The sequence below is a fragment of the Arthrobacter sorbitolis genome (genome assembly GCF_054510995.1).
Genome location: NZ_JBTNDM010000017.1, coordinates 1 through 45,550, shown reverse-complemented (window position 1 = coordinate 45,550; position 45,550 = coordinate 1). Strand labels below are relative to the sequence as shown.

The window sequence follows — 45,550 nt, the reverse complement described above, 5'->3', positions numbered from 1 at the left end:
CGCCGACACAGATCGAAGGCGACCGCAGCCCGGGCCTGCCGAGCCGCGACCAGGCACTTGAGATCCTCAAGATCCCGCACCTCATCGATCAGCCCCGCGGCCTCCTTGCGCCTCGGAAGAAAGGCCATCGCATCGATCAGATCCCGCACCCAACCAACCCGCACGAACCCCGCCGGTACCTCCGCAACCGGGACAGTAGCCCCAGGAACAGTGCCAGCCGGATCCGTCGCCGTCGGGGCGTTGCCGGCCGGGTCAGCCACCGACGCGATATTCACTGCCGGGAAAGCAGCCCCTGAGCCGTGCGCGGATGACTCGACCAGGGAATCGACTCGGGAATCGACAGAGGAATCGACAGGCGCAGACGAGGCACCGGTAGTACGACCGCAAGCACACGGAATGGCACCAGATGGGACATCAACCGGACGCACAGCGACCTGAGTGACCGTGACAGAAGGGGCATCGACAGAAGTGACCGCGACAGAAGGGACATTGACCGGAGGGACAGCCGCGCGAGGGGCAGTAACAGGAGGAACAGGGGCAGAAGGGACAGCAACGAGCCAGGAAAAGCCACCACCGAAGAGGGCTTCGCGTAAAGCACTCCTGCTGCTGTCCATACGTAATCATCCCGTCCGCCACCGACATTATGAGGTCGACAACAGCCGCCGCCGGGGAAGGAAGTGCCGATATCTCAAAGGGTCTTGGACGTCGCATCTCCCGGATCACGGCTCCCAGCATCCGCGAGACCAGCGATCCCACGGAGACCACGGAGACCACGGAGACCACGAAGATCACGAGAACCACGGAGACCACGGAATACGCGCCAGTCCGCTCACACCTCGAACGCCGATTCGGGGACAGACCCGTACTCCCGGCGGGCCGGGTGGAGCCCGATGTGGGTGCCTCCGCGTTGCTGGATCCCGGGCGGAGTCGAGCCCGCGTCGACTGCTGCGCATCGGCTGCCCTGAAGTCCTGAGCAGGGACCTTCCGATGGCCCGGATCGGCGTTGTAGCGTGAGGGCGTGATCGTGCCCGATATCTCCCAGAACGCCGCCGCGGTCGCGGACCACTACGACGACCTCGATCCGATCTACCGTCGGGTGTGGGGCGAGCACGTCCATCACGGGCTCTGGGCGACGGGCCGTGAGACGCCCACCGAGGCCGTCGAGGCGCTCGTCGACACGGTCGGTGATCGGCTGCGCCTCCAACCCGGCGAGGCATGCGTCGACATCGGCTGCGGCTATGGCTCTACCGCGCGGCTGCTCGCGGTGACACGCGGGATCCGCGTCACGGGCTTCACGCTGTCCGCCGAGCAGGCCCACTACGCCGCCACGCATCCAGTACCCGATGTGGACATCCAGGTCCGCGACTGGCTCGCCAACGGGCTGACCGACGCCTCGGCCGATGCCGCCTGGGCGATCGAGTCGAGTGAGCACATGATCGACAAGCCCAGGTTCTTCGCCGAGGCGCATCGCGTACTGGTGCCCGGCGGCCGCCTCGTCATCTGCGCGTGGCTCGCCGAGACCGATGCCGGCCGGTGGAAGGTCCGCCACCTGCTCGAGCCGATCTGCCGGGAAGGCCGCCTGCCCTCGATGGGCACGCGCGAGGAGTACGAGGCGATGGCCGTGGCGGCGGGCTTTGCCGTGACCGGCTACGAGGATGTCAGCCGCCGCGTCGCGCGCACCTGGACGATCAGCGCCCGTCGACTGGTGAAGGCCGTGCTCACCGATCGCGAGACCCGTCGCCTCGCACGCAACAGCATCTCCTTCCTGATCCTCCCCCGCCTGATCCTGGCCTACCGCACCGGTGCGATGCGCTACGGGATCTTCACGCTGTCGAAGGCGACGGAGAACAGGACGCCACGCGAAACCGGCACATCGACCCAGCAGGAGCCGGCCTGATCACTGCACCACGGTCCAGGGCCTCGACCGGGTGACCGTCCCGCCCGAGCGTCCCCCTGTCCGGATGCGCGCGCCGACACCCAGGGGGTTGACCGCGACCGTGGTCGAGGTCGTAGGGTCGGCCACATGCCCGACGTGACGAAGCAGACGGGTGCGGCCCGAGCCCTGGCCGACCTCGGCCGGCAGGGCTTCGGTGCCATGCGGCTGCGTGACCGGCCGGCCTCCGATCCGGCCCGCGACCCCGACCGCGACCGCGACCCCGTGGCCGTCCTCCGTGCGGCGCTCGACCTCGGTGTCATGATGATCGACACCGCGGACGCCTACGGCAACGAGGAGCTCGTCGGCCGCGCGATCCGGCCGCGCCGCGACGAGGTGTTCCTGGCGAGCAAGTTCGGCCTGGTGTGGCGGGGCGGAGTCGCCGGCGAGTTCGATGTGCCGACCACGCATGGCCTCCTGCACCGGCCCCGCGCCGACGACGACGGCCCGGTGGACGCGGCGAGCGCGATCGGCGACGTCCTGGAAGCGATCGCACGCACCCACGGAGCCACCCGCGGCCAGGTCGCGCTGGCCTGGGTCCACTACCGCGAGCAGGCACTCGGCGTCCGCGTCGTCCCGATCCCCGGAACCACGCGCGTGGGCCATGTCCGCACCAACGTGGCCGCAGCCGGCCTGCGCCTGTCGGAGGTCGAACTCCGGCGGCTCGGGATGGCAGACCGCTCGCCGACCTGATCGGATAGCGGACGATTCCTGTCCGCAATCCGGCGTACCGTGGGCCCATGATCGAGACGTCGGCACGCCTCCTGCAGCTTCTCTCGCTCCTCCAGCTGCGGCGCGAATGGACCGGTCCCGCCCTCGCGCAGCGCATGGACGTCACGGAGCGCACGGTCCGGCGGGACATCGGGAAGCTGCGCACCCTGGGATACCCCATCAACGCCTCGCCCGGTGTGGCCGGCGGCTACCAGCTCGGCGCCGGCGCCCAGCTCCCGCCTCTCCTGCTCGACGACGACGAGGCGCTCGCCGTCGCGATCGGCCTCACGGCCGTCACGGCGAGCCCCGTCTCAGGTGTCGGGGAGGCCTCGGTCCGGGCCCTCACCAAGCTGGAGCAGGTGTTGCCGCCGCGCCTCCGCCCCCGCTTCTCCGGGCTGCGGTCGGCAGTGACCCGCATGGCGGCAGCGAGCACACCCGTGAACCCCGAGGTGCTCACGGCGTTCTCGGCGGCCATCACCGAGCGCCGCTGCGTCGCCTTCCGCTACGAACGGCACGACGGCGAGTCCTCCCGGCGCATCGTCGAGCCGTACCGCCTCGTGGACACCGGGCGCCGCTGGTACCTCGTGGCGTTCGACCGCTCGCGGGAGGACTGGCGGACCTTCCGCGTGGACCGCTGCCAGAGCGTGCCGATGACACGTGACAGGTTCGTGCCCCGCCCCCTGCCGGCCGCGGACCTCGCCGCCTACGTGCAGGAGTCGATCACGCGCTCGCCCTACTCGTACGACGCCGTGATCAGGTTCTCCGCCCCGCTCGAGGACCTGGAGCAGCGCGTGCCCTCGAGCACGGGGACGCTCGAGGCGGACGGCGCCGACCACACGATCCTCCGCGCCGGCTTCGACTCGCTCGACTTCCCGCTCGCCTACCTGGCGAGCTGGGACATCGACTTCGAGGTCCTCGAGCCGGCCGAGATGCGCGAGCGCGCCGTCGTCGTCGCCGACCGCCTGCGCCGGTCGGCCGGGACGCGCGCCCCCGGGTCCGCGGGGGACGCCGTCGGGCAGCGACCCAGCCCTCAGTGAACGCCCGCCTGCGGCCCGGTGCGAGCAACTAGACTGGCAGGCAACCATGACACTGACAATTACCTACCCCGCGGACCTCCCCGTCTCGGAACGCCGGGCAGACATCATGGCCGCGATCGCGGCCAACCAGGTCACCATCATCGCCGGCGAGACCGGGTCCGGGAAGACGACGCAGATCCCCAAGATGTGCCTCGAACTGGGCCTGGCGGAGCGCGGCCTGATCGGCCACACCCAGCCGCGCCGCCTCGCTGCGCGCACCGTCGCCGAGCGGATCGCCGAGGAGCTGCAGGTGCCGCTCGGCGAGGAGGTCGGCTACCAGGTCCGCTTCACCGGTTCCGTGGGCCGGAAGACGAAGATCAAGCTGATGACGGACGGCATCCTGCTGGCCGAGATCCAGCACGACAGGATGCTGCGCAAGTACAGCACCATCATCATCGACGAGGCCCACGAACGCAGCCTCAACATCGACTTCATCCTCGGCTACCTCCGGAGGATCCTGCCCGAGCGGCCGGACCTGAAGGTCATCATCACCTCGGCCACCATCGATCCCCAGCGCTTTGCCGCCCACTTCGCCGCCGACGCCGCGATCGAGGACACCTCCCCCGCGCCGATCATCGAGGTCTCGGGCCGCACCTACCCCGTGGAGATCCGGTACCGGCCGCTCGACCAGCCGCCGGGCGGGCTCGACGACGGCGAGGGCGGGGCGGACAGCGAACTCGAGGAGGAACGGGATCCCCTCGACGCGGTCTGCGACGCCGTCGACGAACTCTCCGTCGAGGCGCCGGGCGACATCCTCGTCTTCTTCTCCGGCGAGCGCGAGATCCGCGACGCCGCGGACGCGCTGCGGGCCAGGATCCAGTCCACGACCCGCCTGCGCGGCACGGAGGTCCTGCCCCTGTTCGCGCGCCTGTCCCTCGAGGAACAGCACCGCGTCTTCCGCCCCACGGGCAGCCACCGGCGGATCGTGCTCGCGACGAACGTCGCCGAGACGTCCCTCACGGTGCCCGGCATCAAGTACGTGATCGACACGGGTACGGCGCGCATCTCCCGCTACTCCCATCGCACCAAGGTGCAGCGCCTGCCGATCGAGCGTGTCTCGCAGGCGTCCGCCAACCAGAGGTCGGGGCGCAGCGGCCGTGTCTCCGACGGCATCGCCATCCGCCTCTACTCGGAGGAGGACTTCGAGTCGCGGCGGCCGTTCACCGAGCCCGAGATCCTCCGGACGAGCCTCGCCGCCGTCATCCTGCAGATGGCCGCCATGGGCGTGACGCGCAGCCCGAAGGACATCGCGGAGTTCCCGTTCGTCGAACCGCCCGAGACCAAGGCGATCAACGACGGCGTGGCCCTGCTGCGTGAACTCGGCGCACTGAAGGACGACGGCGGGCTGTCCGCCGTCGGACGCAAGCTCGCGCAGCTCCCCGTCGACCCACGGCTCGGGCGCATGATCGTCGAGGCCGGAGCCCGGGGCGCCGTGAAGGAGGTCATGGTCCTGGCGGCCGCGCTGACCATCCAGGACCCGCGGGAGCGGCCCTCCGCCGATCAACCGGCCAAGCAGCAGCAGGCGGCCGAGAAGCACAAGCGCTTCGTCGACGAGAACTCCGACTTCACCGCCTACCTCAACCTGTGGCGGTACCTGCAGGAGAAGCAGGACGAGCTCTCCTCGACGCAGTTCCGGAAGCTGTGCCGTACGGAGTTCATCAACTACCTGCGCGTCCGGGAATGGCAGGACCTCTTCCAGCAGCTGCGCCAGCTCGCGAAGCCGCTCGGCATCACGCTGCCCGCGGGTCCCGTGGACCCCGTGGGACTGCACGAGCAGATCCACGTCAGCCTGCTCTCCGGCCTGCTCGGCAACATCGGGCTCTACGACCAGCGCAAGCGCGAGTACTCGGGCGCCCGCGGGACCCGCTTCGCCGTGTTCCCCGGGTCGGCGCTGTTCAAGAAGTCGCCCGACTGGGTGATGGCCGCCGAGCTCGTCGAGACCTCGCGGCTGTGGGCCCGCGTCGTCGCCCGTATCGACCCCCTGTGGGCCGAGCAGGTGGCCCCGCACCTCGTGAAGCGCACGTACAGCGAACCGCACTGGTCGCGGAAGATGGGCTCGGTCATGGCCTACGAGAAGGTCACGCTGTACGGCGTGCCGATCGTGCCCCAGCGCCGCATCAACTACGGCCGGGTCGACCGTGAGGTCGCGCGCGAGCTGTTCATCCGCCACGCCCTCGTGGAGGGCGACTGGAAGACGCACCACACGTTCTTCAGCCGGAACCAGGCCCGGCTCGCCGAGGTGGAGGAGCTCGAGAACCGGCTGCGGCGGCGGGACCTGCGGGTCGACGACGAGACGCTCTTCGAGTTCTACGACCAGCGCATCGGTGCCGAGGTCGTCTCGGAGCGGCACTTCGACTCCTGGTGGAAGCAGGCCCGCCAGGAGCAGTCGGACCTGCTCGACTTCGATCCGGAACAGCTCCTCAGCGAGGACGCGGCGGAGCTTGACGAGGCGGCCTTCCCGAGCACCTGGCACCAGGCGGGCTTCGAGCTGCCGCTGGCCTACGAGTTCTCACCGCTGACCCCGGAGGCGCACGACGGCGTCACCGTCACGATCCCGGTCCTGTTCCTCAACCAGCTCGACCCGAAGCCGTTCCGCTGGCAGATCCCCGGCCAGCGCGTGGAGCTCGTCACCGCCCTCATCAAGTCGCTGCCGAAGCAGGTGCGGAAAAACTTCGTGCCCGCGCCCGACGTCGCGCGCACCGCCGTCGCGGCCCTCGCGTCGGACTTCGACCCCGCCGAGGACGATCTCGAGGCGGCCCTCGAACTCGCGCTCCGGCGCCTGCGAGGACACATCATCCCATCGGGGTCGTGGAACTGGTCCTCGGTGCCGCAGCACCTGCTGATGATGTTCCGCATCGTGGACGCCGACGGCCGCGTGCTCGACGAGTCGCGCGACCTCGAGGCGCTCAAGGAAGCGCTCGCGCCGGCGGTGAGCCGCGCCATCGCGCAGTCGCTCGGCGCCACCCCCGGCAGTACGCGACCCTCGGGAGGGCCCGGGCGCGGAGGACGCGGCAGCGGCACGGGCCCTGCCGGGCGGGACGACGGACGCCCCTCTGCGGCGCGGGGAGGGCGCGGCGCACCGGCAGCGGATGCCTCACGCGCCGGCGGGCCCACCGGCGGGCCGGCCGGCGTCGCCCCTGCCTCCCGCGGCGGACTCGCCGTGGCCGAGGCGCCCGCCGTGGCGGAGCGGACGGGCGAGAAGGCGTGGGTCTTCGGCGCCATCGAGCGCGAGGTCTCGCGCACCGTCGGCGGGCACCGCATCACGGGCTTCCCGGCCGTCGTCGACGAAGGCTCGTCGGTGGGCCTGAAGGTCTTCCCCGACGCAGGCCAGCAGGCGACGGTCATGCGGGCGGGCATCATCCGACTCCTGTCGCTGCGCATCCCGAGCCCCGCGAAGTACGTCCTCGAGCACCTGAGCAACACCGAGAAGCTCACCTTCAGCCAGAACCCGCACGGCAGTGTCGCGGAGCTGATCCGCGACTGCTCGCTGGCAGCCATCGACAAGCTCGTCCCCGAGGACCTGCCCTGGACCGAGGAGGCCTTCGACCGGCTCTACGAGGACGTCCGGGCCGAGCTGATCGACACCGTCTTCACGGTGACGGCGACGGTCGAGCGGGTGCTGTCCAGCACCCGCCGGATCCAGAAGCAGCTGAAGGGCACCACCAGCCTCGCCCTCATCACGGCGCTCAACGACGTCCGGAGTCAACTCGAGCACCTCGTCTACCCCGGGTTCGTCGCCGCGACGGGCTACGCCCAGCTGGCGCACCTGCCGCGGTACCTGAAGGCCATCGAGATCCGGCTGGAGAAGCTGCCGACGAACGTGCAGCGTGACGGCCTCGGCACGGCGGTGATCCAGCGGCTGGAGGACGAGTACGACGACGCCGTCGCGTCCCTCGCGGCCGGGCGCCACCGCCCGGCCGCCCTGCGGCGCGTGCGCTGGATGGTCGAGGAGCTGCGCGTCAGCCTGTTCGCCCAGGACCTCGGGACGGCGTACTCGGTGTCCGAGAAGCGCGTGCGGACGGCCCTGAACGAGGCGCTCGCGGCGACCCGATAGCCCTGCCGGCCGGTGGCATGACCCGCCCGGCCAGCCGGGCCGCCTACTCCGGGACGGAGGCGCCGTGCCCGGCCTCGCGCAGGGCGGTGCGCAGCGCGTCGGCCGCACGATCCATCGCGGCGGGGTCGGGTGCATGGTCGACGCGCTTGACGTCGAAGTCCTGCGGCGACTGCGTGGGCCAGACATGGACGTGCAGGTGGGGCACCTCGTAGCCCTCGAGGAGCACCCCCACGCGCTTCGCCCCGAACGCCGCCTCCTGGGCACGGCCGATCGTCTGTGCCACCGCCATCACCCGGGTCAGGGTCCCGGGGTCGGCCTCGAGCCAGTGCTCGATCTCCCGGCGCGGCACCACGAGGGTGTGCCCGGGGGTGATGGGGGCGATGGTCAGGAACGCGACGACGTCGTCGTCCTTCCAGACGAACCGGCCCGGCACCTGCCCGTCGATGATCTTCGTGAACAGCGTGGGCATGGTTCCTCCTGGGGCGGCGCCCGGCGCCGATCGGGCTGGCAGTGGTGCTCCTCCGCGCAGGGGCGGCGGCACGGGGCGTCCTGGGGTCATGCCCCGACGCTACCGCGCCGCCCGGGAACGGGCCAGCGCGCATCCGGCGCCGGCCCGTCCTCGGGCACCCGGTGTCAGGCCCCCGTCGCGACGGGCAGGCCCTCCGTCGTGGACCACTGCGACCACGAGCCGGGGAACAGCGAGGCGTCGATGCCCGCGATGTGCAGGGCCGCGATCTCGTGGGCGGCCGTGATGCCGGAGCCGCAGTAGACCGCGACGCGGCCGCGGTCGGCGCCGAGGGCGCCGAAGCGTCGCCGGAGCTCGTCGGCCGGCCGGAAGCGCCGGTCCTCCCCGAGGTTGTCCGCCGTGGGTGCGCTGACCGCGCCGGGGATATGGCCGGCCCTGGGGTCCACGGGCTCCTGCTCGCCCCGGAACCGTTCGCCGGCGCGCGCGTCGAGCAGGACGTCGGCGGCCGACCCGTTGAGGAGGTCCGGGACCGACACGACGGGCATGTGCCCGGCGGCGAGGTGGACGGAGCCGACGCAGTGGCGCTCCTCCCCCCGCTCGACGTCGAACCCTGCCGCGCGCCACGCAGTCAGTCCGCCGTCGAGCAGGCTGACGGACGTGAAGCCCGCGTCACGCAGGAGCCACCACAGGCGGGCGGCGGCGAGGTTGCCGGAGTCGTCGTAGGCGACCACGGTGTCGCCGTCGTTGAGTCCCCACTGCCGGGCTGCCTCCTGCAGGGCGTCCGCCGGAGGCAGCGGGTGGCGGCCCCGACCGGGCCCGCCGGGAGCGCACAGCTGGGTCTCCATGTCCACGTACACGGCGCCGGGTAGGTGGGCTGCGCGGTAGTGCTCGTGGCCGTGGGGGTCGCCCAGGGACCAGCGCACATCGAGCAGGATCGTCTGCGCACCGGAGGTCATCCGGTCCTGCAGTTCCTGCACATCCATCAGAGTCTTCATCGAGATCTCCTGTCGGAACGGGCGGCCGGACAGCGGCGGTGACCGCGGCCGGCCCTGATGCAGGCCAGTCCACCACACGGTGGACCGCGCACCAACCCGTCAGAGCTCGACGCTCGCCCGGACGTCCAGGTGGCGGAAGGTGGTCCCGTAGCGCCCTCCGAGCCGCGTGACGTGCCCCTCGACCATGCCGAGCCCCGTCTCGTTCAGCAGGGCGTCGTGGATCTGGAACGCGCGCGGTGCGCGCACCGACGCCACGAAGTCGACGACCTCCGCGAGTTTCGACCAGGGCGCATGCACGGGGACGAGCAGCGTCCCGACGTCGACGCCGTCCGGCACGACGAAGGAGTCGCCGGGGTGGTAGACGGCTCCCCCGACGAGGAAGCCCACGTTCGCGACCAGCGGGATGAGCGGGTGGATCAGGGCGTGCTGCCCGCCGAACGTCCGGACCTCGAACCCCGCCGCCGAGAACTGCTCGCCGCCGGCCACGGCGTGGATGCGGTCCCCCGCGGCGTCCCCGAGTGCGCGGGCCACGGCGTCCGCGACGCCCTGCGGGGCCCAGAGCCCGGCCGCCCCGTCCGCGGCCAGCACCGCGACCACCCGGTCGACGTCGACGTGGTCGGCGTGCTCGTGCGTGACGAGGACTGCCGCAGCGCCCGCGAGGGCCTCCTCGACCTCGGAGAAGGAGCCCGGGTCGATGACGAGGACGGAGCCGTCCTGCTCGAGACGCACGCACGAGTGCGTGAACTTGGTCAGCAGCATGCGCCCAGACTACCCGCGGCTCCACTGATAATCTTGACTCTGGTTCAGGGCACCTCTCGTGCCCGTGGAAAGGTAGGACATGACGCCCGAGGCGACATCCGAAGCAGCGCCGTCGGCAGGAACGGGCGGGGCCCAGCGCGTCACGCGCCAGCGCCGGGCCGTCAGTGCCGCCCTCGACGACCTCGCCGACTTCGTCAGCACGCAGGAGCTGCACCGGCTGCTCCAGGATCGCGGCGAGTCGGTCTCCCTCGCCACGACGTACCGGATCCTGCAGTCCATGGCCGACGACGGCCTCGTCGACGTGCTGCGCAGCGGTGACAACGAGGCCGTCTACCGTCGCTGCGCCGTCGAGCACCACCACCATCACCTGCTGTGCAGGAACTGCGGTAGGGCCGTCGAGATCGAGGCTCCCGCCGTCGAGCAGTGGGCCGCACGCATCGCCGCGGACCACGGCTTCACCGACACGGCACACACGGTCGAGATCCACGGGCTGTGCCCCGAGTGCTCGGCGCTCCGCGCACGGCCCTAGAGACTCCGCGAAGCACCATACCCCACGCGGCCCCTGCGGGACACCGTCCCGTCCGCCGGGGACCACCGCTCTCCTCGACTACGCTGGGGCCATGCCTTCCGACCGCTCCGTCCCTGCTTCGTCGGCCCCGGCCGCGGCCGGTTCCGACGCGGGTACGCCGGGTACGGGTGGTCCTGACACCGTCGGTCCCGACGCCGAACACCTCGAGGCCCTGATCGATGCGGTACGACGGTACCGGAACGCGGAGATCGCGATGCGCGGCCGCAGCAGGGATTCCATGCACCTCGGTCGGTCGGACATGACAGCACTGCGCCTGCTGCTCCAGGCAGGACGGACCGGCCGCCCCCTCAGCCCGGCCGTGCTCGCCCGGGAACTCGGCATCTCGACGGCGGCCACGACGGTGCTGGTGGACCGCCTGACGAAGAGCGGGCACGCGGAGCGCCGCCCGAGCCCCGCCGACAGGCGGGGCGTCGAGATCTGGCCGACGGCCACGACCGACGACGAGGTCCGCGCGACCATGGGGGCGATGCACGAGCGCATGATGTCCGTCGTCACGGCGCTCTCGCCCGAGGAGAGCGGCACGATCCACCGGTTCCTCGGCTCCCTGGGGCTCGCGATGTCGGAACTGGACTTCCCGGCTCCTGCCGCCCCCAGCGCCTGACGGCTCCTCCCGACGCGGGAGACGGCGCGACCCGGGCGAGTAGCTAGGAAGATTGGCTACTAGATGACCTAAGCTGTAGTCATGACCTCGGACGCGCAGCAGGGAGCCGGCTACTGGTACCCGCCGGCGGCCCGGGACGCGCCCGGCCACACGGCCACCGGAGTGGACGTCCTCAACGCCCTCAGGGCGTACCGCACCCTGGAGAGCGGCCTGCGCCGGACCCTCAGCCGGCGGCTCGGCATCAACGAGACGGATCTGGGCGCCCTGCGCCACCTGCTCGCCGTCTGGCACGGGGACGAGGCCGCGAGCCCCAAGGAGCTCGCGCTGGCCCTCGGCATCTCGAGCGCCTCCACCACCCTCGTGATCGACCGGCTCGAGAAGGCCGGCTTCGTGCGCCGCCGCCGCCACCCCGTGGACCGCCGCGCCGTGATCCTGGAACCCGGGGACCGGGCCACGGACGAGTTCCGCGCCGCCTTCGACATCGAGAAGCGCGGCGTCCTGGCTGCGGCCGGACGACTGACGAACGAGGAGACCGAGACGGTCACCCGCTTCCTGCGCTCCATGGAGCAGGCCATCACCGACGCCGTCGACGTGCCCGACCGTTCGCCGGAGTCCTAGTCCCGCGTGCCTGCCACGACGTCCGTCGCGCCCACGGTGCCGCGTTCCTGCGATCTGCCCGCCGCCCGGCGGGAGCCGACCAGTCGGCACACCAGGTAGATCACGAAGGAGATCGTCGTGACGTACGGACTGATCGGGATGCGGCCGCCCAGCGCGAGGAGGATGCCGCCCACCACCGACGTGCACGCGAACACGACGCTGAGGAGCACCACGAGCCCGGGCGCCGACGTCACCTTCAGGGCCGCCGCCGCCGGGGTGATGAGCAGGGCGAGCACGAGGAGGGCGCCGACGACCTGGATGGACAGCGCCACCGAGACCCCCAGCAGGACCATGAACAGGATCGAGAGCCCCCTGACCGGCACGCCGCGCGCCGCGGCGAGGTCGGCGTCGGCACTCGCGAAGGTGAGCGGGCGCCAGATCGCGGCCAGCGCCACGATGACCACCGCGGCGCACCCCACCAGCAGGTTCAGCTGCACGTCGTCGACCGAGACGATCTGCCCGGTGAGGAGGCCGAACTTGTTGGCCGCGCGCCCCTCGTAGAGCGCGAGGAAGAGGATCCCGAGACCGAGGCCGAAGGGCATGACCACGCCGATGATCGAGTTGTGGTCGCGGGCACGGATCCCCATGACCCCCAGGACGAGCGCCGCGAGCACGGAGCCCACGAGCGAGCCGCCGACCACGTTGGCCCCGACGAGCAGCGCGAACGCCGCTCCGGCGAAGGAGAGCTCGGCGATGCCGTGCACCGCGAAGGCGAGGTCGCGCATCATGACGAAGGTACCGATGAGCCCCCCCAGCAGGCCGAGCACCGCCCCGGCGATCAGCGAGTTCCGGACGAGGGGCAGCAGCTGCGCGTAGTTGTCGAAGGTGAAGATGGCGCCCAGGACGTCGGAGAAGTCCATGGTCAGGCGCTCTCGTGGTGGTGGGTCGTGGCGTCGGGCAGGCCGACGACGACGAGCCGCCCGTTGCTGGAGAAGACCTCGACGGGACTGTCGTACAGGTCGGAGAGCACCTCGCTCGTCATGACGTCGGCGGGCGTCCCGACGCGGAACCTGCCGTCGGCGAGGTACAGGACCCGGTCCACGTACTCGATGACGGGGTTGATCTCGTGGGTCACGAAGACCACCGCGCTGTTCCGATCGTGGCACTGCCGGTTGATGAGCGAGCTCACCGCCTGCTGGTGGTTGAGATCGAGCGACAGCAGCGGTTCGTCGCAGAGCAGGACGGACGGGTCGGTGGCCAGGGCCTGCGCGGCACGCAGGCGCTGCTGCTCGCCGCCCGAGAGGAGACCCACGGGGGCGTCCGCGTACGACTCGGCGCCGACGTCGCGCAGGAGCCCGTCCACCCGCTCCCGGTAGGAACCGCTCCGCAGCCTCAGCCCCCAGCGGTGGCCGTCCACGCCGAGCCCCACCAGGTCACGGGCGCGCAGCGGTGTCTCGGGCGGGAACGACTTCTGCTGCGGGATGTAGCCGAGGCTCCGGCTGCCGCGCGTGATGGGGCGGCCGCCGATCGTCGCCGTGCCGGCGTCGAGCGGCAGCAGGCCGAGCAGGACCTTCAGGAAGCTCGTCTTGCCCGATCCGTTCGGACCGAGCACGGCGAAGAACTCGCCGGGCATGATGTCGAGGTCCAGCCCCTCCCACAGGGTGCGCGGGCCGAAGGAGAGCGCCGCGCCCCGGAGGCTGATCGCCGGACCCTCCGCCCCGTCCGGGGAGGGAATGGAGCGGGACGTCGTCGAGGTCATGCGGGCTTCCAGTCGGTCGTTGGGGTCGTGCCGGGCCGGATTCCGGGCCCGGACGCCGACGTCGGGACGCGGGACCTCAGGATCCCAGCGCGGCCTCGATGCTATCCGTGTTGGCCGTCATCCAGGAAACGTATCCCTCCCCCTCGGGCAGTGTCTCGGTGAAGTCGAGGACGGGGAGGTCCGCCTCCTCGGCGGCCGACCGCACGGCCTCGGTCTGTGATCCTTCGGTCTGGCCGTTGTAGGCGAGGAAGTCGAGGGTCCCGCCCGAGACGAGCGCCTTCATCTCCTCGAGGACGGCGACGGGGACGTCGGACTCCTCCTCGATGGCCTCGGTGAACTCCTCGGGGGTCGCGTTGTGGAGCCCGGCGGCCTCGAGGAGGTAGACGGGGACGGGCTCCGTCACGGCCACGTCGCCGCCGTGCCCGCCGGAGGCCAGCGCCGCCAGGCGCTCCTGCAGTGCCTGCAGCTCCGCGGTGAAGGCGTCGGCCCGCTCCTGGTACGCGCCGGCGTTCGCCCCGTCCAGCCGGCCGAGTTCCTCCGCGATGGCGTCGGCGAGGGTCATCATGGCCGGCAGGTCGTACCAGACGTGCTCGTTGAAGGAGCCGTGGGCGTGGCCCTCCTCGGTATGCCCGCCTGCGGGGTCCTCGGCCTCCCCGGAGCCCTCCGCCTCCTCAAGGCCGGAGAGTTCGACGGCGCTGAGCACCGTCCCCGCCCCGGTCTCCTCGGCGAGGCGACCGAGGAACGGGTCGTAGCCTCCCCCGTTCTCGATGACGAGGTCGGCCTCGGACACGGAGAGCTTGTCCTGCACCGTGGCCTCGTAGGAGTGGGGGTCCTGGCTGAGGCTGTCGACGATCGGCGTCACCTCGACGTCGTCGCCCCCCACGACCGAGGCGATGTCCCCGTACACGTTGGTGGCGGTGACGACCGTCAGGGCATCCTCCGCGGCTGCGCCCTCCGAGCCGGCTGCGGACCCGTCGCCGCACGCGGCGAGGCCGACGGCGGACACCGCCAGGAACGCGGGGACGGCGAGACGGTGGGACAGGCGCATGGGGACCTCGATCGGACTAATGAGAACTGTTTACGTTAGGGACCGAGCATATCCCACACGCGAATGGTTCGCATTCCCCGGGCGCGAGGCCGCCCGTCAGCGTACCGGGGCCTCCCCGCCGACGCCCCCGCCGGTCCGCCGCACGCCCTGGTTCTGCGTGGCGTCCCGGATCTCGCCGATGAGCTGTTCGATCACGTCCTCGAGGAACAGGACCCCCCGGGTGGAACCGTCGGGGCCGAGGACGCGCGCCAGGTGGGACCCGGTCCGCTGCATCACGGCGAGGGCGTCCTCGATCTCGTCACCCAGCGACAGGTTCACGAGCGTGCGCACCTTGTTCTCCGTGATGGGCCTCCGGTACATGGCCTGCGGCATGGACATGACGTCCTTCAGGTGCATGTACCCGGTCAGGTTCCCCGAATCGTCGACCATCACGAACCGGGAGAACCCGGTGCGGCCGACAGCCCGTTCGAAGTCCTCCGGCGTCGCGTCGGTCCGCACGGTGACGAGCTCGCCGAGGGGGATCATCGTGGTCTCGGCCGTCTGGCCGGAGAACTCGAGGGCGCTCGTGATCAGCCCCGACTCGTCGTCCACCAGTCCGCTCCTCGTCGACTCCTCGACGATGGACTGCACCTCCTCGAGCGTGTAGGTCGAGGACACCTCGTCCTTCGGCTCCACCTTGAGGGCGCGGAGGATGTGGTTGGCGGCCCAGTTGAGCGTGGAGATCACCGGGTTGACCACCCGCGCGACCATCACGAGCGGCGGGGCCAGGAGGAGCGCCGCCTTGTCGGCCACCGAGACCGAGATGTTCTTCGGTACCATCTCGCCGAAGGTCACGTGCAGGAACGTCACGAGGACCAGGGCGAGCGCGAACGCGACGCCGTCCGCGAGCCCCTCGGGGATGCCGACGGCCTCGAACGGCACCACGAACAGGTGGTGGATGGCCGGCTCGGCCACCTGCAGGATCAGCAGGGAGCAGACCGTGATGCCGAGCTGCGAGCAGGCGAGCATCAGGGACACGTGCTCCATGGCCCAGATGGTGGTCCGCGCGCGCTTCGACCCGGCCTCCGCCAGGGGTTCGATCTGGCTACGGCGCGCCGACATGATCGCGAACTCCGAGCCGACGAAGAAGGCGTTGCCCATCAGGAGGACGACGAGCCAGGCGATTCCTGCCCAGTCGTTCATCGGTTGTCCTTCCGTACTGCGGTGCTGCCGGCGAGGACCGGACGGGCGGTCGGCCGGGGAACGGTGTGGTGCTGGCCCGTGCCCTGGGGCACCGACTGGTGCTCGGGCACGACCATGGAGTCGGGGCCCTCCTCGCCGGCGGGTGTCGGTGCCGGCCGGAAGTGGACGCGGTCGATGCGCCGTCCGTCCATGCGCTCCACGGTGAGGGTCCCTGCGGGCACCTCCACCTGGTCGCCCGGCGCCGCGACGCGACCGAGCTCCGCCATGATGAACCCGGCCACGGTCTCGTAGCCGGACTCGTCGGGGACCACGAGGCCGGGGATCTGCATCGTGACCTCGTCGGGCCGGAGGAGGCCGGGGAAGAACCAGTCCCCGGCCGCGCTCTGCAGCACGCCGGGCTTCAGCTTGTCGTGCTCGTCCTTGACCTCGCCGACGATCTCCTCGACGAGGTCCTCGAGCGTGGCGACGCCGGCGGTGCCCCCGTACTCGTCCAGGACGACGGCGAGCTGGAGGTTCGCCTCGCGCAGCTCGCTGAGGAGCGAGTCGAGGTGCACGGTCTCGGGGACGCGCAGGACCTCGGTCATGATGGTCCCGGCGGGGAGTTCGGCGCGCTTGTGGCGCGGGACCGCCACGGCCTTCTTGACGTGCACGACACCGCGGATGTCGTCGGCGGAGTCGCCGATGAGCGGGAACCGGGAGTAGCCGGTCCGCCGCGCCGCCTCGACGACGTCCGCCACCGTCTGGTCGGAGTCGATGACCTCCATGCGGATGCGCGGTGTCATGACGTCGGCCGCGGTGCGGTCGGAGAAGCTGAAGGTACGGGCCAGGAAGTTGGCCGTGCCCTGGTCGAGGGTGCCCATCTCGGCGGAGCGGCGCACGAGCGACGAGAGCTCCGACGGTGTCCTCGCGCCCGAGATCTCCTCCTTCGCCTCGAGGCCGAAGATGTTGAGGATCCGGTTGGAGAAGCCGTTCAGCACGATGATGGCCGGCTTGAAGACGGCGGTGAAGACGAGCTGCGGGCGGGCGAGCGTCCGGCCCACCCGGAAGGGCAGGGCGATGGAGAGGTTCTTGGGGACGAGTTCGCCGATGAGCATCGAGAGCAGGGTCGCCAGGACCATCGCGAGGATGATCGACGTCGAGGCGGCCAGGGCCTCCGACAGGCCGAGGCCCGCGAGGGGCGCCTCGAGCAGCCGTCCGACGGACGGCTCCATGACGTAGCCCGTGAGCAGGGTCGTGAGGGTGATGCCGAGCTGGCAGCTCGACAGCTGGGTGGAGAGCGACTTCAGGCAGCGCAGCAGCGGCTCGGCCTTCGTGTCGCCCTCGTCCACGGCACGCTGCACGTAGGTCTGGTCGAGCGCGACGAGCGCGAACTCGACGGCCACGAAGAACCCCGTGCCGAGGACGAGGAGCAGGCCGACGGCCAGGAGGATCCACTCCACCGCTACCTCCCCTCCCCCATCGATGCAGGTCGGGACTGCAGCGGTCCGCGTCTGAGGGGGTCCGCCGCGTCGGCCGGGAGGTGGGCTGCGTCCTGGCCGGACCCGGCATCGACCGGGCGCTCCGCATCGGTTCCGGGCAGCAGATGGGCAAGAGGAGAGGGGATGCCGGCTTCGAGCCGGCCCCTAGAAGGACTGTCCATAAGGATCCCCAGTTTACCGGCTCGGGCACGCCCGTGCCCGAGCACTTTCTCCGCGGGCGGAACCGCGCCCGGCCGGGAGCGCCTACCAGCTCTGCTGGAGCGGCCGGCCCTCCTCGTACCCGGCCGCCGACTGCACGCCGACGACGGCCCGCTCGCGGAACTCGGCCAGCGATGCCGCGCCCGCGTAGGTCATGGAGCTGCGGACGCCGGCGGTGATCAGGTCGACGAGGTCCTCCACGCCGGGGCGGGCCGGGTCGAGGTACATCTTCGACGTGGAGATGCCCTCCTCGAAGAGGCCCTTCCGGGCGCGGGCGAAGACGTCGTCGCGCCGCGTGCGGTTCTGCACGGCACGCGCCGACGCCATGCCGAAGCTCTCCTTGTAGCGGCGTCCGTCGCTGTCGGCCTGGAGATCGCCCGGGCTCTCGTAGGTCCCGGCGAACCAGGACCCGATCATGACCTGGCTCGCACCCGCGGCGAGCGCGAGGGCCACATCGCGCGGGTACCGGACGCCGCCGTCGGCCCACACATGGGCGCCGAGCTCGGCCGCGGCCTGCGCGCACTCGTGGACGGCGGAGAACTGCGGGCGGCCGACGGCGGTCATCATGCGCGTGGTGCACATGGCGCCGGGTCCGACGCCGACCTTGACGATGGAGGCGCCGGCGGCGACGAGGTCGCGGACGCCGTCGGCGCTGACGACGTTGCCGGCGACGATCGGGACCCGGGGGTCGAGGCCGCGGACGACGGCGAGCGCGTCCAGCATCTTCCGCTGGTGGCCGTGGGCGGTGTCGACGACGAGGACGTCGACGCCTGCATCGAGCAGGGCGCCGGCCTTCGCCTCGACGTCCCCGTTGATGCCGACCGCCGCGGCGACGCGGAGCCTGCCCGCGGCGTCGACCGCCGGCTCGTAGATCGTGGAGCGGAGCGCGCCGGTCCGGGTGATGACACCCTGCAGCACGCCGTCCCGCACCACCGGAGCGAGGGCGACGCGGGCACCGTCGAGGTCCTCGAAGGCCTTCTGCAGCGCCGCGGCCGGGTCGTCGTCGAACAGGGACGCCTCGAACGGCGCGGGCGCGGCGCGCATGACGGACTCGAGCGAGGCGAAGCGGTCCACCTCCTCGCAGTCGGCGGCGTTCACCACGCCCACGCACGCGCCGGCCGCGTCGACGACGAGGACCGCCCCGTGCGCACGCTTGTGCATGAGGTGGAGGGCGTCGATCACGGTGTTGCCCGGCTGGAGCTTCAGCGGCGTCTCGAAGACGGGGTGGCGGTCCTTGACCCACGAGGTGACCTCGGCGATCACCTCGACCGGCACGTCCTGCGGCAGGACGCCGATGCCCCCGCGCCGCGCCATGGTCTCCACCATGCGGCGCCCGGTGACCGCCGTCATGTTCGCGACGACCAGCGGGATGGTGGTGCCCGACCCGTCGTCGGACGAGAGGTCCACGTCGAAGCGGGAGACGACCTCGGAGGCGCTCGGGACGAGGAAGACGTCCGAATAGGTGAGGTCGGTGGTTGGCGGAGTGATGAAGCGCACGGTTCTCCCTGCGTCGACGGCCGGACGGGCAGCCGGATGGACAGCCGCGAAGAGTCTAGTGCGTCGCCTGCCGAGGGGCACATCGCCCGGGCGCGGAGAGTATCGCACGGCCCCGCTCCGCGCGACACGCCTGATTGGCCGTTGCCTACTCCTGTCACTACACTTGGACAGGGTTCAGACGCGGCTTCCGGCCCGTCGTGCCGCCCGCACCGCGCTCAGGGCAACTTACGGAAGAGGCGTATACCAAGTGCCAGAACAAACCAGCCATCGCCTGCCTGAAGAATTCGGCGGGAACGAGTGGCTTGTTGATGAACTCTACGAGCAGTTCCAGCGGGACCGGCACTCGGTCGACAAGAAGTGGTGGGAGCTGTTCGAATCGTTCGACGCGGAGAAGTCGCCGGCCGGGAACGGACGCGGCGCAGCCGGGACGACGGACCGGCCCACGGGTGCCGTCGCGGCCCCCGCCGCCCCGCCCGCGGCTCCGGGCAGCAATGGCACGTCCGTGGCATCGCCGACTCCCCCGACGAAGGAACTGCCGGTCGTGAAGGCCGAGGCCGCAGCGCCGAAGGCCTCCGGCGAGAGCCCGGCCGGCACCCAGCAGAACGGCAAGCCCCCTGTGGCGAAGGAGCCGGCGAAGAAGCCGGAGGACAAGCCCGCCGCCAAGCCCATCCCGGCACAACTGCCCGCCTCGGACCGCAACGCCGAGATGGAGGAGAACAGGGTCAGCGTGCTGCGCGGCCCGGCCAAGGCCATCTCCACCAACATGGAAGCCAGCCTGAGCGTCCCGACCGCGACCAGCGTCCGCGCCATCCCGGCCAAGCTGCTCATCGACAACCGCGTGGTCATCAACAGCAACCTGGCACGCGCCCGCGGCGGCAAGGTCTCCTTCACGCACCTCATCGGTTACGCGATCATCCGTGCCCTCGCCCAGTTCCCGTCGCAGAACGTCTACTACGACGTCGTCGACGGCAAGCCCTCCGCGATCCAGCCGGCCCACGTGAACTTCGGCCTCGCCATCGACATGCCGAAGCCCGACGGCACGCGGTCCCTCGTGGTGCCGAACATCAAGAAGGCCGAGACGATGAACTTCTCGGAGTTCTGGCACGCCTACGAGGACCTCGTGAAGAAGGCCCGCGCCGGCAAGCTCGGCGCGGACGACTACGCCGGCACCACGGTCTCCCTCACCAACCCGGGCGGTATCGGCACGGTCCACTCCGTGCCCCGCCTCTCCAAGGGACAGGCGTGCATCATCGGCGCCGGCGCCCTCGAGTACCCTGCGGAGTTCCAGGGCTCGAGCGAGAAGACCCTCGCCAAGCACGCGATCAGCAAGACCATCACCCTGACCTCCACCTACGACCACCGCGTCATCCAGGGTGCCGGCAGCGGCGAGTTCCTGCGGATCATCCACCAGCTGCTGCTGGGCGAGCAAGGCTTCTACGACGAGATCTTCGAATCCCTGCGGATCCCCTACGAGCCCGTGCGCTGGAGCGCCGACATCCAGGTGGACCCGGTCGACCAGATCAACAAGGTCGCCAGGATCCAGCAGCTCATCCACGCCTACCGCGTCCGCGGCCACCTCATGGCGGACACCAACCCGCTCGAGTACGTGCAGCGCAAGCACGCCGACCTCGACATCCGCACGCACGGGCTCACCCTCTGGGACCTCGACCGCGAATGGCCCACGGGCGGCTTCGGCGGCCAGCCGATGCTCAAGTTCCGCGACATGCTCGGCGTCCTCCGCGACGCCTACTGCCGCACCACCGGCATCGAGTACATGCACCTCCAGGACCCCGTGGAACGCCAGTGGTTCCAGGACGAGCTGGAGCACCCCTACTCCAAGCCCAGCCGCGAGGAGCAGCTGCGCATCCTGCACAAGCTGAACTCGGCCGAGGCCTTCGAGACCTTCCTGCAGACGAAGTTCGTGGGGCAGAAGCGCTTCTCCCTCGAGGGCGGCGAGTCCCTGATCCCGCTGCTCGACGCCGTGATCTCCGGCGCGGCCGACGACGGCCTCGACGAGGTCGCGATCGGCATGGCCCACCGCGGCCGGCTGAACGTGCTCACCAACATCGCCGGCAAGACCTACGCCCAGGTGTTCCGCGAGTTCGAGGGCACGCAGGATCCCCGCTCCGTGCAGGGCTCCGGCGACGTGAAGTACCACCTCGGCACCGAGGGTACGTTCACGTCCGACGCCGGCAACGAGACGAAGGTATACCTCGCGGCGAACCCGTCCCACCTCGAGGCCGTGGACCCTGTGCTCGAGGGCATCGTCCGCGCCAAGCAGGACCTCCTGGACCAGCGCGACACCTTCCCCGTGCTGCCGATCCTCATCCACGGCGATGCAGCCTTCGCGGGCCAGGGCGTCGTGGCGGAGACCATGAACCTCTCCCAGCTGCGCGGGTACCGCACGGGCGGCACCATCCACGTCATCGTCAACAACCAGGTCGGCTTCACCACGAGCCCCACGTCCTCACGCTCCTCGGTGTACTCCACCGACGTCGCGAAGATGGTCCAGGCACCGGTGTTCCACGTGAACGGCGACGATCCCGAGGCCGTGGTCCGCGTGGCCCAGATGGCGTACCAGTTCCGCCAGCGGTTCAACAAGGACGTCGTCATCGACATGGTCTGCTACCGCCGCCGCGGCCACAACGAGGGCGACGATCCCTCGATGACGCAGCCCATGATGTACAACCTCATCGAGGCGAAGCGCTCGGTCAGGAAGCTCTACACCGAGGCGCTGATCGGCCGCGGCGACATCACGCAGGAGGAGGCCGAGCAGGCCCTGCGCGACTACCAGGAGCGCCTCGAGCGTGTCTTCGCCGAGACGCACGCGGCGCAGACCTCGCCGATCCCCGTCGTCACGAAGGACCCGCAGGCGGTGTCCGACCTCGAGCGCCCCTACGCACAGCAGGCGGACGGCGGGGACGGCGAGGCACCGCAGACGGCGATCAGCGCGGAGACCCTCGCGCACATCGGTGCGGCGCACACCTCGATCCCCGAGGGCTTCACCGTGCACCCGAAGCTCAAGGCCCTGCTCGACAAGCGCGAGCAGATGTCCCGAGAGGGCGGCATCGACTGGGGTTTCGGCGAGATCGCCGCCTTCGGGTCCCTCCTCATGGAAGGCGTACCCGTGCGGCTCGCCGGGCAGGACTCGCGGCGCGGCACCTTCGTGCAGCGGCACGCGGTGTTCCACGACCGGGCGACCGGCCACGAGTGGCTGCCGCTCGACGACCTCAGCCCGGACCAGGCCCGGTTCTGGGTCTACGACTCCCTCCTCAGCGAATACGCCGCCATGGGCTTCGAGTACGGCTACTCGGTGGAGCGTCCGGACGCGCTCGTGATCTGGGAGGCGCAGTTCGGCGACTTCGTCAACGGCGCGCAGACCATCATCGACGAGTTCATCAGCTCCGCGGAGCAGAAGTGGGGACAGCGCTCCTCGCTCGTGCTGATGCTGCCCCACGGCTACGAGGGCCAGGGCCCCGACCACTCCTCGGCGAGGATCGAGCGCTTCCTGCAGATGTGCGCGGAGAAGAACATGGTCGTCGCCAACCCGAGCTCGGCGGCATCCCACTTCCACCTCCTGCGTCGCCACGCCTACAACCGCCCGCGGAAGCCGCTCGTGATCTTCACCCCGAAGCAGCTCCTGCGCCTGAAGGCCGCGGCGAGCCCGGTCGAGGAGTTCACGCAGGGCACCTTCCGTCCCGTCATCCCGGACACGCTCGAGACGCCGGGGAACGACGTCGAGCGCGTGATCCTCGTGTCGGGACGGCTGTACTACGACCTCCTGGCGGCACGGCAGAAACTCGACGACGGCAGGACCGCGATCGTGCGCGTGGAGCAGCTGTACCCGCTCCCCGTCGACGAGATCACGTCCGCCCTCGCCGCCTACCCCGGCGCAGAGATCGTCTGGGCGCAGGACGAGCCGGCCAACCAGGGGCCGTGGCCGTTCATCGGTCTCAACCTGCCGCAGGAACTCGACCGGAGCATCCGCCTCGCATCGCGTCCGGCCTCGGCCTCGACGGCCACGGGATCGGCGAAGAACCACGCGGTGGAGCAGGAACTCCTCATCAAGAAGGCCTTCGGCCGGCAATAGTAAGCTCTCAGTATGATGTCGGGTGGGGCCACAGGCCCCACCCCATGTCTTTAAGGGCACGAAGAGGCGTATGCCGTTCCCGGCCGCCCTGCTCCATCCGACGACCAGCACACCGAGGGACCAGTGGAACAACGCAGAATCCGGCTAGCAGCAGTGGGCGACGAACTCCTCGCGGGGCTCGGTGATCCCCGCGCGCTCGGGTGGTTCGGGCGCGTGATGGCCCGGACGCGACCGGACAACGCGTCCGTGGAGGCCTACAGCCTCCCGGCTCCCGGCGAGGGGACCGAGGCCCTCGCCAACCGCTGGCTGCAGGAGGTCGGCCGCCGGTTCGACGGCGGCTTCGAGAACCGCCTCGTGATCGGCCTCTCGGACCGGGACCTCGACCTCGAGCTGTCCACGGCGAGGAGTCGCCTCAACCTCGCCAACATCCTCGACGGCGCCTCGCAGATGAGCGTGAAGGTGCTCGTCGTCGGCCCTCCCCCCGGGCTCGACGCGGAGCGGAACCGCCGGCTCGCCGATCTCTCGGCCGCCTTCGGCGACGTCACGACACGCCGCAAGCACGTCTTCGTTGACACCTTCACCCCCCTGCTCGCGCACGAGCAGTGGCGCCACGACCTCGCCTCCAACGGCGGCACCCCCGGCCAGGCCGGCTACGGCCTCGTGGCCTGGCTCGTCCTGCACCGCGGCTGGTTCCAGTGGCTGGAAGTGCCCGCGCCAGAGTAGGGCACGCGACGCGGACCGAGCCCCGGGGACACGCCATCCCCGGGGCTTTTCCCATTGCTCAGAGACCTTATATTTCCCGGAGGTAACAAATGGGTTATCAATGGTTCACTGAGTGTCCGGAGGCAACGATCCTTCGCTATGCTGTCCGAGTGTGATTGCCGTCACTGCAGCAATCCGCCTCGTGGGGCGCCCCTTCGCCCCTCGCGCCAAGCACAGTAAGGACTATTCAATGCGTAATAAGCGCACTATGACGCTCGCCGCACTGTCCATCGGAACGCTCATGCTGAGCGCCTGTGGATCGGCGGGCGGAACGGCCGAGACCCCTGCATCGGAAAGTGCCGAGGAGAACCTGGCGACGACGATCAACATCGCGATCAGCCAGGCGCCCACGGGTTACAACGGCAACACCGCGGCCACGAACTCCGTGTACAACGGCTACGTGGACAACCTGACCTCGGGCGGCTTCGCGGCCTTCACGGCAGCCGGGGAACTGGAGCCCAATACGGACTTCGGCACCTACGAGAAAACCAGCGACGACCCGCTGACGATCAAGTACACCATCGACGAAGATGCTGTCTGGTCCGACGGCGTGCCGATCGACTACGACGACGTCCTGCTCAGCTGGGCCGCACTGTCCGGCACGCACCCGAGCGGCGAGAAGGACCCCGACACGGGCGCCGAGTCGGACCTCTTCCTGGCGGCCTCCACCAACGGCTTCGCCCAGACGAAGATGATCGAGGGCGCGGCCGGCGACAAGGAGTTCGAGCTCGTGTTCAACGAGCCCTACGCCGACTGGGAAGCGCTCCTCACGCCCGGGACCATCATGCCCGCGCACATCGCCGCGGAGCAGGCGGGGCTCTCCCCCGAGGGCGACGGCGCCGAACTCATCGACGCCATCCAGGCCACCGACATCGCGGCCCTGAAGCCCGTCGCCGAGTTCTGGAACTCCGGCTGGGACTACGAGGTGGACCTGCCCACCCTCCCGGACACGGCCCTGCTCCCCTCCTCCGGCCCCTACAAGCTGGACAACGCCACCAACGGCACCCTGACGCTCGTCAAGAACGACAAGTACTGGGGCGAGGAGCGTGCCGGCAAGACCGACACCATCGTGTTCAAGACGGTCGTCGACGAGGAAGCCGTCCAGGCGCTCCAGAACGGCGACGTCGACGTCATCGACCCGTCCAGCCCCACGGTCGACACCAAGGCGGCCCTCGAGCAGATCGGCGAGACCGTCACGGTCGACACCGGGACGTCGCTGACCTTCTCGCACATCGACCTCGACCAGCGCCCCGGCGCCGTCTTCGAGGACGTCAAGGTACGCCAGGCCTTCAACGCCTGCGCGCCCCGCGCCGACATGGTGGACAAGTTCGTGACCCCCATCGATCCCGAGGGATCGGTCATGAACCTGCGCGAGTACCAGCCGGGCCAGCCCGACTACGACACGGTCCTCGATGGGGCTCCCGCGGCCCAGGGTGACGGCGCCGCCGACATCGAAGGCGCCAAGAAGCTCCTGAGCGAGGCCGGCAAGACCGAGCCCGTGAAGGTCAGCCTCATGTACGCCTCCACGAGCCAGCTCCGCGCCGACATGGTCGCCCTCGTCAAGGACTCCTGCGACAAGGCCGGCTTCGAGATCATCCCGCAGCCCGAGGCGGAGTGGAGCGCCAAGCTCTCCCAGCCCGGTGCCTGGGACGCCGTCCTGTTCGGCTGGGCCGGCTCCGGCCTGGTCGCCTCGGGCCAGTCGATCTACGTCTCCGGTGGCGAGCAGAACTTCGGCGGCTACGCCGACGAAGAGGTCGACCGCCTCTGGACCGAGATCGCCACCACGACGGAAGCGGACAAGGTGCCTGCGCTCAAGACCGAACTCGAGCAGCGCCTGGCTGAGACCCAGTACAACGTGGTGCTCTACGCCAACGCCGACATCATCGCGCACTCCTCGAAGCTCCAGGGCGTGGAGATGAACCCCACGCAGACCGGCATCACCTGGAACGCCTACAGCTGGACGAAGCAGGCCTGATTGCCTCTTCCGGATCACGCATGAGGACGGGCAGGCCCTCGGGCCTGCCCGTCCCTGTGCCCGGCCGCGTGCCAGCCTGCACCGTTTCCTAGGAGCCCCCCGTGTTCTACTTCATCGCCAAGCGATCCGTCATCTCGTTCTTCATCATGCTCGCAGCGACCACGCTGATGTACTTCCTCACCATCTCGTCGGGCGACCCGTTCGAGGACCTCGGTGAGACCAGCGGTCCGGAGAAGGCAGCCACCATCGCCGCCCGCACCGCCGCCATGAACCTCGACGTCCCGCCGATCCCCCGCTACTTCCTGTGGCTCCAGGACGTCGGCCACTGCCTCGTCCCCGGCGGCATCAGCTGCACCCTGGGCCAGGACCGCACCGGCGCGGCCGTCCTCCCGCAGCTCGAGAACGCCATGGGCTCCACGCTGCGACTGGTCGTCGTGGCGACCGTCCTCGCGCTGGTCCTCGGCGTGGTGGTCGGCATCGTCACGGCGATCCGCCAGTACAGCGTCTTCGACTACTCGGTCACCTTCATCTCCTTCCTGCTCTTCTCGCTCCCCCTGTTCTGGCTCTCGACGCTCCTGAAGCAGTACCTGGCGATCGACCTCAACACGTGGCTGGCGAATCCGCAGTTCTCCTATCTCTCGATCGCCCTGATAGGGGTGGTCGCCGGCGTCGTCTGGGCGGTCGTCGTCGGTGGCGACCGCCGGCGCAGGCTGACGGTCTTCGCCGTCGCCGCGGTCGGCACGGCACTCGCCCTCTACCTGCTGCTCGTCACGGGCTGGTTCTCGGCGCCCGGCCTCGGCCTGATCGGGATGCTGGTCTCGGCCGCGGGTGTCGCCGTCCTCTGGACGGCCCTCCTCGCCGGTTTCCGCCGTCGTCGCGTGCTGCAGGCGGCACTCGCCGCCGCCGGCGTGAGCTTCGTCGGCTACCTCGTCTCCATCCCGCTGCTCGAGGACCCGAACTGGCTCCTCGTGGTGGCACTCGTCGTCGTCACCGCCGTCGTCGCCTACGTGGTCGCCGGCGTGGTCGGTGGCCCGTTCCGCGCGCAGGCCGCGAAGATCGGCGCCGTCATCGCGGTGTCGGTCGGCCTGCTGATGGTGCTCGACCGCCTCCTGCAGGCGTACCCGACGCTGTCCGCGAAGGCCGGCGGACGGCCCATCCCCACGACCGGCTCCGAGTCGGCGAACCTCGACGGCACGTTCTGGGAGATCAACCTCGATTTCGCGCTGCACCTGATCCTGCCCACCATCGCGCTGACGCTGATCTCCTTCGCCACCTACACGCGGTACACCAGGGCCAGCCAGCTCGACGTCATGAACCAGGACTACATCCGCACCGCCCGCGCCAAGGGGCTCAGCGAGCGCACCGTCCTCGTCAAGCACGCCTTCCGCAACGCGATGATCCCGATCACCACCCTGATGGCCTTCGACTTCGCGGGCGTCCTCGGCGGTGCTGTCATCACGGAGCAGGTCTTCGGCTGGAACGGCATGGGCAAGATGTTCGTCGACGGCATCGCCAACGTGGATCCGGGGCCCGTGATGGCCTTCTTCCTCGTCGTCGGGACGGCGGCCGTGCTGTTCAACATGCTCGCGGACATCGCCTACGCGTTCCTCGACCCGCGCATCACCCTGAGCTAGGACATCCATCATGAGTAATCACGAGAACACGCGGGACGACTCCCGCGCGTCCGTCGAGCTGTCGGAGATGACCCTGCAGAGCCAGGACACCGACATCGCGACCGCCGTCCCCACGCGGGACCAGACCGACCGCATCCGGACGACCGAGGCCAAGAGCCAGGGGCGCCTCATCAGGGAGCGCTTCTTCCGGCACAAGGGAGCACTGGCCGGGATCGCCCTGCTGGCCCTGATCTTCGTCCTCGCCTTCACCTCGATCGGCTTCGCCGGCATCCCCGGCTGGTGGAACAAGGACTACGACGTCCTCGCGGACCGGTTCAACGAGGGCAAGCCCACCCTGACGCTGTGGCCGTTCAGCCTCGGCGAGCACCCCTTCGGCCAGGACGTCCTCGGCCGCGACTACTTCGCCCTGACCATGCGCGGCACGCAGACCTCACTCATCATCGCGTTCATCGTGGGCCTCGTGGCGATGGTCATCGGCACCACCGTGGGCGCGATCGCAGGGTACTTCCGGGGCTGGACGGAAGCGTTCCTCATGCGGATCACCGACGTCGTCATCACCATCCCCACGGTCGTCATCGCGGCCGCGGTCGCCGGTATCGTCGCGCAGTACGGCATCATCCCCTTCGCACTGTTCCTCGGAGCCGTCACCTGGACGGGCCTCGCGCGGCTCGTCCGCGGCGAGTTCCTCTCCCTGCGCGAGAAGGAGTTCGTCGAGTCCGCGAAATCCGTGGGCGCCAGTTCGGCCCGCATCATCTTCCGGCACATCCTGCCGAACACGGTCGGCGTCATCATCGTCTCCACGACGCTCGCCATCTCGGGCGCGATCCTCCTCGAGACCGCCCTCAGCTACCTGGGCCTCGGTGTCACGGCGCCCGACACCTCCCTCGGCAAGGCCATCAACGATAACCGCTCGGCCCTCACGGTGCGCCCCTGGCTGTTCCTGTGGCCCGGAGCGTTCATCATCGGCATCGCCCTCGCCGTCAACTTCATCGGTGACGGCCTGCGTGACGCGTTCGACCCCAAGCAGACAAGGGTGAAGCAGTAATGAGCACCAGTTCCGTCATCATCTCGGACGAGCAAGCGCCCGTCGGCAACGGCCCCATCCTCGCCGTCAAGAACCTCGGTGTGGAGTTCAACGTCGACAACGAGTGGGTCATGGCCGCCGAGGAGGTCTCCTACGAAATTCACCCTGGCGAGATCCTCGCGATCGTCGGCGAATCAGGGTCCGGCAAGAGCATGTCCTCCATGGCCCTGCTCGGCCTCCTCCCCCGCAACGGGCGGTCCTCGGGCAGCGCGAAGATGCTCGGCAAGGAACTGATCGGAGCATCGCAGGGCACGCTCCGGCGGGTCCGCGGCAACGAGATCGCGATGATCTTCCAGGAGCCCATGACCGCGCTCAACCCGGTGCTCACCGTCGGCGAGCAGATCCGCGAGGCCGTGGAGCAGCACACCGAGCTCTCCCCCGCGCAGGCGAAGAAGCGCGCCATCGAGCTCCTGCGCATGGTCGAGATCCCCGAGCCGGAGCGCCGCTACGACAGCTTCCCGCACCAGTTCTCGGGCGGCCAGCGCCAGCGTGCCATGATCGCGATCGCCCTCGCCAACGACCCGATGCTGCTCATCGCGGACGAGCCCACCACGGCGCTCGACGTCACCGTGCAGGCCGAGGTCCTCGATCTCCTGCGCAAGCTCAACAAGCGGCTCAACAGCGCGGTGCTCCTCATCACCCACGACATGGGCGTGGTGGCCGACCTCGCCGACCACGTGGTGGTCATGGAGCGCGGGCGCATCGTCGAGGCTGCGCCCACGGCGCAGCTCTTCGCGGCCCCGGCCGAGGCCTACACGCAGCAGCTCCTCGGGGCCGTCCCGCACCTGGGATCCAAGGTGGGCGGTGTCCTCACCGACGTCGAACTCGTGGACGGGCACCTGAGCATCCACAGGGAGTACGCGGAGGCGGCGATCCGGGCCCAGGAGTCGCGTACGGCGTCCGGCGTCGTGCCCGCCCTCGAACTCACAGACGTGGACATCGAGTACCCCGGGCGATTCCGCCAGCCGGCCTTCAAGGCCGTCTCGGGGGTCTCGTTCACCATCAACCCGGGCGAGGTCCTGGGACTCGTCGGAGAATCGGGATCGGGCAAGTCGACCATCGCGCGGGCCGTCACCGGTCTGATCAGGACCGCCGGCGGACGGGTCAGCATCGGCGGCACCGACATCACCGCGCTCAGCCCGCGGCAGCTGCTGCCGTTGCGCAAGAAGTTCGCCATCGTGTTCCAGGACCCCGCGGCGTCCCTCAACCCGAGGCTGTCCATCGGCGAGAGCATCGGCGAACCGCTGTTCCTGCACGAGAAGCCGGGACGGGCCGAGCTGGACAAGCGCGTGGCGTCACTCCTGGAGGACGTCCAGCTACCGGTCGCGTTCCGCAACCGGTACCCGCACGAGCTCTCCGGCGGGCAGCGCCAGCGCGTCGGCATCGCCCGCGCGCTCTCGCTGCGGCCGGACCTCCTCGTCGCGGACGAGCCCACCTCGGCGCTCGACGTCTCCGTGCAGGCGAAGGTCCTGGAACTGCTGCAGGAGCTCCAGCGCGAACGCGGGTTCGCCTGCCTGTTCGTCAGCCACGACCTCGCCGTCGTGGAACTCCTCGCCAGCCACATCGCGGTGCTCAACAAGGGCATCCTCGTGGAGCAGGGCAGCACCGAGCAGATCCTGAAGTACCCCCGCGATCCGTACACGCGCCGCCTGCTCGCTGCGGCGCCGGTGCCGGACCCGGCCCACCAGGCGCTGCGTCGGGAGCAGCGCTCGGCGCTGATGGCGGCCGGCGCCGTCGACTGACGAGGACGACGAAGGGACCCTCCGCGGAGGGTCCCTTCGTCGCGTTCCGGAGGCCGCTGCTCAGTGGCGGAAGACGATCTTCCCGAACACGTCGCCGTCGAGCATGCGCCGGAAGCCCTGCGCGGCGTCGTCGAGGGGCAGGACGGTGTCGATGACGGGCCGGACACCCGTGGCGACGAGGAAGCGCGTGAGCCGCTCCAGTTCCTCGCGGGTGCCCATCGTCGAGCCGAGCACGCGCAGCTGGAGGAAGAACACCCGGTTGAGGTCGGCGGAGGGCGCGGGTCCGCTCGTCGCCCCGCACGTCACCACGGTGCCGCCGGGTACGAGCGACTTCAGGGAGTGCGCCCACGTGGCCTCGCCGACGGAGTCGAAGACGACGTCGACCCGCTCGGGCAGGCGGGCACCGGCGTCGAACGCCTGCTCCGCGCCCAGGCCCAGTGCGCGCCCCCGCTTGTCCTCGCTGCGGCTCGTGGCCCAGACACGGAAGCCCGCCGCCGCGGCGAGCGCGATGAGCGCGGTGGCGACGCCGCCTCCCGCGCCCTGCACGAGCACCGTCGATCCCGGGGAGGCCGGGGAGACGGTGAACAGCATGCGGTACGCCGTCAGCCAGGCGGTGGGGAGGCAGGCCGCCTCCTCGAAGGACAGCTCCGCGGGCTTGGGCACGAGGTTCCGCGCGGGCACCCAGACGTAGTCCGCCATGGTGCCCGGGTAGCGCTCGGACAGGAGGGAGCGCCGCGGGTCGAGGGTCTCGTCACCACGCCAGTCGGGCGACGGGACGACGCCATGCACGATCACCTCGTTGCCGTCGTCGTCGATCCCTGCCGCATCGCAGCCGAGCACCATGGGCAGCCGGTCCTGCGGCAGCCCGACACCCTTCAGCGACCACAGGTCGTGGTGGTTCAGGCAGGACGCCACGACCTTCACCCTGCGGAAGTCGGCCGGGGCGTCGGGGACCTCGAGGTCGCCGACGGTGAGGCCGGCGAGCGGATCGTCCCCGGACTGGGTGGCTGCGTAGGCGGCGCGCATGCGGGAGCTCCTTCGGTGAGGGATGGTCCCCTCATCCTAGGGGCAGGCCCCACGGCGCTGGCCGCGCTGTTTAGGTGACGCCCGCAGCCGTATGGGAGACTGGGGTGCAGATCTGCACGACTTAGTGCCTGAAGAAGAAGGAGGCAGCCATGAGCAAGCGAGCACGCAAGCGTCGCGACCGGAAGCGTGGAGGCGCGAACCACGGTAAGCGCCCCAACACCTGAGTCCAAGCGTATTGCAGCACCGACGGAAGAACCTCCGGCCCGCAAGGGTACCGGAGGTTCTTCCGTCTGTGCTGCCGGTCGCTGCCGGTCCTGCCGGGGCGGCGTCAGTGGTCGACGGTCCGCAGGTGGCTGATGCGGTCGAGGATGCTCGCCTTCAGCGTCGACGGCGCCACCTCGGTGCACGACCGCTTCACGACCGACCGGATGACGCACTCGAGGTCGTGCTCCTCCGCGCACTGCGGGCACCCGTCCAGATGGTCCTTGATCTCCACGAGGTCCTGATGGGACAGCGCACCGTCCAGGTACTCGTAGAGCCGTTCGATCCTCGAGTCGGCGCAGTCGCCCAAACTCCCGCAATCGCTCATTTCCTCATCTCCTGTTCCTTGCCCGCTGCACCTGCTGCGACCGGGGTCCTGGTACCAGCACCACTGGTGGTACCCAGCCCCCGCTCGTGCGCGTACTCGGCGAGGAGTTCCCGCAGGAGCTTGCGGCCGCGGTGCAGCCGGGACATGACGGTCCCGATGGGCGTGTTCATGATTTCCGATATCTCCTTGTACGCGAAGCCCTCCACGTCGGAGAAGTACACCGCGAGCCTGAACTCCTCGGGGATCGCCTGCAGGGCGTCCTTCACATCGGAGTCCGGCAGGTGGTCCAGCGCCTCGGCTTCCGCCGAGCGCAACCCCGCCGGGGTGTGCTCGGCCGCCTTCGCGAGCTGCCAGTCCTCGATCGTGTCCGAGTGCGACTGCAGGGGCTCGCGCTGCCTCTTGCGGTAGAGGTTGATGTAGGTGTTGGTGAGGATGCGGTACAGCCACGCCTTCAGGTTGGTCCCGGGCTTGTACTGGTGGAACGCGGAGAACGCCTTGGTGTAGGCCTCCTGCACCAGGTCCTCGGCGTCGCTCGGGTTCCGCGCCATGCGCATGGCGGCGGAGTAGAGCTGGTCGACGTACTGCATGGCGTCACGCTCGAACCGTGCCTTACGGTCCGCCTCGGACTCCGTCGACACGTCCAACTCTGCATCTTCGGCCTGACTGCTGCCTGCGGGGGCTGTGGTATTCATCGTGCCAAAGTCTACGCGTCGAACCCGCCGCGGCCCGGTGGGGGCCTCGTGCTTGACCGACGTCGAGAGCTGGAAATCCGGTCTGTCGACCGTCGCGGTCCGTGCACCCGTCATCCGTGCATCCCCTTCCCCCTGCTGCTTCCACTGTCTTCGTTACCCCTCGTCCAACCTGCTCGCGGGGCCTTCTATTCCTGCGCGCCCTTCCCGCTCGCGGTCCTGCCCGGTCCCCGGACGGGTCCGCACCCTCCGGACCGGCCGCGGGCGGAGGCCCCGACGCACAGCGGGGCGGCGTCCACGCTCCGGGACCCGGGATCGCCCCGGCCGATGCGGCGTGTAAAACTAGATCCAGCGTGCTGAGTACCAGTGGAGCAGTACAGAACCGATGACCGGCGGATGCCGCCGGCAACCAGGAGGCAGTTGTGACCCTTGTCCGCGTAATCGCCCGACCCCTGCTCGCCAGCAGCTTCGTGTTCTCCGGTGTGGACCGGCTGCGCACGGCGGGTGCCACGGCCCCGCAGCTCAAGCCCGTCCTCGCGAGCGTGTCGAAGGTCGTCCCGGCGGCCTCCGCCCTCACCGACCACGAGAAGCTGGTGGGACAGGTCCTCGGCGCCACGCAGGTCGGGGCAGCACTCCTGCTCGGCATCGGCCGGTTCTCCCGCGTCGCGGCGCTGCTGCTGACCGTGACCGCCACGGTGAACGCCCTGGTCGACTACCGGTCGGCGGACGCCTCCACGCCCGCGGCCAAGAAGGCCCGCCGCGCGCAGCTGCTCAAGCACCTCTCGCTCATCGGCGCCGTCCTGCTCGCCGCCGTCGACACGAACGGCCGTCCGGGGATCGCCTGGCGCGCGGAGCACCTCGCCCTGGATGCGAAGAAGAATGCCGCCGGTTTCCGCAGGGACGCCCGCAAGCAGCTGAAGAAGGCCGACCTGGCCGTGCGCAAGACCGCCGCCGACGTCGTCGGTTCCTAGGCGACATGACGGCCGGCTCAGGCGGGGTGTCCGACGCGGACCTGTGGCGGGCACCCCGCCTGACGCATCCCGTGGACGCGGAGATCTCGGTCCCCGGGTCCAAGTCCCTCACCAACCGCTACCTCGTGCTCGCGGCCCTCGCCGACGGTCCCTGCCTCCTGCGGAGGCCGCTGCATTCGCGTGACTCGGCGCTCATGGTCGACGCCCTGCGCGCCCTCGGCGCCGTCGTCGACGAGGTGCCGGGCGACGGCGGCTTCGGCCCGGACCTCCGCGTGACCCCCCTGCCCGACGGCCCCGCGACGGCTGTTGACCGCGCCGTCGACTGCGGCCTCGCGGGCACGGTCATGCGCTTCGTCCCGCCCCTGGCGGGGCTCGTCGCCGGCAGCACGCGGTTCGACGGCGACCCGCACGCCCGCCGCCGCCCGATGGGCAGCATCATCGAAGCACTGCGCGGCCTCGGGGTGGCGGTCGACGACGGCGGATCCGGCGCCCTGCCGTTCACCATCGGCGGTGACGGGCACCTCCGCGGCGGACGGCTCGTCATCGACGCGTCCGCGTCCTCCCAGTTCGTCTCGGCGCTGATCCTCGTGGGCGCCCGCTTCACGGAGGGACTGCACCTCGAGCACGTGGGCGAGCCCGTGCCCAGCCTCGACCACGTGGCGATGACGGTGGAGACCCTCCGGTCCCTCGGCGTGGACGTCGACGACTCGGTGCCCGACCACTGGCGGGTCTCCCCCGGCCCGATCGCCGCGTTCGACGTCGCCGTGGAACCCGACCTCTCCAACGCGGGGCCGTTCCTCGCGGCCGCCCTCGTCACCGGCGGTACGGTGCGCGTGCGGAACTGGCCCGCGGGGACCACCCAGGTGGGCGACGCCTGGCGGCGGATCCTGCCGCTCATGGGAGCGCGGGCCGATCTCGGGGACGGCGTCCTGACCGTGACCGGCGGACCGTCGATCTCCGGTGGGACGTTCGCGGACACCTCCGAACTGGCCCCGACCGTCGCCGCCCTGTGCGCCCTCGCCGACTCGCCGTCGACCCTCACCGGCATCGCCCATCTCCGGGGGCACGAGACGGACCGGCTCGCCGCGCTCGTCGCGGAGATCAACGCGCTCGGCGGGGACGCCGAGGAGACGGCCGACGGCCTCGTCATCCGGCCCGCGCCCCTGCACGGCGGCGTCTTCCACACCTACGACGACCACCGCATGGCGACGGCAGGAGCGATCCTCGGGCTGGCCGTGGACGGCGTCAGGGTCGAGAACATCGGCACCACCGCCAAGACCCTCCCCGAATTCCCAGCGCTCTGGGCCGCCGTCGCCGGCACTGCAGCCACTGCAGGTTCGGCGGCTACTCCGCGGACGGCGGCACGCGCATGAGCGAGGCAGGGAACCGCCGGGGCTCCCGCGCGTGGGACGAGTCCGACGTGCGGATCCGCCCCAACAAGAAGGGGACGCGACCGCGCACGAAGACGCGCCCCGCCTACGACGACGCGGTGACGGGCCGCGTGGTGACGGTGGACCGCGGCCGGTACACCACCGTCGTCGACGAGGACACCCCCGACGAGCGGACCGTCGTCGCCGCGCGGGCCCGCGAACTGCGCCGCAACGCCGTCGTCGCCGGGGACCTCGTGGCCCTCGTCGGCGACCTTTCCGGCGGCCCTGACTCGCTCGCGCGCCTCGTACGCATCGAGGAGCGCTCCACCGTCCTGCGCCGCAGCGCGGACGACACGGACCCGGTCGAGCGCGTCGTGGTCGCCAACGCCGACCAGCTCGTGATCGTCGTCGCCGCCGCCAACCCGGAACCGCGCACGGGCTTCATCGATCGTGCACTCGTGGCCGCCTACGACGCCGGGATCGAGCCGCTCCTGTGCATCACCAAGGCGGACCTCCGCGACCCGGCCGCCCTGCTCGCCAACTACGAGCACCTCGACCTGCGGGTCATCATCAGCAGGACGGACGAGGGCCCCGGCATCGAGGCCACGTCCGACGACGGCGAGTCCGCACGCCTCTCGCACGGCGCCGTCGACGCCCTGCGGGACCAGCTCGACGGGCAGGTGAGCGTGCTGCTCGGCCACTCCGGGGTGGGGAAGTCGACCATGGTCAACGCCCTCACCGGATCCACGCGCGCCACGGGCGGCGTCAACGCCGTCACCGGCAGGGGACGCCACACGTCGTCGTCGGCCCTCGCCCTCAAGGCGGCCGACGCCGCCCCGGGCACGTGGATCATCGACACCCCGGGCATCCGGTCCTTCGGCCTCGCGCACGTGGACGCCGGCCGGATCCTCAAGGCGTTCCCGGACCTCGAGCCGGGTACGGAGCGCTGCGAGCGCGGGTGCCGGCACGACGACAACGCGGTCGACTGCGGCCTGGACGGTTACGTCGAGGAGGGGCTCGCGGGCGACTCCGGGCCGGTCCGGCTCGCCAGCCTGCGGCGCCTGCTGACCGCCGGCATCGCCGACGCGCGGGGCGGTGCGCACGACGCCAAGGAGCTCGGGCAGCAGTGACGCGCGGCACACGATGCCGGACACGGGGCCCGGTGCTGTTAGGATAGACGGAGTTGTTGTTTGCGCATTAAATCTCTAAGCCTTGACCCTCCACCTGGAGTTCGACAGCTTTTTTGATAAGCGGGTAACGAACACCACGATGAGCCCCCGAACGTCGGGGCGCTCTCCCAGGTAAGGATGTACGACATGGCTACTGGCACAGTGAAATGGTTCAACGCCGAAAAGGGCTTCGGCTTCATCGCTCCCGAGGACGGCGGCGCCGACGTGTTCGCCCACTTCTCCGCGATCAACTCGAACGGCTACCGTTCCCTCGAAGAGAACCAGAAGGTCAACTTCGAGACCACCCAGGGCCCCAAGGGACCCCAGGCCGAGAACATCACCGTTCTCTAATTCCTCCCGTGCCGCCCTGCGGCGACGGATCGGAAGCCACCGTGCGGCGCGAGCCCGCGGTGGCTTTCTGCTGTCCGGCGCAGGACGCCCCGCCCGCGCCCGCAGCGCCTGCTGTGCCCGCCCAGACGATAGGTTGATCGGTATGAGTTTCACGCAGGGCTACAACGACGACCTCCGCCTCGCCCACATCATGGCCGATTCGGTCGACGACCAGACCATGTCACGCTTCAAGGCGCTCGACCTCCGTGTCGAGACCAAGCCGGACCTCACGCCCGTGACGGACGCCGACAAGAGCGCGGAGGAGGCCATCCGCGGCCGGCTCTCCCGGGCCAGGCCCCGCGACGCCGTCCTCGGCGAGGAGTTCGGCAGCACGGGCTCCGGCTCACGCCGCTGGGTCATCGACCCCATCGACGGCACCAAGAACTTCGTCCGGGGCGTCCCGGTCTGGGCCACCCTGATCTCCCTGATCGACGACGGCCGGCCCGTCGTCGGCCTGGTGAGCGCGCCCGCCCTGGGCAAGCGCTGGTGGGCGGCCGAAGGCACCGGCGCGTACACGGGCAAGTCGCTCGCCGCGGCACAGCGCCTCCGCGTGTCCAACGTGTCCCGGCTCGCGGATGCCTCCCTGTCCTACTCCAGCCTGTCCGGGTGGCGGGAGCGCGGTGCGCTGGCCGAGTTCGTGAACCTGACGGACCGCGTGTGGCGTACGCGCGCCTACGGCGACTTCTGGTCCTACTGCCTCGTGGCGGAGGGCGCCGTGGACATCGCCTGCGAGCCGGAGCTGAACCTGCACGACATGGCGGCACTGGTCCCCATCGTGACCGAGGCCGGCGGCCGGTTCACGTCGCTCGAGGGGGAGGACGGGCCCTTCGGCGGCAACGCCCTCGCGACCAACGGATCCCTGCACAGCGAGGTCCTGCGGACCCTCAACCCCGATGTGGATGACCTCCTCTAGCACGCCGGGCAACCCGCTGGACACGGCGTGGTGAAGGGCGGACCGCGCCTCGACGGGCAGCGTCGGCGGGAACTGGCCGACGCCTACCTCTCCGACGCCGGGCGCTACGACCGCGTCCGCCCCGGGTATCCCGCCGCCGTCGCCGACTGGATCGTCCCCGCGTGTGCCCGCCGGGCGGCCGACATCGGGTCCGGGACCGGGCTCTTCACCGCCCTCTTGGCCGACCGCGGGCTCGACGTGACCGCCGTCGACCCGTCGGAGGACATGCTGGCCGTCCTCTCGACCCGGCTGCCCGCCGTGCACGTCGTCGTCGGCACCGCCGAGCACTCGCACCTGCCCGATGCGGCCCTGGACCTGGTCACGCTCGCGCAGGCCTGGCACTGGTGCGACCACCCCTCGGCGGTCCGGGAGGCCGCCCGGGTGCTGGCCGCCGGTGGGCGGCTGGCCCTGCTCTGGAACCAGCTCGACGTCTCGCTCCCCTGGGTGCACCGCCTGTCCCGCATCATGCACGCGGGTGACGTCTACTCCCCCGCCTACCGTCCCGTGTTGGGGCCCTCCTTCGGGCCGCCCGAGCAGCTCCTGGTGCACTGGTCCCAGGAGCTGACCGTCCCCGGCATCATGGAGCTGGCCCGCTCCCGCAGCCACTACCGGCGCGCCTCGCCCGCGGGGCGGGCCCGCGTCGAGGCGAATCTGCGCTGGTACCTCACCGAGTACCTGGCCTTCCCGCCCGACGCCGCGGTCCGGCTCCCCTACTACACCCATGCCTGGCGATCGTCCCTGCTCCCCGCCTAGATTTCGGTGTGCCTGACGACTATTTTTAGGTATGCCTCAAAATCCGTGGCGGGAGCCGACGCCGGTGCGTCTCGCCTGGTGCCTCGTCCTCGTCGCCGTGCTGAGCGGATGCGGCGCCTCTCCTGCCCGTCCGGGACCCGTCGACGATCGCCCCCTCGTGCTCACCACCTTCTCGGTGCTCGCGGATCTCGCCGACACCGTCGCCGGAGGCCACGTGCGGGTCGAGTCGATCACCAAGGTGGGTGCGGAGATCCACGGCTACGAACCGACGCCGTCGGACCTCGTCCGGGCCCAGGACGCGGACCTCATCCTCGACAACGGGCTGGGACTCGAGCGGTGGTTCGAGCGCTTCCTCACAGCGGTCGATGCGCCGCACGTGGTCCTGTCCGACGGCGTCGAACCCCTGGACATCCGCTCCGGCGACTACAGCGGGCGTGCCAATCCGCATGCCTGGATGTCGCCGCTCGCGGCGCAGACGTACGTCGACAACACCGTCGATGCCCTGTCCGGGCTCGACCCCGACCATGCCGGGGACTTCGAGGCGAACGGGCGGCTCCTCAAGGAGGAGCTCGCCGACCTGCTGGCAGCCTTCCGCGCCGACATCGCCCGGGTGGAGGCTCCGGCGCTCGTGACCTGCGAAGGCGCGTTCTCCTACCTCGCCCGCGACGCCGGGCTCGCGGAGGCATTCATCTGGCCGGTCAACGCCGACTCCGAGGGGACGCCCCGGCAGATCCGCGAGGTGATCGGCTTCGTGGAGGAGCGCGGCGTCCCGACGCTCTTCTGCGAGTCCACGGTCAACGCCTCGGCACAGGAGCAGGTGGCCCTCGCCACGGGGGCGGAGCTCGGCGGGACCCTCTACGTGGACTCGCTGTCCGGGACCGACGGACCCGTGCCGACGTTCCTGGACCTCATCCGCTACGACCTCGAGACCATCACGGAAGGACTCGCACGATGACGATCCACCCCGATCCCGGCGCTCCGGTCCTCGACGTCCGGAACCTGACCGTCCGCTACGACGAGGTCCACGCGCTCGACGACGTCTCCCTGACCCTGGCGCCCGGCAGGATCTGCGGGTTGATCGGGGTCAACGGCTCGGGGAAGTCGACCCTGTTCAAGGCCCTCATGGGACTCCTGGTCCCGCAGGACGGCAGCGTCCGCCTCTTCGGGACGAGCACCACGCACGCCCGGAAGCAGGGCCTCGTCGCCTACATGCCGCAGGCGGAGGAGGTCGACTGGACCTTCCCGGTGTCCGTGTCGGACGTCGTCGCCATGGGCCTGTACGGGCGCCTCGGGGCCTCCCGGCGACTCGGTGCCGCCGAGCGGGCCGCCGTCGGTGACGCCCTGAACCGGGTGGGCCTCACGGCGCTGCGGAAGCGGCAGATCGGCCAGCTGTCCGGCGGACAGCGGAAGCGGGTCTTCATCGCCCGGAGCATCGCCCAGGACGCCCGGCTGCTCCTGCTCGACGAGCCGTTCGCGGGCGTGGACCAGGCCAGCGAGCGCACCATGACCGGTCTCCTGAAGGGACTCCGGGACGAGGGCCGCTCGGTGCTGGTCTCCACGCACGACCTCGCGGGAGTACCCGCCCTGTGCGACGAGGCGGTCCTCCTGCACCGGCGGGTCCTGGCGTCCGGCGGGCCCGCGGAGGTGCTGACGCAGGGCAATCTCGCCCGGGCCTTCGGCGCCGCCCCCGAGGACACGACGGCGGCGCCATCGGACGAGCCCGTCCCCGTGACGCCCGGCGTTCCGGCGCCGGCTCCTGCTTCGGACCGGGGATTCTGACATGGACGTCCTCGCCTTCCTCCTCGAACCGCTGCAGTACGGGTTCCTCACCCGGGCCCTGGCGGTCACCGTCGCCGCGGCCGTCGTGGCCGCCGTCCTCTCGTGCTGGCTGATCCTCATGGGCTGGTCCCTCATGGGTGACGCCGTCTCGCACGCCGTCCTGCCCGGCGTCGCCCTCGCGTACATCCTCGGGATCCCGTTCTCGATCGGCGCCTTCGTCTTCGGCGCGGGTGCGGTCGCCCTCATCGGGATCGTCCGGTCCACCACGAAGCTGAAGGCCGACACCGTGATCGGGGTGGTCTTCACCGCCCTCTTCGCGTCCGGGCTGGCCATCGTCTCCGCGACGCCGTCGCAGATCGACCTCATGCACATCCTGTTCGGGAACGTCCTCGGCGTTTCCGCGGGGGACGTGCGGCAGGTGCTGGTCCTCGGCGCCCTGACCCTCGCCGTCCTGCTGTTCAAGCGGCGGGACCTCACCCTGCTGGCGTTCGACCGCACGCACGCACACGTGATCGGGCTCAACACCCGGTTCCTGACGGCGCTGCTGCTCGGCCTGCTCGCCCTCACGGTCGTCGTCGGCCTGCAGGCCGTCGGGATCATCCTCGTCGTGGCGATGCTCATCACCCCGGGGGCCACGGCCTTCCTGCTGTCCCGCAGCTTCGACCGCATGCTGGTGATCGCCGTCGTCCTCACCGTGGCGGCCTCCGTGTCCGGGATCTACGCCAGCTACTACCTCGACATCTCCACGGGTGCGGCGGTGGTGCTGTGCCAGGCTCTCGTGTTCGCCGCCGTCTACCTCTTCGCGCGCCCCGACGGGCTCCTCTGGCAGGTCCGGCGGCGCTCGGTCGCGCGTACCCGGACGCGCACCGGCCGACCTCCCGGATCCGGGGCGGAATCCCGTATCGCGTCCGGTACCGCGACCTCCCGGCCGGCCGCCTGATGGCGAGCCGCAGGGGCGCGGTCCTCAGCATCGAGTCGACCAGCGTGCAGGACTACGTCAAGGCCATCTACACCTTCACCGAGTGGCAGACGACGCCGATGACGGCCACGCACCTGGCCGCACGCCTGTCCGTGGCCAATTCCTCGGTCACGGGGATGGTCGCCAAGCTCGTGGACCTCGGCCTCGCCGAGCACCGCAAGTACGGTCCCGTCGGACTCACCCCCGCCGGCCGCACACTCGCCCTCGCCATGGTGCGGCGGCACCGGCTCATCGAGGCCTTCCTCGTCACCGAGCTCGGGTACGGCTGGGACGAGGTGCACGACGAGGCCGAACTGCTCGAGCACACCGTCTCGGACGCCTTCGTCGAACGGCTCGACGCCAAGCTCGGCCGTCCGTGGCGCGACCCCCACGGGGATCCCATCCCGTCGGCCGACGGCTCCGTCCGCTATCCACCGGCGCTCCGGCTCGACGGCGTCGACGACGGCCACGCGGGCAGGGTAGCGCGGGTGAGCGACGACGACCCCGAGATCCTGCGCTTCCTCGGCCGGCACGGGATCGGCCTCGACGACGAGCTGCACCTCGTGCGGCACGGCGTGGGGTCGGCGCTCGAGCTGCACGTCGGCGGCGCGCCCGCTCCCACCGCCGCGCCGTCGTCCGTCCCTGCACCAGCCGTGACGCTCACGGTGGACGAGGCCCTCGCCCGCGCCCTGTGGATCGAGACCACGGTCCCCCATGAAGGGTGCACGTTGCCCCGTTGACCCCGTTGACTCCGCGGCGCCGGACGGGTCGCCGGACCGTGATCGGACGGGCCACGGTGCGGTCGAGTCGCCCGCGCGCGGTACCCGCTCCTAGACTGGGCGGACTGCGCGCTCCCCGCGCCCGGCATGTCCCCGTCGCCCACGGATGGAGTCCCCCATGACCACTCTCGGACTTGAGGAGGAGTACCTGCTCCTCGAACCCGCGTCCGGGTTGCCCGCGCACCGTGCCACGGAGGTGCAGGGGCTGCTCGAGGCCGTCCCGGAGATCGGCGAGGACGAGATCCAGCGCGAGCTGCTGTCCTGCCAGATCGAGACGGCGACACCCGTGTGCGAGACCCTGGCGCAGGCCGAGGAGTCCCTGCTGACCTTCCGCCGGACGTTCGCCGATGCCGCGACGCGCGCCGGGACCCTCGGGGCGGCCACCGGAACGGCCCCGTGGATCCGGCAGGGCTACCCGGAACTCACCGACAAGCAGCGCTACGAGGACCTGCGCGCCACCGCGCCCGGCATCGTCGGGGACCAGTTCGTCAACGGGCTGCACGTGCACGTCGGCGTGCCCGACCAGGAGCGTGGGGTCCAGGCCCTCAACCGCATCCGCCCGTGGATCCCCCTGCTCACCGCCCTCGGGGTGAACTCCCCCTACTGGCTCGGCCGGGACAGCGGCTTCGGCAGCTGGCGCGTCATCCACTACCGCCGCTGGGCCGTCCAGGGCGTGGCGCCCTACTTCGCCGATGCCGCGGACTACGAGCGCCGCATCACCGCCATCAGTGCCACCGGCGCCATCCTCGACCGCGGGGTCCTCACCTGGGTGGCGCGGCTCTCGGACCGTTATCCCACCCTCGAGCTCAGGGCCTGCGACGTGCAGCTCGAGGCACGCGACGCCGTGCTCATCGGGGCCCTGACCCGTGCCCTCGTGGTCACGGCCCTGCAGGAGGCCGAGACCGACGCGGCGCCCCTCGTCCCCGATCCGGAGCTCCTCGACGCGGCGCTCTGGCAGGCCGCGCGGGACGGGATGGAACACCACCTGGTGGACCTCGCCACGGCGGAGCGGGTACCCGCCCGGCAGCATCTCGCGGCCTTCCTCGACCACGTCGGTGCGGCACTCGAGGCCGAGGGCGACACGGCCGAGGTCGAGGCGGGGCTCGCGGCCCTGGCGGAGCGCGGCACGGGAGCCGAGCGCCAGCGCCGGGCGATGCGCGAGGGCGGCGTCGAGGCGCTCCTGGGACTGTACGGCCGGACCCTCACGGACGGGGTCTGAGCACTCCGGCCCGGGACACCGGCCGCTCAGCCCTGCGGATCCCCACCGGATCCCCCGGCCCGCTGGATCCCCGCCGGATCCCCGCCGGATCCCCCGGCCCGCCGCGGCTGCGATCGAGGGCTGTCAGGCCGCGTGGAACGCGATCAGCAGGGTCTGCTCCGGCAGCAGCACGGGCGCCTGGAGCCCCGCCTGCGCCAGCACCCGGCCGGAGAGCCGCAGCGGTGCACCGTCGAGGGCCGACTGCAGCCAGGCGAGCGGCGACTGCCCGTTGCCGGGATGCCCCTCCTCCGGGACGGCCGGCTCCACGGTGTACAGCGTGTCCGGGTCGAGGCCCGGGAAGGTCAGCGGACCGGGTGGGTAGCTCGCGCTCGATCCCGTGAGCGAGTACCCGAAGAGCGCCCGCCGGCGGTCCTCGGAGACGACGCCCCGCAGGTCCATCGCCGGGTCCGCGAGATCCGCGTGCATGACGGCTCCGCGGTGCAGGTCGCGGCGCCACGAGCGGTGGAGGTCGACGTACCGGCCGAGCGCCGCGTACTCGGCGGCGGTGAGGTCGGAGATGTCCCACTCGATGCCGTAGTGCCCGAAGACGGCGGTACCGGCCCGGAAGGGCAGGGTGTGGGCCCGGCCGGTGGAGTGCGAGACCGGGCCGCCGATGTGCATCCCCATCAGTTCCGGAGGCACGACGAGGCCCGTGTACTTCTGGTTGACGAGCCGCTCGATCGGGTCGATGCAGTCGCTCGTCCAGATCCGGTCCGTGCGCGCCAGGATGCCGAGGTCCACGCGCGCCCCGCCCGAGGCGCAGCTCTCGATCTCGAGTCCCGGGTGGCGCCGCCGCAGCTCGTCGAGCAGCCGGTAGAGCGCGGCGACGTGCCGGTGCACCCCGGCGCGCCCGGTCCGCGCGTCCGCTGCCTCGAGCAGGTCCCGGTTGTGGTCCCACTTCACGTAGGCGATGTCGTTGGTGGACAGGATGTCGTCGAGGCGTTCGAGGATGTACGCGTAGGCGTCGGGGTTGCCGAGGTTCAGGACCTGCTGCTGCCGCCCCGGCAGGGGCAGGCGCCCCTCGGGCTGCAGGATCCAGTCCGGGTGGGTGCGGGCGAGGTCGGAGTCCGGGTTGATCATCTCCGGTTCGAACCAGAGCCCGAACTCCATGCCGAGCGCCCGGACGCGGTCGATGATGGGCGCCAGGCCGTCGGGCCAGACGGCCTCGTCCACGTACCAGTCGCCGAGGCCCGAGGTGTCGTCGCGCCGACCGCGGAACCAGCCGTCGTCGAGCACGAACCGTTCGACGCCGAGGGAGGCCGCCCTGTCGGCGAGGGCCGTCAGGCGCGGGAGGTCCAGGTCGAAGTAGACGGCCTCCCACGTGTTGAGGGTGACGGGCCGCGGGCGCTGCGGGTGCGAGGCCCGCGCCCGGAGGTCCCGGTGGAAGCGGCCGGAGAGTTCGTTGAGCCCCTCGCCCCAGGAGCCGATCGCCTCGGGGGTGGCGTAGCTGCCGCCCGGCGCGAGCACGACCTCGCGGGGCGACAGCACCTCACCCGCCGCGAGGAACGCGGGGCCGGCGGGCGTCTTCTCGGCGAGGACCTGCTGGTTGCCGCTCCAGGCGAGGTGGACGCCCTGCACGCGGCCGTGCTCGAAGCCGAAGCCGGGGACTCCCGCTGCCAGGAGCACCGTCGCGTCCGCTCCGGGCCGCCCACGGCGGCTCGTGCGTGAGTAGGTGCCGACGGTCAGGGCGTGCCGCTGCGGGGTCCGCTCCCGGAGGTGGCGGCCGGTGGTGTCCAGGATCTCGGCCGCGGTGTGGTGGAGCGGGAAGAAGAGGGCCAGCGAGCGCACCTCGTACTCGTCGTCGCCCGTGTTGGTAAGCACGAGACACTGTGTGAACAGGCCCGACGCCGTGAGGCCCACGTGGGCGGTCAGCGCCAGCCCGGCGTCGTCGTCGCGCGCCTCGATGACGGCCGCCGCGGACCCGGGTGCGCAGTCCATGGTCACCACGGTGAACCTCGGGTGGAGACGGGCTCCCGAGCGGTCCCCCGTCAGCCCGGGCGTACCCTGCCAGCCCGCGGATTCGAGGGGCAGGAGGGTGAGGCGCGCCGGGACGTCGATGCCGCCCGAGACCCGTTGCGGCTGCTGCGCGGCGGCGAGGGCGGTGAGGGAGGCCGGGTCCGTGGCACCGAGGTCCGGGCCCCAGTAGCCGAGGGCCGGCAGTCCGTGGGGATGGGGCTCGAGCACCACGCTGGTGCCCCCGCGCGAGAGGTGGAGGGGTTCGAAGGTCATTGCTTATTTTTATCGTGTAATTAACTGACGGGCAACACGCTACCGCTCGCGGGTGTCCCGCCGCAGCAGGCCGACGATGAGGCACAGGAGGCCGAGCAGGAGGGGCACCAGGGTCAGCAGGGTGTGCGTACCGCCGACGTAGCTCATCACGAAGATGTAGACGAACGTCCCGCCGACGAGGATCCAGCCGAGCACGATCAGAGCACGGCCCCTGTGGGGCGGCGGCAGGGGCGGGAGCCACGACGGCGGCCTGTCAGTCCAGCTCATGGCCCCAGTGTAGTTCGCGCTCGGGAGCCGGGGACGACGAAGCGGGACAAGGGGGAGGGGGGGGGGGGGGGGGGGGGGGGGGGGGGGGGGGGGGGGGGGGAGGGGGAGAGGGAGGGGTGGTGGGGGGGGTTCGGGGGGAGG

39 protein-coding genes are annotated in these 45,550 nt (G+C 70.8%); 25 read left to right on the top strand and 14 right to left on the bottom strand.

Annotated elements, in window-relative coordinates:
• The first annotated feature begins 1,018 nt into the window (after positions 1–1,018).
• From ACX80K_RS17005 to hrpA, 4 genes are all read left to right on the top strand, one after another.
• The gene (locus ACX80K_RS17005) at positions 1,019–1,897 is read left to right on the top strand and encodes a class I SAM-dependent methyltransferase (protein WP_459273086.1); all 879 of its coding nucleotides are present in this window, start codon (positions 1,019–1,021) and stop codon (positions 1,895–1,897) included.
• A gap of 126 nt (positions 1,898–2,023) precedes the next feature.
• Positions 2,024–2,626: an aldo/keto reductase gene (locus ACX80K_RS17000; protein ID WP_459273085.1), complete on the top strand. Its 603-nt coding sequence runs from the start codon at positions 2,024–2,026 to the stop codon at positions 2,624–2,626.
• 47 nt (positions 2,627–2,673) lie between these two features.
• On the top strand, positions 2,674–3,681 hold the full coding sequence (locus tag ACX80K_RS16995; RefSeq protein ID WP_459273084.1) for a helix-turn-helix transcriptional regulator: 1,008 nt from the start codon (positions 2,674–2,676) through the stop codon (positions 3,679–3,681).
• A 46-nt stretch (positions 3,682–3,727) separates the two neighbouring features.
• Complete coding sequence (gene hrpA, locus ACX80K_RS16990) at positions 3,728–7,774, top strand: ATP-dependent RNA helicase HrpA (RefSeq protein WP_459273083.1); 4,047 nt, start codon at positions 3,728–3,730, stop codon at positions 7,772–7,774.
• A 43-nt stretch (positions 7,775–7,817) separates the two neighbouring features.
• Here hrpA and ACX80K_RS16985 read toward each other — a convergent pair whose 3' ends face one another.
• From ACX80K_RS16985 to ACX80K_RS16975, 3 genes are all read right to left on the bottom strand, one after another.
• Positions 7,818–8,243 carry an HIT family protein gene (locus tag ACX80K_RS16985; protein WP_459273082.1) on the bottom strand — a complete coding sequence of 142 codons (426 nt, stop codon included), beginning with the start codon at positions 8,241–8,243 and terminating at the stop codon, positions 7,818–7,820.
• Positions 8,244–8,407: 164 nt separating this feature from the next.
• Positions 8,408–9,235: a sulfurtransferase gene (locus ACX80K_RS16980; RefSeq protein ID WP_459273081.1), complete on the bottom strand. Its 828-nt coding sequence runs from the start codon at positions 9,233–9,235 to the stop codon at positions 8,408–8,410.
• Positions 9,236–9,334: 99 nt separating this feature from the next.
• Positions 9,335–9,994 (bottom strand): MBL fold metallo-hydrolase, encoded by a 660-nt coding sequence (locus tag ACX80K_RS16975; RefSeq protein ID WP_459273080.1) that lies wholly within the window; start codon positions 9,992–9,994, stop codon positions 9,335–9,337.
• 79 nt (positions 9,995–10,073) lie between these two features.
• Between ACX80K_RS16975 and ACX80K_RS16970 the strand changes: the two genes are divergently transcribed.
• From ACX80K_RS16970 to ACX80K_RS16960, 3 genes are all read left to right on the top strand, one after another.
• Positions 10,074–10,523: a Fur family transcriptional regulator gene (locus ACX80K_RS16970; RefSeq protein WP_459273079.1), complete on the top strand. Its 450-nt coding sequence runs from the start codon at positions 10,074–10,076 to the stop codon at positions 10,521–10,523.
• A gap of 91 nt (positions 10,524–10,614) precedes the next feature.
• The gene (locus ACX80K_RS16965; RefSeq protein ID WP_459273077.1) at positions 10,615–11,184 is read left to right on the top strand and encodes a MarR family winged helix-turn-helix transcriptional regulator; all 570 of its coding nucleotides are present in this window, start codon (positions 10,615–10,617) and stop codon (positions 11,182–11,184) included.
• Between the two features lie 81 nt (positions 11,185–11,265).
• A complete protein-coding gene (locus ACX80K_RS16960) occupies positions 11,266–11,802 on the top strand; it encodes a MarR family winged helix-turn-helix transcriptional regulator (RefSeq protein WP_459273076.1) in 537 nt (178 codons plus the stop codon).
• On the opposite strand, the gene ACX80K_RS16955 is transcribed toward ACX80K_RS16960, so the two are convergent.
• The 6 genes from ACX80K_RS16955 to guaB1 all read right to left on the bottom strand — a co-directional run bounded on the left by ACX80K_RS16955 (position 11,799) and on the right by guaB1 (position 18,943).
• Complete coding sequence (locus tag ACX80K_RS16955) at positions 11,799–12,701, bottom strand: metal ABC transporter permease (protein WP_459273075.1); 903 nt, start codon at positions 12,699–12,701, stop codon at positions 11,799–11,801. The two genes, ACX80K_RS16960 and ACX80K_RS16955, sit on opposite strands and share 4 nt — an antisense overlap.
• Before the next feature lie 2 nt (positions 12,702–12,703).
• Positions 12,704–13,540: a metal ABC transporter ATP-binding protein gene (locus tag ACX80K_RS16950; RefSeq protein ID WP_459273074.1), complete on the bottom strand. Its 837-nt coding sequence runs from the start codon at positions 13,538–13,540 to the stop codon at positions 12,704–12,706.
• Between the two features lie 76 nt (positions 13,541–13,616).
• Positions 13,617–14,588, bottom strand: coding sequence for a metal ABC transporter solute-binding protein, Zn/Mn family (locus tag ACX80K_RS16945; RefSeq protein WP_459273073.1), 972 nt, complete (start codon positions 14,586–14,588; stop codon positions 13,617–13,619).
• 96 nt (positions 14,589–14,684) lie between these two features.
• A complete protein-coding gene (locus tag ACX80K_RS16940) occupies positions 14,685–15,770 on the bottom strand; it encodes a hemolysin family protein (RefSeq protein ID WP_104179038.1) in 1,086 nt (361 codons plus the stop codon).
• Positions 15,767–17,209: a hemolysin family protein gene (locus tag ACX80K_RS16935; RefSeq protein WP_459273072.1), complete on the bottom strand. Its 1,443-nt coding sequence runs from the start codon at positions 17,207–17,209 to the stop codon at positions 15,767–15,769. The genes ACX80K_RS16940 and ACX80K_RS16935 overlap by 4 nt, the downstream gene beginning before the upstream one ends.
• 282 nt (positions 17,210–17,491) lie before the next feature.
• Positions 17,492–18,943 carry a GMP reductase gene (guaB1, locus tag ACX80K_RS16930; RefSeq protein WP_459273071.1) on the bottom strand — a complete coding sequence of 484 codons (1,452 nt, stop codon included), beginning with the start codon at positions 18,941–18,943 and terminating at the stop codon, positions 17,492–17,494.
• Positions 18,944–19,190: 247 nt separating this feature from the next.
• Here guaB1 and ACX80K_RS16925 point away from each other — a divergent pair, with 247 nt between their 5' ends.
• The 6 genes from ACX80K_RS16925 to ACX80K_RS16900 all read left to right on the top strand — a co-directional run bounded on the left by ACX80K_RS16925 (position 19,191) and on the right by ACX80K_RS16900 (position 30,230).
• Complete coding sequence (locus ACX80K_RS16925; protein ID WP_459273070.1) at positions 19,191–23,033, top strand: multifunctional oxoglutarate decarboxylase/oxoglutarate dehydrogenase thiamine pyrophosphate-binding subunit/dihydrolipoyllysine-residue succinyltransferase subunit; 3,843 nt, start codon at positions 19,191–19,193, stop codon at positions 23,031–23,033.
• Between the two features lie 123 nt (positions 23,034–23,156).
• Positions 23,157–23,756 (top strand): GDSL-type esterase/lipase family protein, encoded by a 600-nt coding sequence (locus tag ACX80K_RS16920; protein ID WP_104179042.1) that lies wholly within the window; start codon positions 23,157–23,159, stop codon positions 23,754–23,756.
• Positions 23,757–23,985: 229 nt separating this feature from the next.
• Complete coding sequence (locus ACX80K_RS16915) at positions 23,986–25,770, top strand: ABC transporter family substrate-binding protein (RefSeq protein WP_459273068.1); 1,785 nt, start codon at positions 23,986–23,988, stop codon at positions 25,768–25,770.
• A 101-nt stretch (positions 25,771–25,871) separates the two neighbouring features.
• Positions 25,872–27,404, top strand: coding sequence for an ABC transporter permease (locus tag ACX80K_RS16910; RefSeq protein WP_459273067.1), 1,533 nt, complete (start codon positions 25,872–25,874; stop codon positions 27,402–27,404).
• Positions 27,405–27,414: 10 nt separating this feature from the next.
• Entirely contained in the window at positions 27,415–28,449 is a 1,035-nt protein-coding gene (locus ACX80K_RS16905; RefSeq protein WP_459273066.1) for an ABC transporter permease, read from the top strand.
• On the top strand, positions 28,449–30,230 hold the full coding sequence (locus ACX80K_RS16900) for an ABC transporter ATP-binding protein (RefSeq protein ID WP_459273065.1): 1,782 nt from the start codon (positions 28,449–28,451) through the stop codon (positions 30,228–30,230). The genes ACX80K_RS16905 and ACX80K_RS16900 overlap by 1 nt, the downstream gene beginning before the upstream one ends.
• 60 nt (positions 30,231–30,290) lie before the next feature.
• On the opposite strand, the gene ACX80K_RS16895 is transcribed toward ACX80K_RS16900, so the two are convergent.
• Entirely contained in the window at positions 30,291–31,256 is a 966-nt protein-coding gene (locus ACX80K_RS16895; RefSeq protein ID WP_459273064.1) for a zinc-binding dehydrogenase, read from the bottom strand.
• Positions 31,257–31,405: 149 nt separating this feature from the next.
• Between ACX80K_RS16895 and ACX80K_RS16890 the strand changes: the two genes are divergently transcribed.
• On the top strand, positions 31,406–31,480 hold the full coding sequence (locus tag ACX80K_RS16890; protein WP_369299106.1) for a 50S ribosomal protein bL37: 75 nt from the start codon (positions 31,406–31,408) through the stop codon (positions 31,478–31,480).
• A 104-nt stretch (positions 31,481–31,584) separates the two neighbouring features.
• Here ACX80K_RS16890 and rsrA read toward each other — a convergent pair whose 3' ends face one another.
• Positions 31,585–31,845, bottom strand: coding sequence for a mycothiol system anti-sigma-R factor (gene rsrA, locus ACX80K_RS16885; protein WP_104179046.1), 261 nt, complete (start codon positions 31,843–31,845; stop codon positions 31,585–31,587).
• Positions 31,842–32,537, bottom strand: coding sequence for a sigma-70 family RNA polymerase sigma factor (locus tag ACX80K_RS16880; RefSeq protein ID WP_459273063.1), 696 nt, complete (start codon positions 32,535–32,537; stop codon positions 31,842–31,844). Before ACX80K_RS16880 ends, rsrA begins: the two co-directional genes overlap by 4 nt.
• 419 nt (positions 32,538–32,956) lie before the next feature.
• On the opposite strand from ACX80K_RS16880, the gene ACX80K_RS16875 reads away from it, so the two are divergent.
• The 11 genes from ACX80K_RS16875 (at position 32,957) to ACX80K_RS16825 (ending at position 42,874) form a co-directional block, all read left to right on the top strand.
• On the top strand, positions 32,957–33,505 hold the full coding sequence (locus tag ACX80K_RS16875) for a DoxX family protein (RefSeq protein WP_459273062.1): 549 nt from the start codon (positions 32,957–32,959) through the stop codon (positions 33,503–33,505).
• A 5-nt stretch (positions 33,506–33,510) separates the two neighbouring features.
• A complete protein-coding gene (gene aroA / locus ACX80K_RS16870; protein WP_459273061.1) occupies positions 33,511–34,878 on the top strand; it encodes a 3-phosphoshikimate 1-carboxyvinyltransferase in 1,368 nt (455 codons plus the stop codon).
• Positions 34,875–36,005: a ribosome small subunit-dependent GTPase A gene (rsgA, locus tag ACX80K_RS16865; protein ID WP_459273060.1), complete on the top strand. Its 1,131-nt coding sequence runs from the start codon at positions 34,875–34,877 to the stop codon at positions 36,003–36,005. Before aroA ends, rsgA begins: the two co-directional genes overlap by 4 nt.
• Positions 36,006–36,191: 186 nt before the next feature.
• A complete protein-coding gene (locus ACX80K_RS16860; RefSeq protein WP_043446208.1) occupies positions 36,192–36,395 on the top strand; it encodes a cold-shock protein in 204 nt (67 codons plus the stop codon).
• 142 nt (positions 36,396–36,537) lie between these two features.
• Positions 36,538–37,347 carry a histidinol-phosphatase gene (gene hisN, locus ACX80K_RS16855; RefSeq protein ID WP_459273059.1) on the top strand — a complete coding sequence of 270 codons (810 nt, stop codon included), beginning with the start codon at positions 36,538–36,540 and terminating at the stop codon, positions 37,345–37,347.
• Positions 37,348–37,374: 27 nt separating this feature from the next.
• Positions 37,375–38,139, top strand: a complete 765-nt coding sequence (locus tag ACX80K_RS16850) for a class I SAM-dependent methyltransferase (protein WP_459273058.1) — start codon at positions 37,375–37,377, stop codon at positions 38,137–38,139.
• Between the two features lie 31 nt (positions 38,140–38,170).
• Positions 38,171–39,094 carry a metal ABC transporter substrate-binding protein gene (locus ACX80K_RS16845; RefSeq protein ID WP_459273056.1) on the top strand — a complete coding sequence of 308 codons (924 nt, stop codon included), beginning with the start codon at positions 38,171–38,173 and terminating at the stop codon, positions 39,092–39,094.
• Positions 39,091–39,918, top strand: coding sequence for a metal ABC transporter ATP-binding protein (locus tag ACX80K_RS16840; protein ID WP_459273055.1), 828 nt, complete (start codon positions 39,091–39,093; stop codon positions 39,916–39,918). The genes ACX80K_RS16845 and ACX80K_RS16840 overlap by 4 nt, the downstream gene beginning before the upstream one ends.
• A gap of 1 nt (position 39,919) precedes the next feature.
• Positions 39,920–40,858 carry a metal ABC transporter permease gene (locus ACX80K_RS16835; protein ID WP_459273054.1) on the top strand — a complete coding sequence of 313 codons (939 nt, stop codon included), beginning with the start codon at positions 39,920–39,922 and terminating at the stop codon, positions 40,856–40,858.
• On the top strand, positions 40,858–41,616 hold the full coding sequence (locus ACX80K_RS16830) for a metal-dependent transcriptional regulator (RefSeq protein WP_459273053.1): 759 nt from the start codon (positions 40,858–40,860) through the stop codon (positions 41,614–41,616). The genes ACX80K_RS16835 and ACX80K_RS16830 overlap by 1 nt, the downstream gene beginning before the upstream one ends.
• Positions 41,617–41,773: 157 nt before the next feature.
• The gene (locus ACX80K_RS16825) at positions 41,774–42,874 is read left to right on the top strand and encodes a carboxylate-amine ligase (RefSeq protein ID WP_459273052.1); all 1,101 of its coding nucleotides are present in this window, start codon (positions 41,774–41,776) and stop codon (positions 42,872–42,874) included.
• Positions 42,875–42,997: 123 nt separating this feature from the next.
• Here the strand turns inward: ACX80K_RS16825 and ACX80K_RS16820 are convergent, their stop codons facing one another.
• Positions 42,998–45,142: an alpha-galactosidase gene (locus tag ACX80K_RS16820; RefSeq protein WP_459273051.1), complete on the bottom strand. Its 2,145-nt coding sequence runs from the start codon at positions 45,140–45,142 to the stop codon at positions 42,998–43,000.
• 39 nt (positions 45,143–45,181) lie between these two features.
• The gene (locus tag ACX80K_RS16815) at positions 45,182–45,409 is read right to left on the bottom strand and encodes a hypothetical protein (protein WP_459273050.1); all 228 of its coding nucleotides are present in this window, start codon (positions 45,407–45,409) and stop codon (positions 45,182–45,184) included.
• Positions 45,410–45,550 lie beyond the last annotated feature (141 nt).

Bases quoted from the DNA above. Each gene is read 5' to 3' on its own strand.
- ACX80K_RS17000 (WP_459273085.1), top strand. From the start codon at position 2,024: ATGCCCGACGTGACGAAGCAGACGGGTGCGGCCCGAGCCCTGGCCGAC.
- ACX80K_RS16995 (WP_459273084.1), top strand. From the start codon at position 2,674: ATGATCGAGACGTCGGCACGCCTCCTGCAGCTTCTCTCGCTCCTCCAG.
- hrpA (WP_459273083.1), top strand. From the start codon at position 3,728: ATGACACTGACAATTACCTACCCCGCGGACCTCCCCGTCTCGGAACGC.
- ACX80K_RS16985 (WP_459273082.1), bottom strand. From the start codon at position 8,243: ATGCCCACGCTGTTCACGAAGATCATCGACGGGCAGGTGCCGGGCCGG.
- ACX80K_RS16980 (WP_459273081.1), bottom strand. From the start codon at position 9,235: ATGAAGACTCTGATGGATGTGCAGGAACTGCAGGACCGGATGACCTCC.
- ACX80K_RS16975 (WP_459273080.1), bottom strand. From the start codon at position 9,994: ATGCTGCTGACCAAGTTCACGCACTCGTGCGTGCGTCTCGAGCAGGAC.
- ACX80K_RS16970 (WP_459273079.1), top strand. From the start codon at position 10,074: ATGACGCCCGAGGCGACATCCGAAGCAGCGCCGTCGGCAGGAACGGGC.
- ACX80K_RS16965 (WP_459273077.1), top strand. From the start codon at position 10,615: ATGCCTTCCGACCGCTCCGTCCCTGCTTCGTCGGCCCCGGCCGCGGCC.
- ACX80K_RS16960 (WP_459273076.1), top strand. From the start codon at position 11,266: ATGACCTCGGACGCGCAGCAGGGAGCCGGCTACTGGTACCCGCCGGCG.
- ACX80K_RS16955 (WP_459273075.1), bottom strand. From the start codon at position 12,701: ATGGACTTCTCCGACGTCCTGGGCGCCATCTTCACCTTCGACAACTAC.
- ACX80K_RS16950 (WP_459273074.1), bottom strand. From the start codon at position 13,540: ATGACCTCGACGACGTCCCGCTCCATTCCCTCCCCGGACGGGGCGGAG.
- ACX80K_RS16945 (WP_459273073.1), bottom strand. From the start codon at position 14,588: ATGCGCCTGTCCCACCGTCTCGCCGTCCCCGCGTTCCTGGCGGTGTCC.
- ACX80K_RS16940 (WP_104179038.1), bottom strand. From the start codon at position 15,770: ATGAACGACTGGGCAGGAATCGCCTGGCTCGTCGTCCTCCTGATGGGC.
- ACX80K_RS16915 (WP_459273068.1), top strand. From the start codon at position 23,986: ATGCGTAATAAGCGCACTATGACGCTCGCCGCACTGTCCATCGGAACG.
- ACX80K_RS16905 (WP_459273066.1), top strand. From the start codon at position 27,415: ATGAGTAATCACGAGAACACGCGGGACGACTCCCGCGCGTCCGTCGAG.
- ACX80K_RS16900 (WP_459273065.1), top strand. From the start codon at position 28,449: ATGAGCACCAGTTCCGTCATCATCTCGGACGAGCAAGCGCCCGTCGGC.
- ACX80K_RS16895 (WP_459273064.1), bottom strand. From the start codon at position 31,256: ATGCGCGCCGCCTACGCAGCCACCCAGTCCGGGGACGATCCGCTCGCC.
- rsrA (WP_104179046.1), bottom strand. From the start codon at position 31,845: ATGAGCGATTGCGGGAGTTTGGGCGACTGCGCCGACTCGAGGATCGAA.
- ACX80K_RS16880 (WP_459273063.1), bottom strand. From the start codon at position 32,537: ATGAATACCACAGCCCCCGCAGGCAGCAGTCAGGCCGAAGATGCAGAG.
- aroA (WP_459273061.1), top strand. From the start codon at position 33,511: ATGACGGCCGGCTCAGGCGGGGTGTCCGACGCGGACCTGTGGCGGGCA.
- rsgA (WP_459273060.1), top strand. From the start codon at position 34,875: ATGAGCGAGGCAGGGAACCGCCGGGGCTCCCGCGCGTGGGACGAGTCC.
- ACX80K_RS16860 (WP_043446208.1), top strand. From the start codon at position 36,192: ATGGCTACTGGCACAGTGAAATGGTTCAACGCCGAAAAGGGCTTCGGC.
- hisN (WP_459273059.1), top strand. From the start codon at position 36,538: ATGAGTTTCACGCAGGGCTACAACGACGACCTCCGCCTCGCCCACATC.
- ACX80K_RS16845 (WP_459273056.1), top strand. From the start codon at position 38,171: ATGCCTCAAAATCCGTGGCGGGAGCCGACGCCGGTGCGTCTCGCCTGG.
- ACX80K_RS16840 (WP_459273055.1), top strand. From the start codon at position 39,091: ATGACGATCCACCCCGATCCCGGCGCTCCGGTCCTCGACGTCCGGAAC.
- ACX80K_RS16835 (WP_459273054.1), top strand. From the start codon at position 39,920: ATGGACGTCCTCGCCTTCCTCCTCGAACCGCTGCAGTACGGGTTCCTC.
- ACX80K_RS16830 (WP_459273053.1), top strand. From the start codon at position 40,858: ATGGCGAGCCGCAGGGGCGCGGTCCTCAGCATCGAGTCGACCAGCGTG.
- ACX80K_RS16825 (WP_459273052.1), top strand. From the start codon at position 41,774: ATGACCACTCTCGGACTTGAGGAGGAGTACCTGCTCCTCGAACCCGCG.
- ACX80K_RS16820 (WP_459273051.1), bottom strand. From the start codon at position 45,142: ATGACCTTCGAACCCCTCCACCTCTCGCGCGGGGGCACCAGCGTGGTG.
- ACX80K_RS16815 (WP_459273050.1), bottom strand. From the start codon at position 45,409: ATGAGCTGGACTGACAGGCCGCCGTCGTGGCTCCCGCCCCTGCCGCCG.